This is a genomic window from Mesorhizobium sp. P2_E6 (genome assembly GCF_056403835.1).
On record NZ_JBFUEQ010000006.1, the window covers coordinates 110694 to 166185 of the forward strand.

The 55492-nt window shown below is 62.8% G+C and carries 58 protein-coding genes and 1 tRNA gene (2 of these 59 only partly in view); 38 read left to right on the forward strand and 21 right to left on the reverse strand.

The window, feature by feature from the left end; translation table 11 throughout:
- Positions 1–496: the start of an RluA family pseudouridine synthase gene (locus AC1D08_RS16495; RefSeq protein WP_457153487.1), read on the reverse strand. 560 nt of this gene lie to the left of the window's left edge; 496 of the gene's 1056 nt are visible here — the first part of the coding sequence; it begins with the start codon at positions 494–496; the stop codon falls past the left edge of the window.
- 26 nt (positions 497–522) lie between these two features.
- Here AC1D08_RS16495 and AC1D08_RS16500 point away from each other — a divergent pair, with 26 nt between their 5' ends.
- The 6 genes from AC1D08_RS16500 to AC1D08_RS16525 all read left to right on the forward strand — a co-directional run bounded on the left by AC1D08_RS16500 (position 523) and on the right by AC1D08_RS16525 (position 3789).
- Positions 523–906 carry a fimbrial protein gene (locus tag AC1D08_RS16500; protein ID WP_457153488.1) on the forward strand — a complete coding sequence of 128 codons (384 nt, stop codon included), beginning with the start codon at positions 523–525 and terminating at the stop codon, positions 904–906.
- Entirely contained in the window at positions 903–1310 is a 408-nt protein-coding gene (locus AC1D08_RS16505) for a VOC family protein (RefSeq protein WP_457153489.1), read from the forward strand. Before AC1D08_RS16500 ends, AC1D08_RS16505 begins: the two co-directional genes overlap by 4 nt.
- Before the next feature lie 89 nt (positions 1311–1399).
- Positions 1400–1474 (forward strand) — tRNA-Glu (locus AC1D08_RS16510).
- Between the two features lie 170 nt (positions 1475–1644).
- Positions 1645–2226, forward strand: coding sequence for a VOC family protein (locus AC1D08_RS16515; RefSeq protein ID WP_457153490.1), 582 nt, complete (start codon positions 1645–1647; stop codon positions 2224–2226).
- Positions 2227–2247: 21 nt separating this feature from the next.
- Positions 2248–3081, forward strand: coding sequence for a glutathione S-transferase family protein (locus AC1D08_RS16520; RefSeq protein WP_457153491.1), 834 nt, complete (start codon positions 2248–2250; stop codon positions 3079–3081).
- A 339-nt stretch (positions 3082–3420) separates the two neighbouring features.
- The gene (locus tag AC1D08_RS16525) at positions 3421–3789 is read left to right on the forward strand and encodes a hypothetical protein (RefSeq protein ID WP_457153492.1); all 369 of its coding nucleotides are present in this window, start codon (positions 3421–3423) and stop codon (positions 3787–3789) included.
- 63 nt (positions 3790–3852) lie between these two features.
- Here the strand turns inward: AC1D08_RS16525 and AC1D08_RS16530 are convergent, their stop codons facing one another.
- A complete protein-coding gene (locus AC1D08_RS16530) occupies positions 3853–4068 on the reverse strand; it encodes a hypothetical protein (RefSeq protein WP_111544419.1) in 216 nt (71 codons plus the stop codon).
- Positions 4069–4219: 151 nt separating this feature from the next.
- Here AC1D08_RS16530 and AC1D08_RS16535 point away from each other — a divergent pair, with 151 nt between their 5' ends.
- On the forward strand, positions 4220–4456 hold the full coding sequence (locus AC1D08_RS16535) for a hypothetical protein (protein ID WP_477285084.1): 237 nt from the start codon (positions 4220–4222) through the stop codon (positions 4454–4456).
- A 37-nt stretch (positions 4457–4493) separates the two neighbouring features.
- Here AC1D08_RS16535 and AC1D08_RS16540 read toward each other — a convergent pair whose 3' ends face one another.
- Positions 4494–4844, reverse strand: coding sequence for a hypothetical protein (locus tag AC1D08_RS16540; protein WP_457154682.1), 351 nt, complete (start codon positions 4842–4844; stop codon positions 4494–4496).
- A 186-nt stretch (positions 4845–5030) separates the two neighbouring features.
- Between AC1D08_RS16540 and AC1D08_RS16545 the strand changes: the two genes are divergently transcribed.
- From AC1D08_RS16545 to phoB, 7 genes are all read left to right on the forward strand, one after another.
- Positions 5031–9587: a PAS domain-containing protein gene (locus AC1D08_RS16545; RefSeq protein ID WP_477423696.1), complete on the forward strand. Its 4557-nt coding sequence runs from the start codon at positions 5031–5033 to the stop codon at positions 9585–9587.
- Positions 9588–10099: 512 nt separating this feature from the next.
- Positions 10100–11155, forward strand: coding sequence for a phosphate ABC transporter substrate-binding protein PstS (gene pstS, locus AC1D08_RS16550; protein WP_457151634.1), 1056 nt, complete (start codon positions 10100–10102; stop codon positions 11153–11155).
- 67 nt (positions 11156–11222) lie between these two features.
- Positions 11223–12206: a phosphate ABC transporter permease subunit PstC gene (pstC, locus tag AC1D08_RS16555; RefSeq protein ID WP_457151633.1), complete on the forward strand. Its 984-nt coding sequence runs from the start codon at positions 11223–11225 to the stop codon at positions 12204–12206.
- A 3-nt stretch (positions 12207–12209) separates the two neighbouring features.
- Complete coding sequence (gene pstA / locus AC1D08_RS16560; protein ID WP_477423566.1) at positions 12210–13061, forward strand: phosphate ABC transporter permease PstA; 852 nt, start codon at positions 12210–12212, stop codon at positions 13059–13061.
- Positions 13058–13864, forward strand: coding sequence for a phosphate ABC transporter ATP-binding protein PstB (pstB, locus tag AC1D08_RS16565; RefSeq protein WP_095089320.1), 807 nt, complete (start codon positions 13058–13060; stop codon positions 13862–13864). The genes pstA and pstB overlap by 4 nt, the downstream gene beginning before the upstream one ends.
- A gap of 25 nt (positions 13865–13889) precedes the next feature.
- Entirely contained in the window at positions 13890–14597 is a 708-nt protein-coding gene (gene phoU / locus AC1D08_RS16570) for a phosphate signaling complex protein PhoU (protein WP_095089319.1), read from the forward strand.
- Positions 14598–14616: 19 nt separating this feature from the next.
- Positions 14617–15306 (forward strand): phosphate regulon transcriptional regulator PhoB, encoded by a 690-nt coding sequence (phoB, locus tag AC1D08_RS16575; protein ID WP_010911896.1) that lies wholly within the window; start codon positions 14617–14619, stop codon positions 15304–15306.
- A 154-nt stretch (positions 15307–15460) separates the two neighbouring features.
- On the opposite strand, the gene AC1D08_RS16580 is transcribed toward phoB, so the two are convergent.
- Complete coding sequence (locus tag AC1D08_RS16580; protein WP_457151631.1) at positions 15461–16708, reverse strand: ROK family protein; 1248 nt, start codon at positions 16706–16708, stop codon at positions 15461–15463.
- Positions 16709–17063: 355 nt separating this feature from the next.
- Here AC1D08_RS16580 and xylF point away from each other — a divergent pair, with 355 nt between their 5' ends.
- The 7 genes from xylF (at position 17064) to AC1D08_RS16615 (ending at position 23878) form a co-directional block, all read left to right on the forward strand.
- On the forward strand, positions 17064–18104 hold the full coding sequence (gene xylF / locus AC1D08_RS16585) for a D-xylose ABC transporter substrate-binding protein (protein WP_457151630.1): 1041 nt from the start codon (positions 17064–17066) through the stop codon (positions 18102–18104).
- 149 nt (positions 18105–18253) lie between these two features.
- Positions 18254–19585 carry a sugar ABC transporter permease gene (locus tag AC1D08_RS16590; RefSeq protein WP_457151629.1) on the forward strand — a complete coding sequence of 444 codons (1332 nt, stop codon included), beginning with the start codon at positions 18254–18256 and terminating at the stop codon, positions 19583–19585.
- 15 nt (positions 19586–19600) lie between these two features.
- Positions 19601–20401, forward strand: a complete 801-nt coding sequence (locus AC1D08_RS16595; RefSeq protein WP_457151628.1) for an ATP-binding cassette domain-containing protein — start codon at positions 19601–19603, stop codon at positions 20399–20401.
- A gap of 96 nt (positions 20402–20497) precedes the next feature.
- A complete protein-coding gene (locus tag AC1D08_RS16600; protein WP_457151627.1) occupies positions 20498–20806 on the forward strand; it encodes a putative quinol monooxygenase in 309 nt (102 codons plus the stop codon).
- Positions 20807–20840: 34 nt separating this feature from the next.
- The gene (locus tag AC1D08_RS16605) at positions 20841–21155 is read left to right on the forward strand and encodes an EthD family reductase (protein ID WP_457151626.1); all 315 of its coding nucleotides are present in this window, start codon (positions 20841–20843) and stop codon (positions 21153–21155) included.
- A gap of 69 nt (positions 21156–21224) precedes the next feature.
- On the forward strand, positions 21225–22082 hold the full coding sequence (locus AC1D08_RS16610) for a sigma-70 family RNA polymerase sigma factor (RefSeq protein ID WP_457151625.1): 858 nt from the start codon (positions 21225–21227) through the stop codon (positions 22080–22082).
- A gap of 155 nt (positions 22083–22237) precedes the next feature.
- Positions 22238–23878 carry a CHASE domain-containing protein gene (locus AC1D08_RS16615; RefSeq protein ID WP_477423570.1) on the forward strand — a complete coding sequence of 547 codons (1641 nt, stop codon included), beginning with the start codon at positions 22238–22240 and terminating at the stop codon, positions 23876–23878.
- A 162-nt stretch (positions 23879–24040) separates the two neighbouring features.
- Here the strand turns inward: AC1D08_RS16615 and AC1D08_RS16620 are convergent, their stop codons facing one another.
- From AC1D08_RS16620 to AC1D08_RS16640, 5 genes are all read right to left on the reverse strand, one after another.
- Complete coding sequence (locus AC1D08_RS16620) at positions 24041–24286, reverse strand: YMGG-like glycine zipper-containing protein (protein ID WP_457151623.1); 246 nt, start codon at positions 24284–24286, stop codon at positions 24041–24043.
- Positions 24287–24369: 83 nt separating this feature from the next.
- Positions 24370–24696, reverse strand: coding sequence for a hypothetical protein (locus AC1D08_RS16625; protein WP_457151622.1), 327 nt, complete (start codon positions 24694–24696; stop codon positions 24370–24372).
- Between the two features lie 264 nt (positions 24697–24960).
- Entirely contained in the window at positions 24961–25992 is a 1032-nt protein-coding gene (locus tag AC1D08_RS16630; protein ID WP_477299920.1) for a sensor histidine kinase, read from the reverse strand.
- A gap of 186 nt (positions 25993–26178) precedes the next feature.
- On the reverse strand, positions 26179–26343 hold the full coding sequence (locus AC1D08_RS16635) for a DUF1328 domain-containing protein (protein WP_027031438.1): 165 nt from the start codon (positions 26341–26343) through the stop codon (positions 26179–26181).
- A 204-nt stretch (positions 26344–26547) separates the two neighbouring features.
- Positions 26548–27342, reverse strand: coding sequence for a response regulator (locus AC1D08_RS16640; RefSeq protein WP_457154515.1), 795 nt, complete (start codon positions 27340–27342; stop codon positions 26548–26550).
- A gap of 224 nt (positions 27343–27566) precedes the next feature.
- On the opposite strand from AC1D08_RS16640, the gene AC1D08_RS16645 reads away from it, so the two are divergent.
- Both AC1D08_RS16645 and AC1D08_RS16650 read left to right on the forward strand, forming a co-directional pair.
- Positions 27567–27770, forward strand: coding sequence for a NepR family anti-sigma factor (locus tag AC1D08_RS16645; protein ID WP_095089301.1), 204 nt, complete (start codon positions 27567–27569; stop codon positions 27768–27770).
- 3 nt (positions 27771–27773) lie between these two features.
- The gene (locus AC1D08_RS16650) at positions 27774–28325 is read left to right on the forward strand and encodes a sigma-70 family RNA polymerase sigma factor (protein ID WP_095089299.1); all 552 of its coding nucleotides are present in this window, start codon (positions 27774–27776) and stop codon (positions 28323–28325) included.
- 42 nt (positions 28326–28367) lie between these two features.
- Here the strand turns inward: AC1D08_RS16650 and AC1D08_RS16655 are convergent, their stop codons facing one another.
- Entirely contained in the window at positions 28368–28922 is a 555-nt protein-coding gene (locus AC1D08_RS16655) for a response regulator (protein ID WP_477227759.1), read from the reverse strand.
- On the opposite strand from AC1D08_RS16655, the gene AC1D08_RS16660 reads away from it, so the two are divergent.
- From AC1D08_RS16660 to AC1D08_RS16670, 3 genes are all read left to right on the forward strand, one after another.
- Positions 28892–29653 (forward strand): Crp/Fnr family transcriptional regulator, encoded by a 762-nt coding sequence (locus AC1D08_RS16660; protein WP_477423571.1) that lies wholly within the window; start codon positions 28892–28894, stop codon positions 29651–29653. The two genes, AC1D08_RS16655 and AC1D08_RS16660, sit on opposite strands and share 31 nt — an antisense overlap.
- A gap of 129 nt (positions 29654–29782) precedes the next feature.
- Positions 29783–30109: an ElaB/YgaM/YqjD family protein gene (locus AC1D08_RS16665; RefSeq protein WP_095089295.1), complete on the forward strand. Its 327-nt coding sequence runs from the start codon at positions 29783–29785 to the stop codon at positions 30107–30109.
- Positions 30110–30120: 11 nt separating this feature from the next.
- A complete protein-coding gene (locus AC1D08_RS16670; RefSeq protein WP_457153026.1) occupies positions 30121–30579 on the forward strand; it encodes a hypothetical protein in 459 nt (152 codons plus the stop codon).
- 75 nt (positions 30580–30654) lie between these two features.
- Here the strand turns inward: AC1D08_RS16670 and AC1D08_RS16675 are convergent, their stop codons facing one another.
- On the reverse strand, positions 30655–32196 hold the full coding sequence (locus AC1D08_RS16675) for a sensor histidine kinase (RefSeq protein ID WP_457153025.1): 1542 nt from the start codon (positions 32194–32196) through the stop codon (positions 30655–30657).
- Between the two features lie 155 nt (positions 32197–32351).
- Here AC1D08_RS16675 and AC1D08_RS16680 point away from each other — a divergent pair, with 155 nt between their 5' ends.
- Positions 32352–32525, forward strand: coding sequence for a hypothetical protein (locus AC1D08_RS16680; protein WP_457153024.1), 174 nt, complete (start codon positions 32352–32354; stop codon positions 32523–32525).
- A 29-nt stretch (positions 32526–32554) separates the two neighbouring features.
- Here the strand turns inward: AC1D08_RS16680 and AC1D08_RS16685 are convergent, their stop codons facing one another.
- On the reverse strand, positions 32555–33475 hold the full coding sequence (locus tag AC1D08_RS16685; protein WP_477227762.1) for a diacylglycerol/lipid kinase family protein: 921 nt from the start codon (positions 33473–33475) through the stop codon (positions 32555–32557).
- Positions 33476–33730: 255 nt separating this feature from the next.
- Between AC1D08_RS16685 and AC1D08_RS16690 the strand changes: the two genes are divergently transcribed.
- A complete protein-coding gene (locus AC1D08_RS16690; protein ID WP_457153022.1) occupies positions 33731–35068 on the forward strand; it encodes a PRC-barrel domain-containing protein in 1338 nt (445 codons plus the stop codon).
- 75 nt (positions 35069–35143) lie between these two features.
- Here the strand turns inward: AC1D08_RS16690 and AC1D08_RS16695 are convergent, their stop codons facing one another.
- Entirely contained in the window at positions 35144–36712 is a 1569-nt protein-coding gene (locus AC1D08_RS16695; RefSeq protein WP_457153021.1) for an alkaline phosphatase family protein, read from the reverse strand.
- 226 nt (positions 36713–36938) lie between these two features.
- Between AC1D08_RS16695 and AC1D08_RS16700 the strand changes: the two genes are divergently transcribed.
- The 4 genes from AC1D08_RS16700 to AC1D08_RS16715 all read left to right on the forward strand — a co-directional run bounded on the left by AC1D08_RS16700 (position 36939) and on the right by AC1D08_RS16715 (position 40010).
- On the forward strand, positions 36939–37871 hold the full coding sequence (locus AC1D08_RS16700) for a VOC family protein (RefSeq protein WP_457153020.1): 933 nt from the start codon (positions 36939–36941) through the stop codon (positions 37869–37871).
- Positions 37872–37875: 4 nt separating this feature from the next.
- A complete protein-coding gene (locus AC1D08_RS16705) occupies positions 37876–38496 on the forward strand; it encodes an alpha/beta hydrolase (protein WP_457153547.1) in 621 nt (206 codons plus the stop codon).
- 2 nt (positions 38497–38498) lie between these two features.
- Positions 38499–38798, forward strand: coding sequence for a GNAT family N-acetyltransferase (locus AC1D08_RS16710; RefSeq protein ID WP_095089283.1), 300 nt, complete (start codon positions 38499–38501; stop codon positions 38796–38798).
- Between the two features lie 153 nt (positions 38799–38951).
- Positions 38952–40010 (forward strand): dipeptidase, encoded by a 1059-nt coding sequence (locus AC1D08_RS16715; RefSeq protein ID WP_095089282.1) that lies wholly within the window; start codon positions 38952–38954, stop codon positions 40008–40010.
- Positions 40011–40017: 7 nt separating this feature from the next.
- Here the strand turns inward: AC1D08_RS16715 and AC1D08_RS16720 are convergent, their stop codons facing one another.
- Genes AC1D08_RS16720 through AC1D08_RS16735 form a run of 4 tightly spaced genes read right to left on the reverse strand, consistent with a single transcriptional unit; the run spans position 40018 to position 44700 of the window.
- Complete coding sequence (locus AC1D08_RS16720) at positions 40018–40263, reverse strand: hypothetical protein (protein WP_457153546.1); 246 nt, start codon at positions 40261–40263, stop codon at positions 40018–40020.
- Positions 40264–40265: 2 nt separating this feature from the next.
- Complete coding sequence (locus AC1D08_RS16725) at positions 40266–41525, reverse strand: aminomethyl transferase family protein (protein ID WP_457153545.1); 1260 nt, start codon at positions 41523–41525, stop codon at positions 40266–40268.
- Between the two features lie 3 nt (positions 41526–41528).
- A complete protein-coding gene (locus tag AC1D08_RS16730) occupies positions 41529–43094 on the reverse strand; it encodes a phytoene desaturase family protein (RefSeq protein ID WP_457153544.1) in 1566 nt (521 codons plus the stop codon).
- On the reverse strand, positions 43081–44700 hold the full coding sequence (locus AC1D08_RS16735) for a phytoene desaturase family protein (protein WP_457153543.1): 1620 nt from the start codon (positions 44698–44700) through the stop codon (positions 43081–43083). The genes AC1D08_RS16730 and AC1D08_RS16735 overlap by 14 nt, the downstream gene beginning before the upstream one ends.
- Before the next feature lie 201 nt (positions 44701–44901).
- Here AC1D08_RS16735 and AC1D08_RS16740 point away from each other — a divergent pair, with 201 nt between their 5' ends.
- From AC1D08_RS16740 to AC1D08_RS16760, 5 genes are all read left to right on the forward strand, one after another.
- Entirely contained in the window at positions 44902–45696 is a 795-nt protein-coding gene (locus AC1D08_RS16740; protein ID WP_457155513.1) for a methyltransferase domain-containing protein, read from the forward strand.
- A 6-nt stretch (positions 45697–45702) separates the two neighbouring features.
- Positions 45703–46416, forward strand: coding sequence for a transcriptional regulator BetI (gene betI / locus AC1D08_RS16745; protein ID WP_477423575.1), 714 nt, complete (start codon positions 45703–45705; stop codon positions 46414–46416).
- A gap of 25 nt (positions 46417–46441) precedes the next feature.
- Positions 46442–47524 carry an ABC transporter substrate-binding protein gene (locus AC1D08_RS16750; RefSeq protein ID WP_457153037.1) on the forward strand — a complete coding sequence of 361 codons (1083 nt, stop codon included), beginning with the start codon at positions 46442–46444 and terminating at the stop codon, positions 47522–47524.
- Between the two features lie 115 nt (positions 47525–47639).
- The gene (locus AC1D08_RS16755; RefSeq protein ID WP_477423576.1) at positions 47640–48716 is read left to right on the forward strand and encodes an extracellular solute-binding protein; all 1077 of its coding nucleotides are present in this window, start codon (positions 47640–47642) and stop codon (positions 48714–48716) included.
- The gene (locus AC1D08_RS16760; protein ID WP_457153039.1) at positions 48713–50023 is read left to right on the forward strand and encodes a flavin monoamine oxidase family protein; all 1311 of its coding nucleotides are present in this window, start codon (positions 48713–48715) and stop codon (positions 50021–50023) included. The genes AC1D08_RS16755 and AC1D08_RS16760 overlap by 4 nt, the downstream gene beginning before the upstream one ends.
- Here AC1D08_RS16760 and AC1D08_RS16765 read toward each other — a convergent pair.
- From AC1D08_RS16765 to AC1D08_RS16775, 3 genes are read right to left on the reverse strand one after another with little or no spacing between them, the layout of a single operon-like run.
- Complete coding sequence (locus tag AC1D08_RS16765; RefSeq protein ID WP_457153043.1) at positions 49987–51060, reverse strand: ABC transporter ATP-binding protein; 1074 nt, start codon at positions 51058–51060, stop codon at positions 49987–49989. The two genes, AC1D08_RS16760 and AC1D08_RS16765, sit on opposite strands and share 37 nt — an antisense overlap.
- 37 nt (positions 51061–51097) lie before the next feature.
- Complete coding sequence (locus AC1D08_RS16770; RefSeq protein WP_457153040.1) at positions 51098–51922, reverse strand: ABC transporter permease; 825 nt, start codon at positions 51920–51922, stop codon at positions 51098–51100.
- A complete protein-coding gene (locus tag AC1D08_RS16775) occupies positions 51919–52836 on the reverse strand; it encodes an ABC transporter permease (protein ID WP_457153041.1) in 918 nt (305 codons plus the stop codon). Before AC1D08_RS16775 ends, AC1D08_RS16770 begins: the two co-directional genes overlap by 4 nt.
- Before the next feature lie 271 nt (positions 52837–53107).
- On the opposite strand from AC1D08_RS16775, the gene AC1D08_RS16780 reads away from it, so the two are divergent.
- Positions 53108–54526 (forward strand): aminotransferase, encoded by a 1419-nt coding sequence (locus AC1D08_RS16780; protein ID WP_457153042.1) that lies wholly within the window; start codon positions 53108–53110, stop codon positions 54524–54526.
- 53 nt (positions 54527–54579) lie between these two features.
- On the opposite strand, the gene AC1D08_RS16785 is transcribed toward AC1D08_RS16780, so the two are convergent.
- Positions 54580–55492, reverse strand: partial view of an aromatic ring-hydroxylating oxygenase subunit alpha gene (locus AC1D08_RS16785; protein ID WP_477423580.1) — the 3' portion only. 290 nt of this gene lie beyond the right edge of the window; only the last 913 of its 1203 coding nucleotides appear in the window; the start codon falls outside the window, past its right edge; the stop codon is at positions 54580–54582.

Consider the following 55492-nt stretch of genomic DNA (forward strand, 5'->3'; position numbering starts at 1 on the left):
TGACGCCGCTGGTCTCCTTGTCGAGGCGGTGGACGATGCCCGGACGGCGCACGCCGCCGATGCCGGAAAGGCTGTCGCCGCAATGATGGATCAGCGCGTTGACCAGCGTGCCGGTCCAATTGCCGGCGCCGGGATGCACGACAAGGCCAGCCGGCTTGTTTATGACGATCAATTCGTCGTCCTCATAGAGCACATCGAGCGCGATGTTCTCGCCCTGTGGCTCCGCTGGTTCCGGCTCCGGCATGGCGACCGAGACGCTTTCGCCCGGCGTCATCTTGCGTTTGGTCTCGTCGACCGGCTTGCCGTCGATCGAAACCGCGCCCTGCCTGATCAGCATCTGCACGCGGCTGCGCGACATGTCCGGGCCGAGGCTCGCAGCCAGCCATTGGTCGAGGCGCTGACCGGCCGCATCCGCGCCCGCCACCAGCACGGTGGGCGCCGCCGCTGTGAATTGGTCCTCTATCAATTCAGGGGCCTCTTCGCTATGAGCGCTCATTGAAAAACCGTTCCGGACTATTTGCCATGGCCAGCCCAATTGCCGAGGAAGATCAGGAGAAACCGCTCGACCCCGAGGTCGAAATGGTGCGCAGGAAACTCGTCCGCTTCGTCGGGATCAATCTCGGCCTGCTGTTCCTTGCCCTTATGGTGGTGATCGGCGCCCTTGTCTACAAAGCGCGCAACGCACAGCCGGCGAACCCGCCGCTGGCCGGCGACATCCAGGCGCCGGCCGGCGAGCCAGTCAGCGGCGACATCGTGCTGCCGGTCGGGGCCAAGGTGGTCAGCCAGTCGCTGTCCGGCAACCGCGTGTCCATAGACACCGAGCTTGCCGACGGCAGCCGCACGATCTTCGTCTACGACATGACAGAGCGCCGTGTGATCGGCCGCTTTGCAATCCGCAACAAATGACCGGGTTCGCCGAATATCGTCGCGTCGCGACCGTCGCCCTGGTCGTCGCCAACTATGACGAGGCGATTGCCTGGTATGTCGAGCGGCTGGGCTTCCTCCTCGTCGAGGATGTCGATCTCGGCGGCGGCAAGCGCTGGGTCACGGTGGCGCCGGCCGACGGGCACGGCGCGAAGCTGTTGCTGGCCGAGGCTTCCGACGAGGCACAAAAGAAAAGCATCGGTAACCAGGCCGGTGGCCGTGTCTTCCTGTTCCTCGAAACCGACGACTTTGCCCGCGACCATGCGGCGATGCTGGAGAAGGGCGTCGAATTTCGCGAGACACCGCGCTTCGAGCCCTATGGCACGGTGGCGGTTTTCGCCGATCTGCATGGCAATCTCTGGGATCTGATCGAGCCGAAACGGTAGGCCTGTGGCCGGTTTTTCCGCGATGCGGTAAAGCGGCGAAGCCCAGTTGCTTTTTCCCAGCCGTCAGCCTATATCGCCGGTTCTTGAACGCGCCCATCGTCTAGCGGTCAGGACACCGCCCTCTCACGGCGGGAACAGGGGTTCGATTCCCCTTGGGCGTACCATTCTCTCCATCAATCATCCGATCTCTCTGCTCTCGTCGCTTCTGGCGCGGCGGGGCCGATTGCATTAGCATTGCGGCGTGGATCCTAAGGCACGGCTCAAGCGGCGCGCAGAACGCTGGGTGCAGGGCAGGTCCAGACTGGCAGTTGATGCCACGCGGGGAGGAAGGCCAATGCAGAAACTGCAATCGCAGGGCGTGCATCACATCACGCTGGTCGGCGCCGGGCGCCAGACCTCGATCGATTTCTGGGAAGGCGTGCTCGGCATGCCGTTCATCTTCGAGCAGCCCAACCTCGACAAGGCAAAAGAGAGCCACCTCTATTTCGATCCGGGCGACGGCCGGCTGATCACCATCTTCACCGATGAGAGCCGCACGCCGGAGAAGCGACGCACGCCGACGGATCCGGGTTGCGTCCACCACATCGCCTTTTCGGTGTCGCGCGTCACCTTCCTGCAGGCGGTTGGCCGGCTCGACGAGCGCGGCATCAAGCACAGCGGCGTCAAGGATCGCGGCTTCATGGATTCGATCTATTTCGAGGATCCGCTCGGCCTGCTGATCGAACTTGCCTCCTACCGCTTCGAGCCGCCAGCGGGGTTCACCCATGCCGACGTGCTGATGGAAGCGCACAGGCTGCGTGTCGGGCGCGGCGACTACAACATTGCGGAAGTGCATCTCGCCGATGCGATCCAGGCGCTCGTCGAGCGTTCCCGCGCAACCTTGTCGGACGACCGGGCACCGAGGAACCCATACTGAACAAACCAGAGGGAGGAACAAATGGCCAAGACAACAACGAAGAGCGCGAAAAAACCGGCGGCCAAGGTAGCCGCAAAACCGGCGGCCAAAGCGGCGGCAAAACCAGCGGTGAAGGCAGTTGCCAAGCCCGCTGCGAAGGCCAAGGCGAAGCCGGCTAAGAAACCTGCAGTGAAGCTGAGCATGCTGAAGCCCAGCGTCAACAACATGACCGTTCGGGTGTTCGCGCGCGCGGCCGGGCTGGGCGCCGACGAGACCGATGCGTGGGGCCACACCCGCTCGCCCGAATTCACGGCGCGAAACCCCTCGCATTTGACGCCGATGATCGAGGACAAAGGCCTTCCCAGGGGCGTGTTGTGGGAAAGCTGCGCCATCATGCAGTATCTGGCGAACAAGCACGGGCTGGAGAAATTCTATCCCAAGGCGCCGGCCAAGCGGGCTATGATCGATAGTGCCATGTTCTATCTGGTCGGTACGCTCTACCCCTATGTGGCGCGCGCCACCTATCCGTTCCTTGGCTTCCCGCAATATGCCGGCGAGGTCGGCCATAGCGACGCGCACCCCGACAAGAAGTCCGAAGCCCAGAAGGCCGCGATGGCCGCGATTGCCGAGCCGCTGGAGGTCTTCCACAGTTTCTTCAGGGACGGCAAGCCGTTCATCGGCGGCAAGAACCCGTCGATCGCCGACATCCGCCTGGCGGCGACGCTCGAGTTCCTGGCGGTCGTCGATTATCCTCTGCCCAAATGGGCCAAGGAGTATATGGCGGCGATCGAGAAGAAGCTCGGCAAGGCGTACGCCGAGCCTGCCGGCGACGTGCGCGGCTACATCGCCTATGTGAGATCGCAAGCCAAGGCCTGAGGTTAAAGGGGGCCAGGTTAAGGATTCGTTAACCAAAGCCCTGTCTACTACCGATAATTCACCCCGCGACCACAGATGTACTGGCGCCGAGGTGGAAGGAAAGGTCGGCGCAATGCCGGCCTTTTTGCTTTCGCTCACTGTCGATGTGACGTCCTATCTTCTTGTTTTAACGCAATTCCAGACGGAAAACCCGTTTCACACCTTTCATGGAATTGCTCCGGTGTTGCATTTTCGGCGTCAACTTTTTGCCCAGAGATATTGTCATTGCCGGCGTTGGCCTTACCATCCATTTCGGCAGTCGGCATGGACTGCCGGTCAGGAGTGAGACGAGGGCTGGCGATGAAAAGCGTTGCGAGGCAGGCTGTGGTTGCGGGGATGATGCTGGCAGGCGCCGTTCATCCTTCAAATGCCGCTGAACTCAACACCATGAGCGATGTCGGGGCTGCGATCCAGGCATGCTGGACGCCGCCGGCGGATGCCGGAACTGCCAGCGTTACCTTGAGCTTCAGCTTCAAGCGGGACGGCACGCTGATCGGCCCCCCGAGGCCGACAGCCATCCATGTGAACGGCGACGCCAAGGCGAAAAAATCATTTGTCGACGCGGCGACGACGGCCTTGCAGAATTGCCTGCCCCTGACCTTCTCGTCGAAGCTGGCGCAAGGGGTCGCCGGCAACGTGTTCACGTTGCAATTCACGTCTCCCAAGTAAGGCGACAGGGAAGCCGGAACCGCCTTGCCACGGCGGTGCGCTCAGCTCTTGGGGTATGCTGGTTCAGTGGTGACTGCGCCTCGCCTCGGCATGCCGGGCAAGGTCAGGCGTCTCGAAGACATAATCGTTCCAGGCCGATTCCGGAATCTGGCCGGCCAGATAACATTCCAGCAACAGGCTTTGCTCGGCATTGAGGGGCCTTGGTGCACGCTCGTGATCCAGCCCCAGCGAGTGAAACAGGTTCCTTGTCAGGTCCGAAACCGTGAAGTGGATCGACATCTGCGTTCTCCTCTCTCCTGGCCATTCAACGCTGAAGCCCAGGCAAAGGTTTCAAGCTCAAACACAAATAAAGGATGGTCTGGAACACAAGGACAGTTGGAACAGAGGGACGCTCACGGCGTTGTGATCGACATCAGCCAGGAGAAACGCCATGGCAACGTTCAGGGAAATGAGGGTGCTGGAGATCGTCGAAGACGGCTCCCTGACCACCGAACAGAAAATCGCTGAACTGCGCGAGATCGAATCCGAGGCTCGTGGGCTGCAGCGGGCTGCGTCGGAGAGCCCGATGGGCGACGATGACGGCTGGCAGGACGATTTGCGTCAGGTACGTCTCGCACTCGACAAGCTCGGTGCGAAAGAACCCAAAAAGGGCGCTGCCTCGCTCTGAACGCAGAGCTTGCTAACTGGCATTTGCCAATCGATCGCTATTCGCAGACCATGCGAGCTCTCTTGCCGGGCTCGGTGACGTTTCTGCACGTCAGCAGCTTCGTCGGTTCAGACGCGGAGGCTGCTGCGGTCGAGACCCTCGTCCGGTGCTGTCTTGGCGGGGCATGGGTCACGACCCTGCGCTCGGAAAATCGCTGCGGCGGCTGCGGCGCCACCGGAAAGGCGCCGTCTTCAACCTGCTCGTATTCGACACGCGGTGGCGGCCGATCCCAGAAACGCCTGACATCGAGCGGCCTCGGGATGACCACGGTGCCGTCATAGGTGCGCGAGCAGCCGCTGCCGAAAAGCAGCATCAGCCCCATGAAGCAAGGCGAGATCCGTCCAACCATCCGCAATATCCCTTGAAGCTTATATAGCGGCTTCAATCCTGCCGGCAAGCCGGCGGAACAACGCAGGCCGTGTCGACCGAAATATCTAACCGCCCGTTAAGGTTAGCGGATCGTTAATGCTTGTCGGGCACATTCCGGCGACGAACCGCGGGGGAGGGTTCGGCCTTGGTTTTCGGGTGGGACGGCATGGCGGAAGCGGACGACACAATTGGCGCGCGCGGCAAGCGCGGGCCTCGCAAATCGGCAGCGCATGGCGACGCTGCATTACCGTCCCCTGCGGGCAGGGATTCGACCGACACGCTTCGCCAGCTGGTCGAAGCCGGTTCGGACTGGGTCTGGGAGACCGACGCCGAATTGCGCTTCTCCTGGCTGTCGCAAAACTACCAGGCAGCCACCGGCATCGATCCGGCTGATGTGCTTGGCCGGTTCCGCTTCGACTTCCTCGACCAGGTGAACGGCGACCGCAGCGGTGCCGCGCATCTGGCGGATCTGCAGGCGCATCGGCCGTTTCGCGACTTCGTGCATGAGCTGAAAGGCGGCCGCGCCGATTGCCGCTGGATCTTGACGTCGGGCTTTCCAAGGTTCGATGGCGAGGGAGGATTTGCCGGTTATCGCGGCATTGGCCGCAACGTCACGGCGCTGGCCGGCGCCTTCGGGGCCCTGGAGCAGAAGCCTGCGGCGGATAGCGAACCCGTCCAGCATCTTGCCGATCTCGAGCGGACGATGGACGCCATGCACATGGGCGTCGTGCTTCTGGACGCGAGGCTTGATACGCTGATCGTCAACAAGGCCTATCGCGACCTCTCCAGGATCCCGGACGGTGCCGTGACCGTCGGCGCCCCGTTCAGCCTGTTGATGGAACTCAACCGCCGCAACGGCATCTATGGCGATATCGACGAACAGCAATGGCAGCGCTACCTCGCCACCCGGCTCGAGGAGATCCGCGCCGGCTCCGTTGCGCCACGCGAGTTCCCTCATGCCGACGGCAGGACCATGATGTTCTCGGTCACTGCCCTGTCCGGCGGCAAGCGCCTGCTGACCTACTACGACATAACCGATCTGAAGCTTCGCGACGCCGAAGTCGAGAACGCCAATGCCAGGACCGCGGAGACCTTCGCCAACCTTCGCGCCATGGTCGACCAGATGCCGATCGGTGTCCTCGTCCTCGATGCCGATTTGCGCGCCGAAGTCATCAACCGTGCCTTCTACGATTTCTGGCAGATCGACGCCCGGCGCGCCGAGATCGGCTGCAGCTTCCGCGAGCTGATGGACGCCAGCCGCGACGTCGACCCGTATGGTACCGACGAGGCGACATGGCAGCGGCACATCGCCGATCGCGAGGCGGAAATCAGGGCCGGCACCGCCGGATCGCGACAGTTCCCGCGCAATGACGGCCGCACGCTGATCTCGTCGATGGCGCCGCTGGCCGGCGTCAAGCGGCTGATCTCCTATGTCGACGTCACCGACATGAAGGATCGCGAGGCCGAACTTGCCGACGCGCTGGAGAAAGCGCGGCTGGGGGAAGCGGTGATCAACGCCGTCAAGGATCCGATCTTCGTCAAGGACGACCAGTTGCGGTTTGTGTTCGTCAACGAGGCGTTCGCCGCCTTGTTTGGCCAGACGCCGCAAGCCATGCTTGGCAAGCCCGGCGGCGATTTCGTCTCAGGCAGCAATGTCGCGCTTTTCGAACAGAGCGAACGGGACGTGCTTGCCAGCGGGCGTGCCTACGAAGTCGAAGAAAATTTCGAGGCCGATGGCGCCAGCCGCTCGCGGATCGTCAGGAAGAGCCGCGTCGGCATGGCCAGCGGCCGCAACTACGTCGCCGGCTTCCTGTTCGACATTTCCGACATGAAGCGCCGCGAGACCGAGGCCGAAGATGCGCGCAAGCATCTCGCCAGCGTGCTGGAATCCCTGCCGGCGGCCGTCATCATCTACGATCGCGACGACAAGTTCGTTTTCGCCAACCGCAAGATCCAGGACACGCTGCCGGCTTTGAGACCGGTATGGCAGCCCGGCTGCACACTCCGCGAGGCGCTGGCTCTCGGCCGTTCGAACGGCTATTTCCGCAACAGCGGCGACCCGCAAGTCGACACGCTCTACGACGGCGACACCGATCTCTGGCTGGACGCGATCCTTGCCCGCTATCGCCTGTCCAGTTCCTCGTTCGAACGTCACAACCCAGACGGCCGCTGGTATCAGGTCTACGACATGCGGACCGACGATGGCACGTTCATCGGCGTTCGCGTCGACATCTCCGAGATCAAGAGCCGCGAGAAGGCGCTGCGCGACTCGATGCGCCAGATCGATCTGTTCCGCCACGTGCTGGACGAACTGCCGGTGGCTGCCTTCATCAAGGCGCAGGACCTGAGCATCGAGTTCGTCAACAAGGCCTGGTGCGCGATAACAGGTCTCGCCAAGGAAGAGGTCATCGGCCGCACCGACCGCCAGCTGTTCGGTGGGCAGGATGGCGATAGCTACAGCCATGACGACACCGAGGTGGCCGTGACGGGCGCCGTCAAGGAGGTCGAGGAACCCGTCACCCATCGCGACGGCACGGTCCGGCAATTGATGACGCGCAAGAGCCGCCTGGTGGCGCTGGACGGATCGGTGCATCTGGTCGGTTCGAGCACCGACATCACCGAGGTGAAGGCGCGCGAGCGCGCGCTGGAAGAGAGCATGCGCGAGAACGAGGTGTTCCGCAGCCTGATCGACAACGTGCCGGTGTCGATCTACGCCAAGCGCTCCGATCTCAGGCAGTTCTATGTCAACAAGGGCTGGTGCGACCTGACCGGCTTCGTCAAGGAAGAGGCGATCGGCAAGACCGACATCGAGATCTTCGGGCCGGACGGCGAAGCCTTTGTCGGCAGCGACCTTGCGGTGCTGCGCACCGGTGAAACCCAGGAGGTCGAAGAGACTGTGACGTTGGCCGACGGCAGCGTCAGGCATCAGTTCGCCCGCAAGGGCGCGATGATCGCCTCCGACGGTTCGCTCTACCTGATCGGATCGACCACCGACATCACCGAATTGAAGACGCGCGAGGCCGAACTGCGCGAGGCACGGCAGCGCGCCGTACTCGCCGACCGCGCCAAGTCGGAATTCCTCGCCAATATGAGCCACGAGATCCGCACGCCGATGAACGGCGTGCTCGGCATGGCCGAACTGCTGGCCAAATCGGACCTCAACTCGAAACAGAAGACGTTCACCGACATCATCGTCAAATCGGGCAACGCGCTGCTCACCATCATCAACGACATCCTGGATTTCTCCAAGATCGACGCCGGCCAGCTGGTGCTCGATCCGGCGCCGTTCAACCTTGCCGAGGCGATCGAGGATGTGGCGACGCTGGTGTCGACACGCGCCAAGGAGAAGGATCTCGAGCTCATCGTGCGCATCGAGCCTCGTCTCGAGAGCCTGTTCGTGGGCGATGTCGGCCGCATCAGGCAGATCGTCACCAACCTGCTCGGCAACGCGGTGAAGTTCACCGATGAAGGCCATGTGCTGGTCGATGTCACCGGCGAAAGAGTTCCGACCGGGACGAAACTGACGATCTCGGTCACCGATACCGGCATAGGTATCCCCGAGGAAAAGCTGAAACTCGTGTTCGAGAAATTCAGCCAGGTCGACACCTCGTCGACGAGGCGGCACGAGGGAACCGGCCTTGGCCTTGCCATCACCTCGCGGCTCGTCGAGCTGATGGGCGGCGACATCGGTGTCGAGAGCGCCGAGGGCAAGGGCTCGACCTTCTGGTTCACCGTCACGCTGCCGAGGGCCGGACAGCAGAACGGGCAACGCATCACGCCTGTCGACGTGACCGGCGCGCGCGTGTTGATCGTCGACGACAATGCCGTCAACCGGGCCATCCTCACGGAACAGATGACATCGTGGACGTTCGATTCCTGCGCGGCCGAAAGCGGCGCCGAGGGTCTCAAGGTGCTGATCGCGGCCGCCGCCTATGGCGTGCCGGTCGACTGCGTCGTGCTCGATTACCAGATGCCGGGCATGAGCGGCGCCGAAATGGCGCGGATCGTGCGCAACACCGCCGGCCTTGCCGGCACGCCGATCATCATGCTGACCTCGGTCGACCAGTCGCTCGCCAACACCAGCTATCGCGATCTCGGCATCGATGCGCAGCTGATCAAGCCGGCGCGGTCATCGGTGCTGTTGGAAACGCTGGTTGCGACGATCCAGCGACATCGCCACAACACGGCCGACGCCCAGCCGCCGGCAGCCGACATTCCTCCAGGCAAGGTTGTGCGGCCACCGCCGTCGGCGGCGTCGGAACAACGGGCGCTGCTGCAGCCGCCTTTGGTTCGCCCCCGGCCGCCCGCGACGGCCGGCGGCGACAGGCTGGATATCCTGGTGGCCGAGGACAATGAGGTGAACCAGATGGTGTTCACCCAGATTCTCGGCGAGACCGGCTATGGTTTCGAGATCGTCGGCAATGGCCGCAAGGCGCTCGACGCCTTCGGCCGGCTCAATCCGTGCATGATCCTGATGGATGTCTCGATGCCGGAGATGAACGGGCTCGAAGCCACCGCCGCCATTCGCCGGCTGGAGGAAGAAACCGGCACGCATGTGCCGATCGTGGGCGTCACCGCTCATGCGCTGAAGGGCGATCGCGAACGCTGCCTGGAGGCCGGCATGGACGACTACCTGCCCAAGCCGATCAGCCCAAGGGCCCTGCTCGAGAAGGTCGAGCGCTGGGTCGGCGCCAGCCGCCAGGCTCAGCGCAACGCCGGGTAAGGCCGGCGTTGCATCCGGCTTGCCTCAGCGGGGACTCGGCGGAGATTCGCGACCCCCCGCTGAGGCAAGACTATGGCGCGATCGCACCATATCCAAGGCGACGCCCAGTCGAGACAATGGCCACATTCAAATTCCGCTCTCCAGTTACGGGCGGGAGCAGCGACCGCCGGCATGAGACAGCGTCAACCTACCCCAACGGACCTGTTTTCGGCGATGGCCCGGCCACGACAAATGGCTGAGAGCAACGCGTTCCCGTCCGGATTTTCTTTGCCGAGGCGTCGATCGCGAAACCGCGGGTCGCTCTCGGTGTGAAACGGCGCAAGTGCCTGATTCCGGGCACAAAGCCGGTTTCCGCAGCAAGCGCCGGCCGGCCGGCATTTTCCCCGCCCTGATGACGCGTTACCGGGGTGACATGAAACTGTCATGCGACTGTTATAATCGAAGGCTATTGGCCTCAGCGGGCGCCGAGAGGATGGCGCCGAGAGACCATCTTCCGAACAGGAGCAGGCCACATGAGACATTTCATCCGCTCAGCGGTCGTTGCGATTGCAATGGCCACAGCGTCTACCTTCACCCTTTCTGCAGCCATGGCCGCGGACCTTTCCGGCGCCGGCTCGACCTTCATCTATCCGGTGTTCGCCAAGTGGGCCGACACCTACAAGAAAGACACCGGCGTCGGCCTCAACTACCAGTCGATCGGTTCGGGCGGCGGCATCAAGCAGGTCATCGCCAAGACCGTGACCTTCGGCGCCACCGACAAGCCGATGTCAGATGCCGATCTGGAAAAGAACGGCCTCGTGCAGTTCCCGATGGTGATGGGCGGCATCGTGCCGATCGTCAACCTGACGGGCGTCAAGCCGGGCGAACTCATCCTTGACGGCAAGACGATCGCGCAGATCTACCTTGGCGCCATCACCACCTGGGACGACGCCGCGATCAAGGCGCTGAACCCGACCCTGACCCTGCCGTCGACGGCGATCGCCGTCGTCCACCGTTCGGACGGCTCGGGCACGACCTTCAACTTCACCAACTATCTGGTCAAGCTGTCCCCCGACTGGAAGGACAAGGTTGGTTCGGACACCGCCGTCGAATGGCCGACCGGCGTCGGCGCCAAGGGCAGCGAAGGCGTTGCCAACACCGTCAAGCAGACCGACGGCGGCATCGGCTACGTCGAGTATGCCTACGCCAAGCAGAACAACCTGTCGTACTCCAAGATGTTGAATGCCGCGGGCAAGGTCGTCGAGCCGTCGCTCGAATCCTTCGGCTCGGCTGCTTCGAATGCCGACTTCAAGGGCGCGAAGAACTTCAACGTCATCATCACCAACGAACCCGGCGATACCACCTGGCCGATCGCTGCTTCGACCTGGGTGCTGATCCACAAGTCCCCCGACGATGCTGCCGCGACCGGCGAAGCGCTGAAGTTCTTTGCCTGGGCCTACAAGGACGGCAAGGAAACCGCCAAGGGTCTCGACTACGTCTCGATCCCCGACAGCGTCGTCGACCTGATCAAGGCTTCGTGGAAGGCCGACATCCAGGCTGACGGCAAGCCCGTCTACGTCGGCGAATAACGTCCCTTGGAAGGAGCGCCGCGCCGCGGCGCTCCTTTTCCCTTAACTCAAAAAAGCCGAGCTTCACATGAGTGGTGTCCAGGAAGCCTTGCCAGCCATTCGAGGTTCGCGCGACGCGACTGTCAGACGTTTCGCGCTGACCGACGCGATCTTCCACGGAATGACCCGTGCCGCAGCCATACTGGTGCTGGTCTTGCTCGGCGGTGTTGCGATCTCGCTGTTTGCCGGGTCCTGGCAAGCCCTGTCGACCTTCGGCTTCTCCTTCCTGACTAGCGAAAGCTGGAATCCGGTGACCGAGAAATTCGGCGCGCTGGCGCCGATCTATGGCACCATCATCACGTCCGCCATCGCCATCCTGATTGCCGTGCCGCTCGGCATCGGCATCGCCATCTTTCTCACCGAGCTTTGCCCGCGCCCGCTGCGGCGTCCGATCGGCATGGCGGTTGAGCTGCTCGCCGGCATCCCCTCGATTATCTACGGCATCTGGGGCCTGTTCGTGCTGGCGCCCTTCCTGCAGACGACCGTGCAGCCCTTCATCATCAACGTGTTCCATGGCATTCCCGGCCTCAACAGCCTGTTTGCCGGTCCGCCCTACGGCATCGGCCTTTTGACGTCGTCGCTGATCCTTGCCATCATGGTGCTGCCGTTCATCACCTCGATCACCAAGGACGTCTTCGACACGGTGCCGCCGGTGCTGAAAGAGTCCGCCTACGGCATCGGCTGCACGACCTGGGAAGTGACCCGCCGCGTGGTCATTCCCTACACAAGGATCGGCATCATGGGCGGCGTCATGCTCGGCCTCGGCCGCGCGCTCGGCGAAACCATGGCAGTGACCTTCGTCATCGGCAACGCGCACCGCATCAGCACCTCGCTGTTCGCGCCGGCAACGACGATCTCCGCGACCATCGCCAACGAATTCACCGAAGCCGTCGGCGATCTCTACACCTCTTCGCTGGTGGCGCTCGGCCTGATCCTGTTCGTCATCACCTTCCTGATCCTCGCCATCGCACGCTACATGCTGATGCGCATTGACGCCCGCACGGGAGCCTGACCGATGTCGACAGCCACATCGCTTCATCAGAGCCGCAAGAGGAAGAATTCCGTGATGATGACGCTGTGCGTCGCCGCCGCGGGCATCGGACTTGCCTGGCTGGCGCTCATCCTCGGCGCGCTGCTCTACAAGGGCCTGTCCGGCGTCAATCTTGCGGTGTTCACGCAAATGACGCCGCCGCCCGGCGATGCCGGCGGCCTGCTTAACGCCATCTACGGCAGCATCGTGATGACCATTATCGGCGTCGTCGTCGGTACACCGATCGGCGTGCTGGCAGGCACCTACATGGCCGAATACGGACGCTTTTCGAAGCTCACCACCGTGGTGCGCTTCATCAACGACATCCTTTTGTCGGCGCCCTCGATCATCATCGGCCTTTTCGTCTACGAACTGATGGTCCGGCCGATGGGGCATTTCTCGGCGATCGCCGGCGCTGTCGCGCTTGCTATCCTGGTCATCCCGGTCGTCGTTCGCACCACCGAGGACATGCTCAACCTGGTGCCGAACGCGTTGCGCGAGGCCGGCACCGCGATCGGCGCGCCGCGCTGGGTGGTCATCAAGTCGGTCGCTTACCGCGCCGCCCTTTCCGGCATCGTCACCGGCATATTGCTGTCGATCGCCCGTATCTCCGGCGAGACGGCGCCACTACTCTTTACGGCGCTCAACAACCAGTTCTGGTCGAGCAATCTCAACGCGCCGATGGCCAGCCTGCCTGTGACCATCTTCCAGTTCGCTCTCAGCCCTTACGAGGAATGGCAGCAACTGGCCTGGACCGGTGCACTCATCATCACATTGACGGTTCTCGCGCTCAGCATCTTTGCTCGCAGCCTGACCGGACGCAGAGAGGACAAATGAGCCAGATGTTGTCTCCAGACATGACGATCGCCGCCGAGGCAATTGCCGGCAAGGCCAAGATCGAGGTCAAGAACCTCAACTTCTACTACGGCCAGAGCAAGGCGCTGAAGGACATCACGCTGTCGCTGCCCGAGCGCAGCGTCACCGCCTTCATCGGACCTTCGGGCTGCGGGAAGTCGACGCTGCTGCGCGTCTTCAACCGCATCTACGAGCTCTATCCCAAGCAGACCGCCGAGGGCCAGGTGCTGCTCGACGGCCAGAACGTTCTCGACCGCTCGCAGGACCTTAACCTGCTGCGGACCAAGATCGGGATGGTGTTTCAGAAGCCAACGCCGTTCCCGATGTCGATCTATGAAAACATCGCCTTCGGCGTCAGGCTCTACGAGAAGATCAGCAAGTCCGAGATGGACGGCCGTGTCGAGCAGGCGCTGAAGCGCGCCGCACTGTGGACCGAAGTCAAGGACAAGCTCAACGCCAGCGGCCTCAGCCTCTCCGGCGGCCAGCAGCAGCGACTCTGCATCGCCCGCACCGTGGCGGTGAAGCCGGAAGTCATCCTGCTCGACGAGCCGGCCTCTGCGCTTGACCCGCTGTCGACCGCCAAGATCGAAGAGCTGATCGACGAGTTGCAAGCCGACTACACGATCGTCATCGTCACCCACAACATGCAGCAGGCGGCGCGCGTGTCGAAGCAGACGGCCTTCATGTATCTGGGCGAACTGGTCGAGTTCGACCGCACCGAGAAGATCTTCACGTCGCCCCGCGAGAAGCGCACGCAGGACTACATCACCGGCCGCTTCGGCTGAGCTCAGGCATACGAGGACTAAGATCATGGGCGAACACACAGTCGCTTCTTTCGACGAGGATCTCGGACAGATCAGCAGGCTGATCCGCGACATGGGCGACCTCGCCGGCTCGATGGTCGGCGGCGCCACCAAGGCGCTGTTGAATTCCGACAACGCCCTGGCGCAGCGCGTCGTCTCCGACGATGCGATCATGGACGCGCGCCAGCGCGAGCTCGACGACCGCGCCATCACACTGATCGCCAAGCGTCAGCCGATGGCCGACGATCTGCGTCATGTCGTCGGTTCGATCCGCATGGCCGGCGACCTCGAGCGCATTGGCGACCTTGCCAAGAACATCGCCAAGCGCGTCGGCACCGTCGGCCTCAGCGTCACCCCGCGCGACCTGTCGCACTCCATCGACGCAATGGCGCAGCTGGTGCTGATCCAGGTGCAGGGCGTCATCGAGGAATATACGGCGCGCGACGCCGCGGCGCTGGCGAAGCTGCGCGCCGACGACGAGCGCATCGACGTCAAGTACACCTCGGTGTTCCGCGAACTCCTGACCTACATGATGGAAGACCCGCGCAACATCACCGCCTGCACGCATCTTTTGTTCTGCGCCAAGAACCTCGAACGCATCGGCGATCACGTCACCAACATCGCGGAAAATGCGTATTATGTTTTGACCGGTACGCAGCTGCCCGCCAATCGTCCGAAGCAGGACGAGACGGCGATGTCCGCGCCGGCGGCATGACGGCAGGGGTGACCAGTCGATGATCGCGCCACGCATCATGGTGGTGGAGGACGAGGAGCCGCTTGGCGTGCTCCTGCGCTACAATCTCGAGTCCGAGGGATACCAGGTCGAGGTGGTGACGCGCGGCGACGAGGCCGAAATCCGCCTCCAGGAAAACGTGCCTGACCTGCTGGTGCTCGACTGGATGGTGCCAGCAGTGTCCGGCATCGAACTCTGTCGCCGGCTAAGAATGCGTCCCGAGACCGAGCGGCTGCCGATCATCATGCTGACCGCGCGTGGCGAGGAAAGCGATCGTGTGCGCGGCCTCTCGACCGGCGCCGACGACTATCTGGTCAAGCCGTTCTCGACGCCCGAGTTCATGGCTAGGGTCAAGGCGCTGTTGCGCCGCGCCAAGCCGGAAGTGCTGTCCAGCGTGCTCAAGGTCGGCGACATCGTGCTCGATCGTGAATCGCACAGGGTCTATCGCAAGAAGAGCGAGATCCGGCTCGGACCGACCGAATTCCGCCTGCTCGAATTCATGATGCGCCATCCCGGCCGCGTGTTCTCGCGCAGCCAGCTGCTCGACAATGTCTGGGGCGAGACGATCTACATCGACGAACGCACGGTCGACGTGCATGTCGGCCGGCTGCGCAAGGCGGTCAACAATGGCCGCATGCCCGATGTCATCCGCACCATTCGTGGGGCGGGCTACGCAATCCGGGAAGATTAGGGATCTGCTGATATTCAGGTGATGCCGGCCTGCGAACGGCAGTCTCCTGCGCTTCCGGTACTCACGGATCCAAATGTCCGCTCCGTTCCGGTTCTCGGAACCCGCCATTCTCGACTCGGCCTAACCTGAATCTCAACGCATCCCGGCGCGTTATTCACGCAACGTTCTTGCCACCGAGGCCGGATCTCGCCTGCGTGCCGGGCGCGAAAATCTCCTGGTCTACGAAGGTCAGTGCCCGTGTGGCGCAGCCTTCGCGGATCAGTGGCAGTTCGTTCGGTTCGGTGTCGAAGGAAATCGATTGCGAATGCTGGCCGCCGGCGGTCTGGGCAATCGCCTCGCGCAATGCCGGCTCGATCAGGTCGAAGGCGGCGGCGCTGACGCCGACCATGGCGACGGGCGCCGGGTCGATCAGCGCGAACAGGCTGCCGAGACCGTAGCCGAGTGCCTCGCCGGCCTTGCGATAGGCCTCGCGCTCGGGTCCATCCCTCTCGCGGGCCGCGGTCGCCAGCGCGCGCATGTCGGCATCACTGACATCGGCGACCGGTTCCGCGTCCTCACTCATCTGCCTTGCGTTGCGCCAGATGGCGTAGTTGCCGGCATAGGCCTCGACGCAGCCGCGCCGCCCGCAGCGGCACAGCGCGCCGTGCGGCCGATGGATCATATGGCCGAACTCGCCGCCCGAGGAATGAGTGCCGGTGAACAGCTCGCCCTTCAGCACCAGGCCCATGCCGATGCCGTGCGACAACAGGATGGCGATGAAGTCGTCGCGGTAGCGCTCGGGGTCGCGCCAGCGCAACGCTATCGCCATCATATTGCAGTCGTTCTCCATGGTGGCGGGGATGCCGAACTCGTCCTCGAGTATGTCGGCGAAGGCGATATCGGTGTGCGGCGTGATCGGCGACCACAGCATGGCGCGGGCACGCGTGTCAGTGATGCCCTGGATCGCCAGCGCGATGCGGGCGACACTGCGGACGTCGAGGTCGGGGTCTTCGAGACGACGCCGTACGATGGCAACGCATTCACCGACCAGCGCGTCGCGCGACATGGTCAGCGTGTCCAGCCGGCGCTGTTCCTCGGCGATCACCTGGCCGGCATAGTCGATGACGGCGACCGAGAGGAAGTTCAGCGACAGCACCACGGTCATCACCGCCGCCGCTTCCGGATTGAGGCCGAGGCCGACCTGCGGCCGGCCCCGTTTGAGCGAGCCGGCCTCGCTCGGCTTGCTCTCAGTCAGGATGCCTTCGCCGATGAGGTCGGAGGAGATCGCCGATATGGTCGAATGGCTGAGGCCCGTGGTCGCGGCGATCTCGGTGCGGGACGGCTGTCCGGCGCGGCGCACGGCCGCAATCACCATCGCCCGGTTGCGGCGGCGCAGATCGTCGTGGCGGATTCCGACCGACATGCTTTTTCACATCCTCCCGGTCGCTGCAGCCTTTCGTGCCTCCCGAAGGCCATCAGCGAAGCCTGAAAGCGCGACGCGCTTCAGGTACTTGTTCCTGCACGTGTCGTTGCCCCAAAACCGCTGCGCACTTTTGGGGCGACATGCGCCAAGCCAAATTCTGGCAGAACCCTACCATCATGTCATTATTTATTCCGGAGCTCGAAAAAAACTCGGAGAGACGTCAAAATCCATCAGAATCGATGTTGACAGCGTTCGGGCGTTGGATCACTATTTTTTCGAGGCTCGAAAAAATAGAGCCTCTGTGCCGGCCTACGGGTCAGTTTGGTCGCGCCATACGCGGCGCAGGGAGGATATTATGAAAAAATTCACAGCCGCCATCCTGGCGGGTGTCGCCATGTCGCTGACGCTGGTGTCGGTCGCGCAGGCGAAGGACAAGGTCATCGGCGTTTCGTGGTCCAACTTCCAGGAAGAGCGTTGGAAGACCGACGAAGCGGCGATGAAGAAGGCCATCGAGGCGGCTGGTGACAAATACATTTCCGCTGATGCGCAGTCCAATCCGGGCAAGCAGCTCACCGACGTCGAGAGCCTGATTTCGCAGGGCGCCAACGCGCTGATCATCCTGGCGCAGGATGCCTCGGCCATCGGCCCGGCGGTGCAGAAGGCATTGGACGAAGGCATTCCGGTCGTCGGCTATGACCGGCTGATCGAGAACAAGAACGTGTTCTACCTGACCTTCGACAACAAGGAAGTCGGCCGCATGCAGGCCCGCGAAGTGTTCAAGGTCAAGCCGGAAGGCAACTACGTCTTCATCAAGGGCTCGGGCGCCGATCCGAATGCCGATTTCCTGTTCGCCGGCTCCATGGAAGTGCTCAAGTCAGCCATCGACAGCGGCAAGATCAAGAATGTCGGCGAAGCCTATACGGATGGCTGGCTGCCCGCCAATGCCCAGAAGAACATGGAACAGTTCCTCACCGCCAACGACAACAAGGTCGATGCCGTGGTGGCAGCCAATGACGGCACCGCCGGCGGCGTCGTCGCCGCGCTGACGGCGCAAGGGCTGGCAGGATCGGTTCCGGTGTCCGGCCAGGACGGCGACCATGCCGCACTGAACCGCGTCGCACTCGGCACACAGACCGTGTCGGTGTGGAAGGACGCACGCGAACTCGGCAAGAACGCTGCCGAAATCGCCTCGCAGCTGGCCGCTGGCACTGCCCTGGACAAGATCCCGAACGCCGTGAAGTTCACGACGCCCGGCGGCAACGAGACCAACTCGCTGTTCCTGACGCCGATCGCGATCACCAAGGACAATCTCAACGTCGTCATCGACGCCGGCTGGATCAAGAAGGACGAAGTCTGTGCAGGCGTCGCCGCCGGCACCGTCGCGGCCTGCAACTAAAACCGAACGGGATCCCGGTTCGATCTCAGCGCCGCGGCCCCTGGGCCGCGGCGTTTCTCAAGGGGCATTCCGCTTCAAATGATCGCGGAAAGCAAATAGCATCGTGTTTCCGGCATCCGCGCCAGACGGCAAACCGGTGGGAGGACTTCATGACCGACACGGCCTCTAACACGCCTGCCGCGAATACGCCCGCAGACCGGGCGCGTGCGTCCGAATTGAGCGCCGTCGGACGCTTCCTCAAGGCGACCGAACTCGATACGCGCATGCTTGGCATGGTCGGTGCGTTGCTGGTCATCTGGGTCGGCATTCATATCCTGTCGGGCGGACTTTTCCTGACGCCGCGCAATCTCTGGAACCTGTCGGTGCAGACTTCCTCGGTCGCGATCATGGCGACCGGCATGGTGCTGGTCATCGTCATGCGCAACATCGACCTTTCGGTTGGTTCCGTCGAAGGCGTGATCGGTATGATCATGGGTGTGGCGCAAGCCGAATTCCTCATTCGCGTCATCGGCTTCCAGCTTGGAAATCCCTGGCTCTGGATCATCGCACTGGTCGTCGGCGTGGTGCTCGGTCTTGTGATCGGGGCCTTCCAGGGCTTCATCATCGCCTATCTCGAAGTTCCTGCCTTCATCGTGACGCTGGGCGGCCTGTTGGTCTGGCGCGGCATGGCATGGCTGATCACCAACGGGCGCACGGTCGCGCCACTCGACGCTACATTCCAGCTGATGGGCGGCGGACCGCGAGGCTCGGTCGGCGCCACCGCCAGCTGGATCATCGGCATCGTCGCTTGCGTGGCTGTGGCTTTCGCGTTGCTCAACGGCCGGTCGCAGCGCAAACGGTTCAACTTTCCACTGCGCCCCGTGTGGGCGGAAACCTTTCTCGGTGTGGTCAGTTGCGCTGCCATCCTTGGGGCCGTCTGGATCGCCAATTCCTATCCGTGGCCAATCGGCATCGTGCGCCAGTATGCACAGCAGAACGGCATCACCATTCCCGAAGGCGGGCTGTTCATCGCCCACGGCATCGCCATACCGGTGCTGATGGCTGTCGCGGTCGGTATCGTCATGACCTTCATCACCAAGCGCACCCGTTTCGGCCGCTATGTCTTTGCCATCGGCGGCAATCCGGAGGCCGCCAATCTCGCCGGCATCAACACCCGCTGGGTAACCATGAAGGTGTTCATGATCATGGGTGTACTGGCCGCGATCAGCGCGGCGATCTCGTCGGCCCGCCTCAACGCGTCGACCAATGCGCTGGGCACGTTGGACGAGCTGCTGGTGATCGCCGCCGCCGTCATCGGCGGCACCTCGCTTGCCGGCGGCTCGGGAACGGTGCTCGGCGCCATGCTCGGCGCGTTGCTGATGCAGTCGCTGCAGTCCGGCATGGTGCTGCTCGGCATCGACTCGCCGCTGCAGAGCATCGTCGTCGGCGCCGTGCTGGTCGTCGCGGTCTGGCTCGATACCGTCTATCGCAAGCGCGTCTAGGGGAGGACAAGGATCATGGCAGACAAGACCGCTCCTACCAGCACTGCGCTGATCGACATGCGCAACATCTCGATCGCCTTTGGCGGCATCCGCGCCGTCGACGACGCCTCGATCGACCTTTTCCCCGGTGAGGTCGTGGCGCTGCTCGGACACAACGGCGCCGGCAAGTCGACGCTGATCAAGATCCTGTCCGGCGCCTACAAGCGCGACGCGGGCCATATCTTCGTCAACGGCGAGGAGGCATCGATCTCCAACCCGCGCGACGCCAAGAAATACGGCATCGAGACGATCTACCAGACGCTGGCGTTGGCCGACAATGTCGACGCCGCCGCCAATTTGTTTCTCGGCCGTGAGCTGATGACCGCCTGGGGTACGCTCGACGACGTTGCGATGGAGGCCGAGGCGCGCAAGGTGATGGGCCGGCTCAATCCCCGCTTCCAGCGCTTCAAGGAGCCGGTGATCAAGCTGTCTGGCGGTCAGCGGCAGTCGGTGGCGATCGCGCGCGCGATCCTGTTCAATGCGCGCATCCTGATCATGGACGAGCCGACGGCGGCACTTGGTCCGCAGGAAACGGCGCAGGTCGGCGAACTGGTCAAGCAGCTCAAGTCCGACGGCATCGGCATCTTCCTGATCAGCCACGACATCCACGACGTGTTCGAGCTTGCCGACCGGGTCTGCGTCATGAAGAACGGCCAGGTTGTCGGCACCGCGCGCACCACCGATGTGACCCAGGACGAGGTGCTCGGCATGATCATTCTGGGCAAATGCCCGCCTGGCGCCATTCCCGGGCCAGGCGCCCTGAAGATCGCCGCCTAGAACTCCAGCGGATCTTCCAAAAAAATCTTGCTACGTCTCGATCCGTTTCTGCCCGTCGGATCGTCCTTGGTGTGTCCAAACAGAAGGAGACATGCCATGTCCGACGAGTCCGTCATCTTGATCAATCTGCTTAAGGTCGAACCCGGGAAGCAGGATGCGCTGATCGCGCTCTTGAAGCAGAACACCGATACGGTGGTCCGCACGCTCCGCGGCTGGAAGACGACCCGGCTGATCGTGGCGCAAGACGGCGCCGGCGTCGTCATCTACTCCGAGTGGGAGACCCCCGCAGCCGTCGAGGCGATGCGCAGCGATCCGCGTATGAAAGCCTATTTCCCGAAGATATTGGAGCTGGCGAGCCTGGACTCGATCATGGGCTCGGCGGTGTTGAGCGAAACACACAAGTAAGAATGCCTCACACAAGCAACAAAGGAGAACCACAATGGCTCGGATGGTTGTGATTTACCCGACACCGGAGAACGTCGAGGCGTTTGACCGGCATTACTTCGAAATCCACGTGCCTCTCGCCAAGAAGCTTCCGGGCCTCAGGAAATACGAAGTCAGCAATGGCCCTATCGCAACGCCGGTAGGACCCTCCAATGTTCACCGGATCGGAACGCTGTATTTCGACGACCTTGCGGCGATCGAAAAGGCGTTTGCAAGCCCGGAGGGGCAGGCGGCCGGGGCGGATCGCCGCCTTTTTGCGCCTGATGACTCGGGCGTTCAAATGTTCCTTTTCGACAACAGGGAAGTTTGAACCCTCTTCCTTGTTCGTCTCGGGTAAAATGACGACGAAAGAGCGCGCAGGCGCGGTAGGTCTCGATACATGAACGCGAATGAATTCGAGGATCGTCTGAAAGCGCTGCGGCCACGCCTTCACCGCTACTGCGCGCGCATGACGGGATCGGCGGTCAATGGCGAGGACGTATTGCAGGACACCCTCGTCAAGGCCCTTCACGCGCGAGCCCAGGGCGCTGGAGTGGATAACCTCGAGGGCTGGCTGTTCCGCATCGCCCACAATGCGAGCCTCGATTTCCTGCGCGCCAAATCCCGGAACACGGTCGTCCCGCTTACCGAAGACGTCGAAGCGGCGCCCATACCTGAGGCGGACATCGTCGCGATCAGCTTTCAGACGTTTCTGCGGCTACCCGAACTTCAGCGCTGCGCGGTGATCCTCAAGGATGTTCTGGGTCATTCGGTCGACGAGATCGCAAGCATAGCAGGGTGCTCTCCGACAGCCGCAAAATCGGCGCTTCAGCGCGGGCGCGCTGCGCTGCGGCTTTTCGCACAGGCGCCCGAAGACACAAGGCTGCCGCTGATGTCCGATTCGGACCGGCGCAAGATCGCCGCTTATGTCCATCTGTTCCGGAGCGGCGATTTCGACGCAATCCGGGTCATGCTTGCCGACGACGTGAAGCTTGATCTGGTGAACCGGATCCAACTGGAGGGGCGCGACAAAATCGGCATCTATTTCACGCGCTATGCGCAAGAGACGAAATGGCGGTTCGCCCTCGGCGCTGTCGAAGGGAAGCCGGCTATGCTGGTCTTCGACAGCACCGGCCGGATGGAAAGACCTGCGCATTTTGTCCTGATCGACTGGTCGGAAAGCCGGATCATCGAGATCCGCGATTTCTTGTTCGCTCCCTATGTGCTCGAAGCCACAGATTGGGTGCGGTTGGACTAGTGTCTACGGTACCACCCTGGCCGGACGAACCGTGCCTGGCCGCTGGTTGCCGGTCATGTGATGTGCCAGCCGTCATGATGGCTTGGCCTTGCCATTGTGTTGGCACATCGACTTGCCCATAAAGGTCCGACATTGCCCATGGACCGCATCATCCGTTGAAGAAGCTTTTTCCAATCGTCGCGTTCGTCGCCGTTGCACTGATCAGCATGACGATGGCGGGCTTTGCCTATTTCGCGACGCAGGAAGCCGCCCGCATCAAATTCGAAGCGACGGCCGACGATGCGCTCAACCGGATCGAGAGCCGCATCGACTTGCATCTGTCGCTGCTGCGGTCGACGCAGGCCCTGTTCGATGCCCGCAACGGCGATATCTCGCAGAACGAGTTCAAGGCGTTCTTCAACGCGCTCGATGTCGACAACAATTTCGCCGGCTTGCGCGGTATCGGCTTTCTCAGGCTGGTGAAGACGGGGGACGAGGCGGCGGTCGAACGCGACATGCTGCACGACCTTGGTGTCAGCCATCCGATCTATCCGGACACCACGCAACCCTGGCGCGCGCCCATCGTGATGTTCGAGCCGCTGGATCCATCCAACCAGGCCGCCATCGGCTACGACATGTTCAGCGAACCGGTGCGACGCGTGGCCATCGAAAAGGCAATGTCCGACGATGAGCAGCACGCCAGCGCGCTGGTGCAGCTCGGCCAGAGCACGGGTGCCGCGCAGACGTTCCCGGGCTTCCTGGTCTTCGTGCGGCTCAATGTCGAAACCGCTCCCGATGTCATCAATGCGTCCAGGTCCTCCACGGCCGGCTTCCTCTACGCGGCTTTTCGGGCACGGGACCTGTTCCAGATAGCGCTCAGCCGGTCGCCGCTGCTGCCGGTCAACACCGAAATCTATGACGGCGCTGTGAGTGGCGACAATCTCTTGTTCCGGTCGGAGACGCCGCCAGTGTCATCCTTCGGGGACAGGCTGCTGGTCACCCGCAAGATCATGGTGGCCGGCCAACCATGGACGGTCCTGTTTCGACCGACAAGCGCCTTCACGCAGCCGTCGTCGCGGGCAATTCCGGTGATGCTGGGGCTGTTCGGCTTGCTGCTGGCGGGCGCCATCGCTCTGGTGGCGCGCTATCAGGAGCGGGCCTATGAGGCGGCGTCGCGCTTGCATGAGACGACGGAAAAGAGCCTGCTCGAAAAAGACCTGATGCTGCAGGAGATGAAGCATCGCATCAAGAATTCGATCACCCGAGTGCTGGCGATCGCGCGCCAGACGGCTTCGCGGGCCATTGACGTCAACGAATTTTCCTCGTCCTTCTCGGCCAGGCTGCAGGCGATGGCGGCGTCTCAGGACATGCTGACGCGCTCGCGCTGGCAGAAGGCAGACCTTGGCGATCTCCTGCGCATCGAGCTCGGTCAGGTGTTCGGCAAGGAGCTGCCGGAAGAGCTTCTGTCGGGGCCGGAGGTGCTGCTCGACGAAACCACGACGCAGGCGCTCGGCCTGACGTTCCACGAACTGGCGACGAATGCATTGAAATATGGCGAAACCGGCAATTCAGCCAATTCGCTCAAGGGAGATTGGGCGCTCAAGGTCGACTGGTCGCTCGAAGGACGCGGGCGCGACAGGGTGCTGGTTCTCAACTGGCGCGAAACCGGACAGAAGAAACTCGAAGCGCCGGCCAAGACAGGATTCGGCACCAAGCTGATCGATCTCAACGTCACGCGCGAATTGCGTGGCACGATCAACCGCGATTATCGCGATGATGGGTTGAATGTGGAGATCAGGATTCCGCTGACGGGCTAGATCAGTTTCACTGAAACGTAGAGCCGCTCTATCTTCTTGTTTTGACGCAAAATTCCGGACGGAAAACCGTTTCATCAAGCGAACAGAAATGGTGCGTCCAGACGTCGAAAATCCGGAGGCCGGCGGACCGGTCTCCGGATCGACGTTTCGATTATCGCCGAACTAGTTGCAGCGAGCCGTGTAGATCCGGCCGCGATGATCGCGATACTGGCAATAGCCGTTGCGCAGGTTGCGCACCAGCAGGCCGGAACCGGCGCCCACAGCCGCGCCGATCAGCGCGCCCTTGCCGCCACCGACCAAGCCGCCGACGCCGGCGCCAATCAAGCCGCCGCCGACCACGTCCTTCTCGGTGCTGGTGCAGCCGCTGAGGGCAGCCACCGCAATCATGGCAATAATCATCTTCCGCATAGAGTCACTCCTCGCTTTGTGTCCACACTTTGGTAAGCTCCAGCAGCCATTTAGCATGAAATGGCCGCCTTTGCTGCTGCAATCTATTGTTGGCGAAGATAGTCTTTTTCTGGGCGCGGGGCGCTCGATGCCATGACGACGTTGGAGATTGCCAGGGAAGCGTCGAGCGTGCCGTCCGGGCGAACGTTCCAGACGATCTGGTCGTAGTCGTCTTCCAGCGCCGGATCGACGGCAAGGCACTTGGCGACGATGTGCTGAGCCTGCCCCTGCACGTCGCCCAGCGCGAATGGCCGTTCGGCGACGCATTGGTCGGCGGTTTCGAAAACGCTTACCGGTACCTGCAATTCATGGCAGTCGGCCATCGTGTTCGAGCAACCGATGACCAGCAACAATGCAGCAATGTGTTCCATGGCGACATGTCCTCTCGCCACAGTAACGGTCCATAGCCGCCAAAGTTCCTCGGCCGCAGGGCGACCAGCGAAATAACGCGGCGCAACGGGCAATTCCGGCGCCGACCGCGACAGCAGACGCAGTCGGCGGACGTCCGGAGACCAACTTCAACGCGGCAATGTTCGACGGTCCAGCAGGTTCCAGCGGTACCTGGGAAAAACAGAATCCGCTTTTATGGTGAATAGCCGGTTAAGGATGGATGATCAGCCGAGAGGCGCGGCCGCTCACTCGGTCTCGAAATTGCCGTGCGGAACGACAAGGCGGTATTCAAGGCGACCGGGCATCAGCTCCAGCGTCGCCGTTCCGTTCAGGGAGGCGGGCACGACCCGCTCGAGCGCGACACTGCCGAAGCGCTTCTCACTGTGCTCGACGTCGCTCGCCGGTATCGCTTCGGACCATGTCAGCGACAGCGCCAGGCCGCCGGCAGCAGCATTGAGATCGGCCGTAACGTCAACGAAGCCATCTGGACGTGAGAGAGCGCCATAGCTGACCGAGTTGACGGCGAGTTCATGCATGGCAAGGCCGATGTGCAGCGCGGCGTTGGGATTGAGATAGGGATTTGCGCCGCGGAAGCGCAGGCCGTGCGACGGATTCACCCCGTTGCGACTGACCTGGCCCGACACCAGCTCGCGAAGTGCGGCGCCGCGCCAATTTGAGGAGGTCACCAGATCCTGGGACGAGGCCAGCGACTGCAGCCGGCCGCGAAAGCGCGTCAGGAAATCAGCGATGCCATCGGAATAGCGCCCGGTCTGGGTGGCTATGCTTTGAATGATCGCCAGGAGGTTCTTCGAGCGATGACTGACTTCGCGCAACAGCGTCGTCAGGGTCTGCTCGCGGCGCTTCTGATCGGTCGTTTCGACCATGGTGGTGACGACACCTTGCACCGTTCCACCATCGCCATGGTCGGCGTCGACCCAGACCTGAAACCAGCGAAAGCCGTCCTCGGCGGGGACGCTGATTTCAAGGCGTTGCGGATTGCCGGATGCGATGACGTCACGCTTTGCCGCGCCGATGCGGTCGATCTGCGCCGCGGGCAGGATGCCGTTGCCGTCCGCGGTGTCGGAAACCCACGGCGCACGCATATTGCGCGCCCATACCGTTTTCAGCTCGCGATCCTGATAGAGAACGGAAATGCCGGCATTGTGCAGCGCGTGGAGAAGAGCCCGGCCAAGTTGCATGCCACTTTCGGCGGGATGCAGGGCGATGACTTCATCGCTTGGCACGTCGTCTTTCCTATCTCCGGCCCTGGAACGCATCGCCAATCTGTCCACCCAACTCAGGCTGAACGGCTCACCGCGGAATGGGTTCCAGAGGGCTTCCCGAAAAGCCGCCTCCAAAAGCGGTCCGCCGAGCGGTATCCGTTGAAGGATGCCGCCCGGCGGTGGCTGGAAACCGTTTGAGGGGTGCGGCTTCCAGTGTTCGCTCGGATGATCGTTCGGTCCTCACGCCCGTTTGAACAGGCCGGCAAGAAGCGAAATGACCAGGAAAGCGAGAAAGATGAAAAACAATATCTGCGCTATGCCGGCAGACGTGCCGGCGATGCCGCCGAAACCAAGCGCGCCGGCTATGATTGCCACGACGAGAAATACGAGCGCCCAGTAAAGCATGATCCATCTCCTTCGAATGGTGTGATGAAAACGTGGGTAGATGCGGTTTGTTCCACCATTTGCCGAAAAAGACGATGCTTGCCAATCGTTCCAGACAAGGGTGGCGCCGGGAATTCGCTGATGACGGGGTCCCGGCATGTCAAAGGCCGCCTGATGCATCGCATCAGACGGCCTTTTGATATCGCGTCGTGCCTGCCGCTGCCCCTAGGCGGCGGCTTTCGCCTGGCGATCGAAGAACAGCGCCTGGCTGATAAGAGCCTTAACCATGTCGGGGTTGAACGGCTTGGTGACCAGGAATGCCGGCTCGGGGCGTTCGCCGGTCAAAAGACGCTCGGGGAAGGCGGTGATGAAGATGACCGGCACCGACGTCGACGACAGGATCTCGTTCACGGCCTCGATGCCCGAGCTGCCGTCGGCAAGCTGGATGTCGGCAAGCACCATCTTGGGCCGCGTCTTGCCGAACATCGTCACCGCCTCGGCATGCGTGCGCGCCGTTCCGACGACGCGGTGACCGAGGCTCTCGACCATTTCCTCTATGTCCATAGCGATCAGCGGTTCATCCTCGATGATCAGCACGTCCGTTGCCACCTGGCGGGATATTTCGTTGCTTGCCTGGGCAAGCAGCTCTGAAAACTCCTGGTCGCCGGCATCGAGGATCTCGGCCGCCTCGTCTTCACTGAAACCTTCGACGGCGACCAGCAGGAAGGCCTGGCGGGGACGCGGCGCAATCGCGTTCAGATTGGCGGCGGCGCGCTGTTCCCATGGCGACTGCGCCTGCTCCTGCGGGACGCGGATAGCGACCGACGTGAACAGCTTGGCGAACACCTTGTAAAGCGCGATGCGGTCGCTCGAGGCCTCGGGAAAGATATCGATATCGGCGATGATGGCTTCCAGCATCGCGGCGACCAGCGCGTCGCCACTTTCCTGCGATCCGGAAACGGCCCGGGAGAAGCGGCGCAGGAACGGCAGATGTGGTGCGATGGTGGCTGATAAGCTCATGGTAAGACGTCTCCCTCAGAATGACGTGGTTGCATAGAGTGCAGGTCAAGCTGATTGCAAGCCCCGGTCAAACAACGCCGGTCTTGAGAAAAAGTTCCGACCTTGATGGAACTAACGCGCCGGGACGGCGTTTGAAGTTCGGACGGGCAACCAGACGAGGGGGCCGCTTGCGTTGTGTTGAGTAGTGTGATGAGCGGCTTGGGCGCTGGGAATACAAGGGCAAAATGAAGGATATGACGAAAGATATTCTGGCTGGCGTCGCGGGCAGGCGCCGGAACGGGTCCAGTGACGCACTCGGGCCGAATTCCGAAATCGGACGCAAACTCAAACAATATTACGATGAGCTGGTCTCTGACGATGTGCCGGATCGCTTTGCACAGTTGCTCAGTCAACTGGAACAGGCCGAACCCGCACAGAAGAAGGACTGAAGCATGGCAGCGGTCTCCCAAGGCTTCAAGACCGATCTGCTTGGGGCAATCCCGAGCTTGCGCGCCTTTGCCGTGTCGCTGACGCAAAATGCCGACAAGGCGGACGATCTCGTCCAGGAAACACTGGTCAAGGCCTGGGACAAGCATGAGAGCTTCCAGCCCGGCACCAATCTCAAGGCGTGGCTGTTCACCATCCTGCGCAATGAATTCTATTCGCAGATGCGCAAGCGCGGGCGCGAAGTGCAAGACAGCGACGGTATCATGACGGCCAGGCTTGCCGTTCATCCGGCCCAGCATGGCCAGCTCGACCTGAAGGATTTTCGCGGCGCCCTCGAGCAATTGCCGGAAGATCAGCGCGAAGCCATCATCCTCATCGGTGCGTCGGGCTTCTCCTACGAGGAGGCGGCCGAAATCTGCGGTTGCGCGGTCGGGACGATCAAGAGCCGGGTCAGCCGGGCCCGCACGCGCTTGCAGGAGATCCTGAAGATATCCGGCGAAGACGAGTATGGTCCGGATGCGATTTCGACTCAGGTCACGGGCTCGCCGGCCAACTGAGCTGCGATCGCAAGGTGCGATCCGCAGAAGTTGGATCGTGTCTCAGCCGGGAGAGCCCCGCCCGCAGGCCGCCGCCACCGCTTGCATGAGGTCCTCACCCGAATAGGGCTTGCCGACCAGCCTGACGCCCGGAAACGATGTCTTGATTTCATCGGGATCCGAATAGCCCGAGGCAAACACGAACGGCACGCCTGCCGCGCGTAGGCCCGATGCGAAATCGAGTGTCGAGGCGCCACCCAGCATAAGGTCGACAATGGCGGCGTCGAAGTGCGTGGCGATTTGTCGATCGTCGATCTCGGCCAGATCGCGGGCGATCACCACCTCGCCCGCACCATGATCGCGGCAAAGCTGCTCGACATCCATGGCGATGAGAAACTCATCCTCCAGGACCAGAATCCGCAATCCATCAAGCAAAGGGGACACAGGCAAGGGCTCCTTGTAACGGATGGAGTCATGATCGCTATTTGGCAAGCTGTCATTTAAAAAAGACATGTGCCCGTGCGGAACCTCGATCCGCGCGACGCGTTGGGACGCAGCCTTGTGCGGGCTTTCGAAGAGGGGTCGAAATGTCGGGCCAGAGCGGTCGTGCTTTCTCAAGTCGCCAGTATCCTTGCGAGAACTGCCCGTTGCGGCCGTTACCGGTCTTCCGCGACTTCGAAAAACAGGAACTGGCCTTTATCAGCACGTTCAAGAAGGGCGAGCTCGCCGTCGACAAGGGCGCCACGGTCCTGGTGGAGGGAAGCCACAGCGCCCATCTCTACACCGTGCTCTCCGGATGGGCGTTCCGCTACAAGCTGTTGCAGGACGGCCGCCGCCAGATCCTCAACTACCTCATGCCCGGCGATCTGATCGGCCTGCAGGGCAGCGTGATGGGCGAAATGCAGCATTCCGTCGAGGCCCTGTCGCCGATGCTGCTGTGCGTTTTCGAACGCGAGTCTCTCCATGAGCTCTACCGCAATCATCCTGGGCTGGCCTACGACATCACCTGGATCGCGTCGCGCGAAGAGCGCATGCTGGACGAGAATCTGCTCAGCCTCGGGCGGCGCAGCGCCATCGAGCGCGCAGCCTATCTTATCGCCTTCATCGGCAGCCGGGCAAAGGTCGTTGGGCTGAATGGCAAGCAATCCGTTCAGATACCGATTACCCAACAGCACATCGCCGACACGCTCGGCCTGTCGCTGGTCCACACCAACAAGACGATCCGCAAGCTGATGGACCGCAAGCTGATTGTCTGGCGCGACGGCGGTTGCGAGGTCACCGATAATGAAGGGCTCAAGCAACTCGCCGGCTGGGAAGGGCTGGGCGAGGCGCGCCGGCCGCTGATCTGACGAAGTGCCTTTTTGTCAGCGCCAGCGGATCGGGTGCACACGCACGCGTTTTCGGCTACTTTGTCCCTAATGCCGGAACCTTGAGACATGCGGCGCGTTTGAAATCAAGCAATCACAAGGAGTTAAGCAATGGCAACTGCCGCAGGAAAGACCGCAACCGAAGGCCCGTCGAATTCAGATCTCGAAGCCGATATCAGGCAATTGAAGGCCGATATCGACAAGCTCACCAAGCAGTTGGCCAAGACCGGAGAGCATGGCTACGGCACCGCGCGCCGTGCGGCTACGGAAGGGGTCGAGCAATTGCGTGCGCAGGGCGAAGCAGCCTTTGACAGCCTGCGCGGCAATGCCAAGGATATCGAAGCGCAGTTGATGGCGAGCGTGCGCGAAAAGCCGGTGACGTCACTGGCGATCGCCGCCGGCGTCGGCTTCCTCTTCGCGCTCCTCGCGCGTCGCTAGTCGCATTCCAGATGGGAATGCTCGCATCCCTGATTGCAGGTCTGGCGTCGGGCGAAACCGCCGCCGCCATACGCCGGGCGCGCACGGCGGCAATCGTCTATGGGCTCGCCATATCCGTGGCGCTCTGCGGCCTCGGCTTTCTGGTCGGGGCAGCCTATATCTGGACGGCAAGTCGCTACGGATCGCTTGCCGCCGCGCTGTGCTTTGGCGCCGGTTTCCTGCTGCTTGCCGGGCTGATCCTGCTGATTTTCCAGATATCCGCAGGCTCACGTGCCCGGCGCCGCGCACAACAGCGCAATGCCGACATGAAAGCGATCGGCATCACCGCGGCGCTTGCCGTGCTGCCGGCGCTGCTCAAGGGCAAGGGCGGTCTCGGCGTCATTCTGGGTCCTGCCGTGGCGCTGGCTGCCTACGCCATCTACCGCGAAAACTTGAAACCACACGATCCGGAAGAAGACGAGCGGAAGTAAGGTCGGTTCTCTCTTTGACCATGATCTCTTCCGAAAACCGGCTTCAACTTTGCGTCGCGGCCTTTTGGTTCGGCATCATGGCTTGTCACTCGGCAGATCTTCCAGCGGCATCGATATTTCGGCAAACACGCCTTCCGGCCGGAACTCATGGGTCACTTCGCTTGAAATGACCTTGGCAAGGCTGCGTCGGATGAGGATCGAGCCGAAGCCGTGTCGCTCCGGCGGGGCGACTTGCGGGCCGCCGCTTTCGCGCCAGGTCAGCACGAGGCGTCGGGTCCCCTTTCTGCCTTTCGTCCTCCAGCCGAGATCAACCTTGCCTGACGCCACCGACAGCGAGCCATATTGCAGCGCATTGCTGGCCAGCTCATGCAGGATCAGGCCAAGCCCGACAGCCTGGTCTGGCGACAGCAACAAATCGTCGCCGGAGATCGTCATGCGCGGCTGGTCGGCGGTGTCGAAAGGCCTGACCTCGATCTGGACGAGTTCACGGATGCCGATGCCGCGCCACTCGCGGTCGGACAACAGATTGTGGGCGATGCCCAGGGCCTGAAGCCTCGCACCAAAGGCTTCGAGGAACTCGCTCGGCTGGCGGGCATGCCGCACGGTCTGCGTCGCCAGCGCCTGGACGGTCGCCAGCGTGTTCTTGACGCGGTGGTTGAGTTCGCGCAGCAGCAGCCGTTGCCGCTCGTCGCCAAGCTTGCGCTCGGTGATGTCGTAGTTGACGCCGAAGATCAGGGTCGGCTTGCCGTCGCCGTCGCGCTCGATGACGCGGCCGCGCGTGGCGAGCCAGCGCGGAGGATGAAAGCCCTTCACCCGGTATTCGCCGAAATAGTCGTCGCTGCCGGTCAAGGCATCGCGAAAGCGGGTTTCGGTCTGGTAGACGTCGCGAGGATCGATGGCGGTGAGGATGTCGCGCGCCCGCAGCCGGTTCGAGCGCGGCAGGTTGAACAGCTCCGACAGCAATGTATCGCATTCGATGATGTCGGTGCGGATGTCCCATGCCCAGCTGGCGAGCGAAGCCGCGTCGAGCGCAATGGCGCGCCGCTTTTCCTCACGCACAAGTGCTGCCTCGGCGATGGCGCCGCTGCGGGTCGCATCCTTCAAAGTGAACAGGCTGCCGGCGAGGCCGGCGAGCGCCTTCAACTGCTCGAGCATGGCGCTAGACGGAAAGGCATGCGGCTTGCGGTCGAGCACGCACAGCGTGCCGATGCGGGCGCCAGCCACGATCATCGGCGCGCCGGCGTAGAAGCGGAGATGATGCTTGCCGGTGACCAGCGGGTTGGTCTTGAAGCGTGGGTCCGTCGTGGCGTCCGCCACAACCATCGGCTCGTCGCCTGCAGCAATCGCATGGGCGCAGAAGGAGATGTCGGTCGCGGTTTCGGTCTCGTCCAGACCGACACAGGATTTGAACCATTGGCGCTTGTGGTCGACGAGCGTCACCAAGGCGATCGGAACCTGCATAGCCGCCGCGGCAAGGCTGCTTATGCGGTCGAAATCCGGATCGGCCGCCGTATCCAACGCCTCCAGACCGTGCAGCACGGCCAGCCGGTCCTCGTCCTTGACCGCGCGCGCAACTTCGGCCGGCAGATTCGGCACTGTTTCCGCCTTGCTGTTCACCCAAGTCCCCAATGGCCCGTCCCGGCCTTCGCTGCTTCCCGCACCTGCCGGCTCATGACCAGCCGGCGTCCCCGGAACCATCCTAGCGAGGAACCGTTACCCGACCGTGTTTTGCCGACCGCGCCAGTTGGCGAATAACGAGACAAGGACCGATCATGACCAAGATCATCCCCGAAAACAAAGCGCGTCAGGGGCGGTGGGGCTGGCACGGCTTGCGTATCCTGATTGCAGCGCTGCTTTTGGCCTTCGCGGCCTGGGGCATCGCCGAAATCTATGGTGAAATGGCCAAGACGCCGGTGACGGAGCAAGGAAGCGCGCCAAGCGGCTAGATTTTCGGCCTTCATCGTTGGAGATCGCATCAGGCAGCCTTCGCCTCTGCGATGCGGGCCGGTACCAGGACATTGAGTGCGCCAGGCCGGATTTCGATCGTCGTCTCACGGTCAAGCCTGACCAGTTCACCGTCGATGACGGCACGGAACTTTCTGCTGCCCGAATGGATTTTCAGGACCGTTCGGTCAGCTTGATGGATTTCCACGTGTTCGTTGTCGCGCCATTTTCCGCGCGCCATGTTGAAGAAGAATTTGACCAGTTCGGCACGCTGCTGCGCCACCGTGACATAGACGCCAAGCACGCCGCCCGCCGGGTTGTCGGCGTAGGGCAGGTGGCCTTCGCCGAACAGATTGTTGGTGATGCCGATGCCGGTGATGCGGGCCGCCATCTCGGCGTTGCCGATGCTGAGCGTCACGTTCATCGCCGGTGGATTGTTGATCGTCGCCCAGGCCGCCTTGGCCGAGGCGCCGATCTTTCCCAGACGTGAACCGAATTCCATTTTCTGGCGCAGCTGCACCATCTTGGCATGCATGCCGATTGAGAACTGATGAACGAAGGGCCGGCCGTTTGCCGTGGCCACGTCGACCGCGATGATCTCGCCATCGGCGAAGGATTTCAGCGCGGCATCGAGGGACTGCGGAATACCCAGTCCGCGTGCGAACAGATTCATCGTGCCGGCCGGCAATATGGCAAGCGCCTTCCTGGTGCCCATCAGCCGGGCGGCGGCGGCGGAAATGGTTCCATCACCGCCGCCGGCCAGCACGACATCGACAGCGCGTCGCGATGCAGCGCCATCAAGCGTCTCCACCACGTCCTTGCCGGCAACGACATCAATGCTGAGGGAGTGGCCTGCCGTCTCCAGGGTCTGGCGCATTCTGTCGGAAAAGACGGCAAGGTCCGTCGTGCGCAAGGTGCCGCCGTCCCGGTTCAGCACCGCAGCAAATTTCATGCCCCGCTCCGCCATTCCATCACGATAGGGCCGGGATAGACCCAGCCACGGGCTGAAACGCGACCAAGCGGGAAAGGTTCCGTTTTGAGAAACCGCCGGCGCTTCGCCGCTTCTTGGCTTCGGCACGACGCGAAGTGTTTTGTCGGAACAACAGCATGGTCACGACGTTGTGAAGAAGATGCCGCGTCCGAACCTCCTCAGCGACGGTTCAACCGAGCGCGGCGCGTACGAAATCACCCACGAGGAGAGATCATCATGACCCGCAACCTCTTAGCCACGACCGCACTCGCAGCGCTGGTCGCGACCGGGGCCTATGCGCAGAATGCGACATCCCCGGCGCCGGCCCAGACCCCCGCTGTTCAGGAGCCAGCCGCCACTCCGGTGCGCACCGAAGGCAGCATCGTCACCAACATCATCGGTGAAACCGTGTACAACGGCACCGGCGACGATGCCGAGAACATCGGCAAGGTCAGCGATGTCGTCTTCGACAAGGATGGCCAGGCCAAGTCCGTCGTCATCGGCGTTGGCGGTTTTCTGGGTGTGGGAGCGAAGAATGTCGCCTTCGATTACGACAAGCTGCAATGGGCCGAAAGGAACGGCGACCGCTGGCTGGTTGCCCAGGCGACCAAGGACGAACTGACGGCGCAGCCGGAGTTCGACAGCAAGCCCTATGCACCGGCTCCGGCACCGGCCGCATCGACGGACGCAAAGGCTCCGGCTGCATCCGCGCCGGCTGACACCGCGCAGACACCCGTCGACATGAATGCTGCGCCGGCCGAACCGGTGAAGCGCGCCGACGGCAATCTCGCCACCAACATCATTGGCGAAACCGTCTACAACGGCACCGGCGATGACGCGCAGAACATCGGCAGCGTCAACGACATTGTTCTGACAAATGAAGGCAAGGCCGAGTCGCTGGTCATCGGCGTCGGCGGCTTCCTCGGCCTTGGCGCCAAGAATGTCACCTATGATTTCGGCAAGGCCCAGTGGGCCGAGAAGAACGGCGACCGCTGGCTGGTGGCCCAGACCACCAAGGAGGAACTTCAGGCGCAGCCGGATTTCAACCGCAAGGCCTATGATCCGGCACCGGCAACGACGGCTTCCAATGAGCCGGCTGCAACCGCACCGGCTGCTGCACCGTCCGATGCCACGGCTCCTGCCGTCGCACCGGCTGACAAGACGGCTGAGGCTCCTGCTGCTTCGACACCCGATGCCTCGGCACCCGACCAGACCCAGACGGCGGCAATCGACAAGTCGACCTTAACCGAGATGCCTGTCGGCGAGATTCGCGCCGAGGACCTGAAGGGCACGACCGTTTACGGTGCCAATGACACCAAGGTCGGCGAAATCGGTGACGTCGTGCTGGCGCCCGACAACAAGACCGACGCTGTGATCGTCGATGTCGGTGGCTTCCTCGGCATTGGCGAGAAGGAAGTCGCGGTCGGCATGGATAATCTCAAATTCATGACCGACAAGGATGGCAGGAAGTACCTGTACACGACCTTCACCAAGGAACAGCTCGAGGCTCAGACTGCTTACGACAAGGGCAGCTATACGGAGAAGCGTGACCAGCAGCGCATGATCGTGCAGTAGGATAGCAGGGCAGTAGGGCAGTAGGGCAGTAGGGCAGTAGGGCAGTAGGGTGCGGCGTAGTCCAAGCCTACCGCTCTACTGCCTTGATCCCCTGCTAACATGGCCGGCAACACCGTGCTCGGTCAGTTCGGCCAGTGCCAGCGACTGGTCGAGATGTTCGGCTCGCCAGGCAAGTAGCCTTTCGGCGAATTCCAGCCGCACGGCCAGGTGGGCCGGATCGGCGGCGAGGTTGTTCAATTCGCCCAGATCGCTTTCCAGGTCGAACAGCAGCGGCGGCAAGTTACCGCCGAAATGCACATATTTGAATTTTTCCGTGCGGATGACGGCGAGATTGCATTGGCGTGAGGCGACGCCGAAATGCCGTTCGGCTTCGCCCTCGGCTATCGAGCGGAAATCGAACTCCCAATGCGCGGCATCGCGCCACGCTGCAGGGCTCCCGCCGCTCAGGAACGGTTTCAGCGAGCATCCGTCGAGATGCGGTTGTGGGGCTTCGCCGAGCAGGTCGAGAAGCGTCGGCAAAATGTCCACCGCTTCGGTGAACCGATCGACACTACCGCCGGCAGCCTTGCCATGGCGCAGGTCGCGGATGATCAGCGGAATGTGGTAGCTGCCGTCGAAATAGCCGCCCTTGCCCAGCATGAAATGGTCGCCCATCATCTCGGCGTGGTCTGATGTCAGCACGATGATGGTGTCGTCCCACGCGCTTGCGGCCTTGACCGCTTGCCAGATACGGCCGAGCTGCGCGTCGACCTCCGAGATCATGCCGTAGTAGATCGCGCGGATGCGGCGAAAGTCGTCATCGCTCCAATCATGCACCTTGCCACTGCCCTCGGGACGGAACTTGGCCTGCTTCTGCCGGCCGAGATCATAGGCGAGATAGGGGTGGCTCTCCGCTTCTGCCTGCCAGCTTGCCGCACGGTGGAAGGCAGGACCGGCAGCCGGATCATACAAATTGTTGTATGGCTCGGGCGCGATGAAGGGCGGGTGCGGGCTGATGAAGGAAAGATGGGCAAACCATGGCGCGTCGTCCTCCTGCTCGCCGAGCCAGCGCGTGAATTCGCCGGTCAGAAAGGAGGATGGGGTTTCGTCCTTCGAATAAACGGGCGGTGCGTTGCTGACGGCGGCCTCGGCCTTGCCGCTTTCGTTCACCGGGCGATGGATATCCGGCGATCCGGCGCCGGTATCGATGCCCCGCTGCTTGAGCCAGGACAGCCACTGCTTCTGATGCTCGGGCAGCAACTGGCGCACCGTGAATCCAGGCAGCACGCCTTCATAGCTTTGCAGCCGTGGGTCGCCCGGCGCCAGCAGGCGCGGGTCGAGCGATACGTCGGTGTAGCCGAACAGCGTCGGATCATAGCCGAGGCTGCGGGCATGTAGCGCGATGTTGCCGTGACGGGCGTCGAGCGGCGTGCCGTTGCGGCAGACGCGGTTGTTCATCTGGTAGAGGCCGGTGTAGAGGCAGGCGCGGGCCGGCGAGCAAGGTGCCGCACCACCATAGTGCCGTTTGAACAGCACACCCTCGGCGGCCAGCGCGTCGGCATTCGGCGTCTTGACAACCGGATGGCCGGCAGCCGACAGGCAATCGCCGCGCCACTGGTCGCATGTGATCAGAAGAACATTCGGGCGCCTGGCTTTTCCGGTCACTCGCGATACCCTTATCCTGTATGGTCGAACGCCGCTCATGGAACCGAATTCCGGCGACGGCGCAAGCCTGACATGTTCGTCAATTGGTGAACGAATTTGTTTTGATTGTTCACTATTAAAGCACAGTCCATTCTGTGTTTGCCGCCTTTGCCGCAGGCGGTGGTGTCCTCATATAGGCGTGGACAGCGGCAAGGGCCGCACAAGCACCAAGGGAAGGAGCAAGACGATGCTCGATCAGATCAAGGGTCTCCATCACGTCACCTCGATGGCCAGGGATGCCCGGCAGAACAACGATTTCTTCACCAGGAAACTCGGTCAGCGCCGGGTCAAGAAGACCGTCAATTTCGATGCGCCTGACGTTTACCACCTCTACTATGGCGACGAGGCCGGCACGCCGGGCTCGGTGATGACCTATTTTCCGTTTCCCAACATCGGCAAGGGCCGTCATGGCGTCGGCGAAGTCGGCACCACGGTCTACTCCGTGCCGGAAGGCACGCTGGCCTATTGGGAAAAGCGTTTTGCCGATGAAGGCGTCTCGGGCCTGTCGCGCGACGAGACATTCGGCGAGAAGCGCCTGGCCTTTGCAGGGCCGGACGGCGATGGTTTCGCCCTGGTCGAGGACAAGGCCGACGCCAGAAAGCCATGGGCGAAAGGCGGCATCCCCACCGATGAGGCGATCCGCGGCTTTCACTCCGTGTCGCTCAGGCTGAAGGATGGCGGCGCCACCGAGGAGCTGCTGAAGTTCATGGGCTACGAGGAGATCGACAAGTCCGGAAATGTCAGGCGAATGGCGGTGAAGAACGGCAATGGCGCCGACGTCGTCGACATCGAATCGCTGCCGGGTGCCGCCTTCGCCGATCTCGGCGCGGGCTCCGTCCACCATGTCGCCTTCGCCGTCGAGAACCGCGCCAAGCAGCTCGAAGTGCGCAAGGCGCTGATGGACACCGGCTATCAGGTGACGCCGGTGATCGACCGCGATTATTTCTGGGCGATCTATTTCCGCACGCCGGGTGGCGTGCTGTTCGAAGTCGCCACCAACGAACCGGGTTTCGATCGCGATGAGGATACCGCTCATCTCGGTGAGGCGCTGAAGCTGCCGACTCAGCACCAGCACCTGCGGCCCTATCTCGAACAGCATTTGCAGAAGCTGGAAGGCTGAGACCATGAGCAAGGACGCTTACACTTATAAGGTGCTGCCCGGCTCGCCGGGTGGTCCGCTGCTCTTCGTCTTCCACGGCACGGGGGGCGATGAGAACCAGCTTCTGTCGCTGGGGCGCGATCTCTTGCCCCAGGCAACCATCATCTCGCCACGCGGCGATGTGGCGGAACATGGTGCGGCGCGCTTCTTCCGCCGCACCGGCGAAGGCGTCTACGACATGGGCGATCTGGCGCGGGCGACGGACAAGATGGCCGGCTTCATCAAGGCCCATATCAAGGCGGCGAAGCCGTCAGCCGCGTTCGGCCTTGGCTATTCCAACGGCGCCAACATCCTGGCCTCGGTGGTGTTTGCGGCGCCGGCGATGTTCGATGCCACGGTGCTGATGCATCCGCTGATCCCGTTCGAACCCGAGATCAACGGCAGTCTCGCCGGGCGTCATATTCTCGTGACCGCAGGCAGGCGCGATCCGATCTGTCCGCCGAACCTGACCACGCGGCTCGAAGCCTATTTGCGTGCCGACGGCGCCGATGTCACAGTGGAGTGGCATGACGGCGGGCACGAGGTGCGGCCAAACGAAATCGAGGCGGCACGGCATGTCTTTGCCCGCGCCACCCAGGGAGTATAGCGATGCCGGACCAACTGCCTGAAATCGAACTGGAAGATCGCGGTTCCAAGGGTCGCTACGTCCTGCGCGGGCCAGACGGCGCCGAGGCGGAGATGACCTTCACCAAGATCGGCGAGCACCAGATCATCATCGACCATACGGAAGTGCCGGATGTCTTCCGCGGCCAGGGTGCAGGGCTTCGGCTCGTCACCCGCGCCGTCGAGGATGCACGCGCGGCGGGCAAGAAGATCATCCCGCTTTGCCCGTTCGCGAACGCCCAGTTCCGCCGCCACCACGAGTGGGCAGACGTGCTGAAGCAGTAGGATCGGCCGGCATTTCGTCGATCGGAACGGGCGCGACATCAGGCTGTCGTCCCGCTTCGATGGCTTTGGCATTTGCACGGGTAGCGCATCTTGCCTAAGTGGATATGATCTATCGCAGCCACCGCGCCGACAAACGAACCGAATGATCCCCCAATGACCGAAACCGACCTCGTTCCCGTCTTCGACGGCCACAACGACACGTTGCTCAGACTCTACCAGTCAAAAGACACGGACGTCGAAAAGCTGTTCATCGAGGGGAAATCGGGCGGTCATATCGACCTGCCGCGCGCGAAAGCCGGTGGCTTTGCCGGCGGCATGTTCGCCATCTTTCCGCCGCCTGTCGAGAAAACCAGGCGCAGCGCCGTGCCGCTGGCGCCGAGCGATGCCGAGCCACTGCCGCCCGAGGTCCCGCGGGCCGATGCGTTGACCTCGACGATCGCGATGGCCTCGATCCTGTTCAGGCTGGAACGAGCCGGAGGGCTCACCGTCTGCCGCAGTGCCGGCGATGTCCGCAACGCCATGGCGCAAGGCTCGATCGCGGCGGTGTTCCACATCGAAGGGGTCGAGGCGATCGATCCCGAGCTCACAATGCTCGACGTGTTGCATGCCGCCGGCCTGCGCTCGCTCGGCATCGTCTGGAGCCGGCCGAACGCCTTCGGTCACGGCGTGCCGTTCCGCTTTCCGTCCTCGCCCGACACCGGCCCCGGGCTGACCGATGCCGGCAAGGCGTTGGTCAAGGCCTGCAACCAGCTGAAGATCATGATCGACCTGTCGCATCTCAACGAGAAGGGCTTTCGCGATGTCGCCGCGCTCAGCGACGCGCCGCTGGTCGCCACTCATTCCAACGTCCACGCGATCTGCGGCCATTCGCGCAACCTCACTGACTGGCAGCTCGGCGCGATCCGCGAATCCGGCGGCATGGTCGGGCTTAACTTCGCCACCGGATTCCTGCGTGAGGACGGCCGGATGAATGCCGACACCAGCCTCGACATCATGGTGCGCCACGTCGATTCGCTGCTGCAGGCACTGGGCGAGGACGGTGTCGGCCTTGGCTCGGATTTCGACGGCGCCATGATCCCGGCCGTCATCGGCGATGTCGCCGGCCTGCCGAAGCTGATCGATGCATTGGCGGCGCGCGGTTTCGGCCGCGCGCTGATCGAAAAGATCGCCTATCGCAACTGGCTCAGCATGCTGGAGAGAACCATCGGGTAGAAAAGACCTATTCGAAACCCATGCGCTTGAGCCAGTCTTTGCCGACACCGCGATCGCGGATGATCGGCAGCGGATCTTCCGAATCGAGCCGCGCGCAGATGCGGTAGACTTCGAGCGTCTCGGCGCTCATCTCGCCGCCCTTGTAGAAGAACATGGCGGCGGCATAGCGCGTACGGCCCGACCATTTCTCGCCGAGCGGCGTGTTGACCAGCTCCCATTGCTCGGCGGCTTCGAGTTCGGCTTCGTCGGTCATGGTCAGAAATCCGCCGGCGGATTGGCGGTGCGGCGGTCGAGCTTGATGAAGGGCCGCGCCACCACCTTGGCGCGCTTCATCAGCTTCTGATACTGCAGCTCGCGCATGGCGTAGATCTCGACCCAGAGGTCCTCGACCATGGTATCACCATACGGCCGCGCCAGCGAGGCGATGGCGATGTTGCGCTTGGCCATTGGCGACCACATGGCGGCGCTGACCAGGCCGACTTCCTGGCTTTTCTTGTGGTAGACGATGGCATGTTCGGCGGGGATGTTGCCTTCGATCTCCAGCCCGACCAGCACATGGCGCAGCTTGTGTTTGGCGCGAGCCTCGAGGATGGCGCGGCGACCGTTGAAATGACCTTTCTCCAGATCGATCATGAAGCCGAGGCCGATCTCGTCCGGCATGCGCAGGCGATCGGCGCGGATGGCGTGCTCGGCGGTGGTGAAATCCGCATTGGCGACGATCAATCCGGCCTCGAGGCGAGCACGGTTGAGCGCGGTGTAGCCGATGGCGCGGATACCGCGCAGTTGGCCCGCCGTCATCAAGCGGTCCCACAGGCTGAGCGCCCTGTCGGCCGAGACGAACAGTTCGTAGCCTAGATCTCCGGTGAAGCCAGTGCGCGAAATGCCGACGGTGCCGCCATCATGCGGGAAATCGGCGAGGTCGAATATTTTCAGCTTCTCGACGCCGGCGAAGCCGGCATCACGCAGCACCGCAAACGAGGTCGGCCCTTGCAGCGCGAGCCCGGCTACAGCCTCTGTTTCCTCCGCGACGATGACATCGAAGCCAATCGCGCTGTCGAGCAGCCATGGCAGATGCCGCTCCTGCGAACACAGCCGGAAGCGTGTCGGCGACAACCGGAACAGCGTGCCGTCATCGAGGACGAAGCCCTCGTCGTCGCACCACGCCGTGTAGTGGACACGGCCCTGTTTCAGCTTGGTGACATCGCGCAAGGTGACACGGTCGAGGAAGGCTTCGGCGTCCGGCCCTTCGATCCGGTATTTGGTCATCGGCGAAATGTCGAACAGGGCGGCCTGGCTGCGGATGGCGAAATATTCGAGTTCCTCGTCCCACAGCGAATGTGGCGCGCGGTAGCCGGCCCAATTGTACCAGTCCTGGGTCTTGGCCAGCGCGTCGATGCGCGGCTGGAACGGCGTGCCAAGTCGCAGCGTGCGGAAATGGTCCTGCGCGGCGATGCGGGCGGAAACAGCCGCGCTGACTGTCCTCGAGACGGGCTTCTTCCTGGTTGACTGGGCCATGGCTTACCCCTTCATCGCAATGATGCGCCGCGCGGCGTTGAGGCCGGGAGCGCCGGAGACGCCGCCGCCGGGATGCGAGCCGGCGCCGGCCAGGAACAGCCCTTCTAGCGGTGTGTCATAGCCCGACCAGCCGGACACCGGTCGCGAGATCAGCATCTGGTCGGCCTGCAATTCGCCGTGGTGCCAGTGGCCGCCCGGCATGCGGTAGCGCGCTTCGATGTCGGCCGGCGTCAGAAGCTCGGCGTGCACCACGCTTTTGCCGATGCCAGGCGCATAGGCTTCGAGCCGGGCCATGATCGCCTTGAGGAATTTCGGCTTGCCGGCATCCCACCCCTCTTTCAGGGCGTAGGGCGCGTATTGCACCACCGCCGACAGCACACAGGCGCCGCTGGGCGCGAGCGACGGGTCGGCAAGGCTGGGCAGCGTTATCTCCATCACCGGCTCGGGCGAGAACTCGCCGTACTTGGATGGGTTGAAGGCGCGCTCGACATGGTCGGGCGAGGGCGCGATCACCAGGCGGCCCTTGTGGCCGGCGGCATCGACGCCGGTGAATTGCGGCGGCCGGTCGAGCGCCAGATTGAGCTTGGCCGCATCGCCTTTCATGCGAATGTTCTTCACCTTGCGAACAAAGCCGGTATCCATCTGGCGCGGCCCGACAAGGTCGAGGAAGGTGGTCGCCGGATTGATGGCCGAGACGATCGTCCTGGCACGCAGCACCTCGCCAGTGTCGAGCGCGACACCGACGGCGCGGCCGTTCTCGACGATGATCTTCGCCACCGGCGTCGACGTGCGGATGGTAACGGCGGCCTTTTCCGCCGCGGCACGGATGGCAGCGACAACCGCGCCCATGCCGCCTTGCGGAAGTATCTGCGCGCCGACCGCACCGCCGGTCTCGCCGGCCAGCCGGTAGTAGAGGCCGAGCAATGATGTCGGCGAGCGGGGGCCGAGATGGCTGCCCAGCGTCGCATCGAAAGCGAGCAGGCCTTTTAGCCTGATATCAGCCAACTGCTCGTCGAGCAGGTCGGCAACATTCATCAGCAGCACGCGCAGGAAGTCGCGCATGTCTTCCTTGCCGAGCTTCTTCAGCGCCAGCGCGGCCTGGCCGAGGGACGCGGTCTCGATCAGTGACATGCCGGAGAGATCGGGCGGGCGGCGGGAGAGGAACGGCTTCAATAGGCCGGCATAGCGCAGCAGCTGCGCGCGCAGCTCCTTCCAGGCCGACTGCTCGGACGAGCTGGCGCCTGTCAGCACCTCGCCATAGGCGCCATGCAAGACCAGCGGCGGGCCGTCCCTCGACAGCGCAACCGACGGCATGAAGTCGGCGCGCGCGAATTGCAGCCCGTGCTTTTCCAGGTCCAGCGCCTTGACCACATCCGGATGCAGCCGGTTCAGCAGATGGGCGACTGACGAGACACGAAAGCCCGGCGCGAATTCCTCGGTGCGCGCGGCGCCGCCGACTTCGCTACCGGCTTCGAGCACCAGCACCTTGCGGCCGGCTTTCGCCAGCGCGGCCGCCGCGACGAGGCCGTTGTGGCCGCCGCCGATGACGATTGTCTCAGATGACGTCATGGGCAGCGCTCATATGCGAGGTGGATTTGGCGAGGTCGCGCAGGATTTCCGCCGCGGCGTTGCGGCCGGGCGCACCCATGACGCCGCCGCCGGGATGGGTCGAGGAGCCGCACATATAGAGGCCGCCGACCGGTGAACGGTACTGCGCGTAACCCGGCACGGGCCGGTTGAACAAAAGCTGATCGAAGGTCAGTTCGCCCTGGAAGATGTTGCCTTCGGTGAGGCCGACCTCGGCTTCGATCTCGCGCGGGGTGCGCACCTCCATGTGGACGATGCGGTCGCGAAAGCCCGGCGAGTATTCCGCGATCTGCGAAATCACGCTCTCGGCAAAGCCGTCGCGGTCGGCATCGGTCCATTCGGCTCCTGCAATCTTGGGCGGCGCATATTGCACGAAGCAGCTCATGAAGTGCTTGCCGGGCGGCGCCATGGTCGGGTCGAGCGTCGTTGGAATGACCATGTCGAGGAACGGATCGGCCGACCAGCGCCCGGCCTTCCAGTCGTCATAGGCGCGCTCCATGCGCTCCATCGAATCGGTGAAATGCATGTCGCCGCGATAGACCGGCGAATCCTTCGGCAGCGCCGGGAATTCCGGCAGCGAGTCGAGGGCGATGTTGACCTTGCCGGACGAGCCGCGGATCTTGAAGTTCCTGACCCGGCGCAGGAAGACATCGGGCAGTTCCTTTTCCTCGACCAGCTTCAGGAAGGTGCGCTTGACGTCGGCATTGGAGACGACGAGCTTGCCATAAATCTCCTCGCCGCCGGCCAGCACAATGCCCTTGGCCTTGCCCCTGCCGACCAGCACATGGTCGACCTCGGCGCCGGTGCGGATAGTGCCGCCCGACGCCTTGAACGACGCGGCCACCGCCTTGGTGACCGCGCCCATGCCGCCGCGGGCATAACCCCAGGCGCCGACCGAGCCATCGACCTCGCCCATATAGTGATGCAGCAGCACGTAGGCGGTGCCTGGCGACATCGGCCCGAGCGCGGTGCCGATGATGCCGGACAAAGCGAAGTTCGCCTTGATGACGTCGGTCTCGAAATATTCGTCGAGGAACTCCGAGATCGACATGGTCCAGAAGCGCAGCGTCAGCGCCATTTCCTGCGCCGAAAGGCCGGCGAATTTCCTGCCGAGATAGAGCAGTTCCCCAAGGTCGCGTGGCCGCAGACTGGTTGGATCGGGTGCGGTGCGCATCAGCAGCGGTTGGATGAAGCGGCATTGCCGCGTCACGTCGCGGGCGTAGCGGTCATAGGCTTCGGCGTCGCGCTTCGAGAAGCGGGCGAACTCGCGCCGGTGAGCATCGTGGTCGCGGTAGTTGGCGAGGTAGTCACCGTCACGCGTGAACACCGCGCCGCCCTCATAGGAGATGACCTGCAGGCCGAAGCGCGGCAATTCGAGGTCGCGCATGATCTCAGGGCGAAACAGCGAGCAGACATAGGAGCAGTTGGAATAGAGGAAGCCCGGCGTCAATTCCCGGCTGGTTGCGGCACCGCCGACCCAGTCGTTCTTCTCGACCACCAGCACGTCGAGGCCGGCGCGCTGCAGATAGCAGGCGTTGACCAGTCCGTTGTGTCCGCCGCCGATGATGATCGCATCCCAAGCTTTCATTTTGGCCCAGTCTTCCCGTGCGACCCGCTCTTCATTTTTGCGTGATCTGTTCCCGAATACGCGGAATTTGGCATGGCAGTCGCCATTTTGTCCAGCCATATTGAATGAATGTTCAACAAATGGTGTTGCGTTTTACCCTGTATGCGCTACGCTTTGCCGGCAATCGAAAGTGCTCAAATCGGCTGACGGGGCCGAGGTGCGATGATCGAAACGGCAGCTGCCGAGCCTGAGTATGACGACGCCGCCATCCGCTTCCTCGAGGCGCTGTGGGGTGATGGCTACCTGTCGCCCGGTGGGCCGGACGAGGTCGACCGGGTGGTCGAAGGGCTTTCGCTTAAAGGCAAGACAATCCTCGACATCGGCTGCGGTGCGGGCGGCATCACGCTGCATCTGGTCGAGCGCCATGGCGCTGCCCACGCCACCGGCTTCGATGTCGAACAGCCGGTGATCGAGACAGCCCGGCGCCGCGCCGCCGCGCGTGGGCTCGCGGGTCGTGTCAGCTTCATCCAGGCACCACCAGGCTCGCTGCCTTTCGCCGACCATTCCTTCGATGTCGTCTTCTCCAAGGATGCGCTGCTGCATGTGCCTGACAAGGATGGCCTGTTCGCCGAGATCTTCCGCGTACTGAAGCCGGGCGGTGTCTTTGCCGCCTCCAACTGGATGATCTCGCATGACGGCGAACCGTCGCCCGAGATGAAGGCCTACATCGCCGCCGAAGGCCTGTCCTTCGCCATGGCATCGCCCTCCCGCTATGCGCAGGCGATGCGCCGGGCAGGCTTTGCCGATGTCACCGTCAGGGACCGCAATCCCTGGTACCGCGACGTCGCGCGGGGCGAGTTGGAAAGGCTGAAAGGACCGCTCTATCCGACTGTGGCCGCGGTGGTCGGCGCCGCCTATGTCGACAAGAACATACGAACCTGGGAAGCCATGCAGAAGGTGCTTGACAGTGGCGAACACCGTCCCACTCATCTTCGCGGTCGGAAGCCGGTTGGATAGCCGGCGATGCTGGAGACCATCAGACCCATGAAGACGGCAGACGCCAGGGACGCCCTCCTTGAACCAATGCGGAAAGCTGAATCCGAGAAGCGCGGACGCAAGGCCTCGAAGGAGGTCAGGCAGCTTCAGCTCATCGAGGCGACGATCGATTCACTGGCCAAGCGCGGCTATTCGGAGACGACGATGGCCGATGTCGCCGATGGCGCGGGCCTGTCGCGCGGCATCGTCAATTTCCATTTCGAGAGCAAGGAAAAGCTGCTCATCGCGACCTTGCAGCATATGTATGACGAGTACTCGGCGCATTGGCGCAATGCCCTGCAGAAGGCCGGCGATGATCCCGCCCGGCAACTCCAGGCGCTGGTCGCGGCCGATTTCGACCGTTCGATCTGCAACAAGCGCAAGCTCGCCGCCTGGTGCGCCTTCTGGGGCGAGGCCAAGTCGCGGCCGACCTATCAGGCGCTGAGCAGTGCCCGCGATGCCGTCTACCAAAACATCTTCATCGACCTTTGCGCGGCGCTGAAGCAGAACGGCGACTATGCCTATGAGCCGCAGGTCATGGCGCTGGCACTCAGTGCCATGACCGAAGGGTTGTGGCTGCGGTTGATGATGGGCACCGAGGACACCACCCGTGAAACCGCCTTGCAGGCGGCCAATGAATTCCTGTCGGCGGCATTCCCCAAACACTATCCGTGGAAGGCGGCCGGCGCGGCGAAACCATAAGAAAACCACAGAGGATGGAACGGCAATGAAGACACTGACAAGACGCCTGACATTGACCCTGGCGCTGGCCGGAACGCTGGCGGCATCGGCCGCCGCACTTGCGGTCGCCGCCGACAAGGACTTGATCGTGTTCGACTGGTCCGGCTACGAAGACCCGAGCTTCCACCCGAAATATGTCGAGAAGAACGGCGACTCGCCAACCTTCGCCTTCTTCGGCGACGAGGACGAGGCGTTCGAGAAGGTTCGCTCCGGCTTCAAGGCCGACCTCGGCCATCCCTGTTCGCAGAGCGTGGTGAAATGGCGCGAGGCGGGCCTGCTGCAGCCGCTCGACACGTCGAAAATCACGGGCTGGAAGGACCTCAATCCCGGCATCATGGCGATGAAGGATCTTGCCACCACGCCGGACGGCAAGGCGTGGTTCATGCCTTGGGATTGGGGCAACACCCAGCTCACCTACAACACCTCCAAGATCGACGCCAAGGACGTGCAGTCGCTGAAGGCCTTCGCCGATCCCAAGTTCAAAGGCAGGGTGTCGATCGGTGACAATGTCGACGACGCCTATGCGCTTGCCAGTCTGGCCATCGGCCTCAAGGACTGGACCAAGATGACCGACGACCAGTTCAAGCAGGCTTCGGATTTCCTGCGCCAGGTGCACAAGAACGTGCGCTCCTACTGGACCGACACCACCGACGTCGTGCAGTTGCTGAGCGGTGGCGAGGTCGACCTCGCCTGGGCATGGAATGACGCGACGGTACAGTCGGTGGCCGCCGGTGTGCCGATCATGTCCAAGAAGGACACCGACGAAGGCATCTCGACCTGGGTCTGCGGCTACGTGCTGTTCAAGGACGCGCCCGACAATATCGACAAGGCCTATGACTTTCTGAACGCCGTCAACGATCCGGAGACCGCCAAGGTGCTGGTCAAGGACTGGGGCTATGGCCAGGCCAATGCCAAGGGCATGGCTGGCGTCGATCAGGCGGTGCTGAAGGAAAAGGGCTATGACGACGTGCAGAAATTCGTCGACAAGACGCTGTTCCAGTCGCCGGTTCCTTCCGACCTCAAGCTCAAGATGATCGCCGAATTCGAGAAGATCAAAGCCGGCTATTGAGCCTGTCTCGCCGGTCCGTCCGCCCGTCGACATGGCGGGCGGACGGGCTCGCCAAAGAAGCCGAATTCTCCTAACGTCACAGCAACCTTTTTCGCGACGGGGGAGTTTTCGAGCCATGAAGTCAGTGCTACGCCGCCTTGCCCTTGCCGCCGCGTGTTTGATCGGCGCGGGCTCCGTCCATGCCTTGGCGGAGGGCGGCGGCGACCTCGTGGTGTTCGACTGGTCGGGCTATGAAGATCCGCTGCTGCACCCCACCTACGCTGCCAAATACGGCGCCGAACCGACCTTCGCTTTCTTTGGCGACGAGGACGAAGCTTTCGAGAAGATGCGGGCGGGCTTCACGGCCGATGTTGCCCACCCTTGTTCGCAAAGCGTGGTCAAGTGGCGCGAGGCCGACATGCTGCAGCCGCTCGACACCTCCAGGATCGCCAGCTGGAAGGACCTCAATCCCGGCATCATGGCGATGAAGGATCTCGCCACCACCGCCGACGGCAAGGCCTGGTTCATGCCGTTCGACTGGGGCAACACCTCGCTGCTCTACCGCACCGACAAGGTGACGGCTGAACAGGCGCAGTCGCTCAGGATTTTTGCCGATCCCAAGTATAGGGGCCGTGTCACCATCGGCGACAATGTCGACGACGCCTATGCGCTGGCGAGCCTCGTCATCGGCCTCAAGGACTGGACCAAGATGACCGATGCACAGTTCCAGGAGGCATCCGCTTTCCTGCGCGACGTGCACAAGAACATCCGCTTCTACTGGACCGACGACACCGACCTCAACCAGGCTTTTATCGGCAACGAGGTCGATCTGGTCTGGGGCTGGAACGAGACCTTCGTGACGCTGAAGGGGCAAGGCATGCCGATCGCCATGAACCGCGACACCAAGGAAGGCATTTCGACCTGGGTGTGCGGCTATGTGCTGATGAAGGATGCGCCGGGCAAGCTCGACGAAGCCTATGATTTCTTGAACTCCGTCAATGCACCCGCCGTGTCGGACTACTTGGTCAAGACTTTCGGCTACGGCCATGGCAATGGTGCCGGCATGGCGGCGATCGACCACAAGGTGCTGGTCGACCGCGGCTTCGACAATCTCGACAAATTCCTCGACAAGACGCTGTTCCAGCAGCCGGTGGCGCCGGAGCTCAAGCAGCGCATGGTCGCCGAGTTCGAGAAGATCAAGGCCGGCTATTGACGAGCGAACCGGAAAGAACCGACGTCGTCATCGTCGGTGCCGGCTTCACCGGCCTGTCGGCAGCGCTCGAGCTGAAGGCGGTCGGCATGGACTTCCGGCTGCTCGAAGCGCGTGACCGCGTCGGCGGGCGCGTCGAGTCCAGGCAGAATGGGCTCGGCGAGCGCGTCGACAGTGGCGGTCAGTTCCTGTGCGAGGACATGCCGAAGCTGATGGCCCTCGTCGCGGCGCGCCGCAAGACGCTGGTCGAGACTTATCTGGATGGCGACTTCGTCGCCCAACCGGCGATGTCTGCGAGGGAGGCGGAACGAACTTATGCCGGCTCGATGGCGATCCGCGACCGCATGAATGCGATCTCGCCTGATGATCCGGCAATTGCCGGCCTGACCGTAGCCACATGGCTCGCTGGCCAGAGCGATCCTGACGACGCCAAGGCGGTGTTCCGCTCGATGATCGAAGGCCTGTGGTGTCAGGCTCTGGAAAAGCTGCCGTTGTGGCACCTGATCGACAATGACCGGCGCATCACCAACGAGGTGACGGAGCTGCAGTATTTCGTGCGCGAAACCATGCATTCGCTGGCCGACGATCTGGCTCGCGATCTCGGCGACCGGCTGCGGTTGAGCAGAGCGGTTACGGGGATCGAACATGGGCCGGGAAGGGTCCGTCTCGCATCGGCGGCGGGCACCATCGAGGCGCGGACGGTGTTGATCGCCGTACCGCCGACGATGGCCGCGAAACTGGATTTTGCGCCGCCGCTGCCGGCTGGCCTGCAAAGAGCTCTGGCGGTCTGGCAAAGCGGCGCGGTGATCAAGGTGCTGGTGCGCTATCCCACCGCTTTCTGGCGCGACCGAGGCCTGAGCGGCGTGGTGATGTGGCGCGACCTGCCGGGGCTTTTTGCCTGTGATGTCAGCAAGGACGACGATGACGCCGCGCTGGTGGTCTTCGTCGGCGGGCCGCTCGCCTTGCGCTGGCGCGAATTCGGCGATGCGGCACTGCGCGCCGAAATAGCGAAAAAGCTGGTGGAGGCCTTGGGGCCCGAGGCGGCCGGCATCCTCGATCTCAGCTATCGCGACTGGACGGATGACCGCTGGAGCGGCGGCGCCTACGGCGATCTCATCATCGATGCGAAGGCAACCGACGCCGAGCGCACGCTTCTGACCGGTGCTGCGCCGGTGTATTTCGCCAGTTCAGAACTGTCGCCGTCATTTCCGGGTTATGTCGAAGGCGCCATCGTTGCCGGGCGCATCGCCGCGCGCAAGATCATGGCCGAGCTTCAATCGGCCATCGCCACTAGCGCCTCGGGATCGTAGGCAAGGCGGATCGAGGTGCCGACCGGGATGTCGTCGGCGCCGAAATCGTTGGTCTCGGTCACCGACAGCGGCTTTTCCAGGCCCGGTATCTCGACGATCAAATGGGTGATCTCGCCGAAATAGTGACGTTCGACCACTTTGCCTGCGACCTCGAACTTGGCCGTCGCATTGTCCCACAGCACGCGCAGACGTTCCGGCCGGATGCCGAGCGTGGCTGCGCCACCATTGCGCACGAAGGCCTTGGGCTTGTCGGTCTTGACGCGGCCGAAGCCCAGCGTGTCGACAACCAATGAGGCGCTATTCTCCTCGACGATCTCAGCCTTGACGAAGTTCATGCCGCCGAGGAAGTCGGCGACTTGGCGATTGACCGGCCGCTGGTAGATTTCCTTGGGCGAGGCGACCTGCGCGATTTTTCCACCGAACATCACGGCGATGCGGTCGGACATGGCGAGCGCCTCATACTGGTCGTGGGTGACCAGCACGAAGGTGATGCCGACGGCCTGCTGCAGGCGGCGCAGCTCGACCTGCATCTGCTCGCGCAGTTTCTTGTCGAGCGCAGACAGCGGTTCGTCGAGCAGCAGCACCTTGGGCCGCATCACCAGCGCACGGGCGAGCGCCACGCGCTGGCGCTGGCCGCCGGAAAGTTCTGTGGCCAGGCGCTTGCCGAGGCCGGTCAGCGACACCTGCGCCAGCGCTTCCTCGACGCGGCGTTTCTCCTCGCCGCCCTGCAGCTTGAGCCGTTTCAGCCCATAGGCAACGTTCTGCTCGACATTAAGATGCGGGAAGATCGCATAGCTCTGGAAGACCATGTTGGTCGGCCGGCGATTGGCCGGGATGCCTTCCATCGGCTGGCCGCCGACCGAGATCGAGCCGCTGGTCGGATTGTCGAAGCCGGCGATCATGCGCAGCAGCGTGGTCTTGCCGCAGCCGGATGGACCGAGCAGCGAAAAGAATTCGCCCTCTTTGATGGTCAAGGAGGCGTCGTCAAGCGCCTTGAACGCGCCATAGCTGCGGGTGACGTTGCGGATCTCGATCATTGGCCTATCGGACTGGGAGCGCTCGACTTGCGGCTGCTCAGGCATAGAGGCCTCCCTCGTTCTGGGTGCGTCTGGCGGCGCGGCGACGCAGGATCTCGGCAATTGTCATCAGTAGGAAGGAGGCAACCAGCAACAGCGTGCCGAGCGCCAGCACGCCGGGCAATTTCGCCGCGAAACGCAACTGGCCCCAGATGTAGATCGGCAGAGTCGCCTCTGTGCCGGTGAGGAAGAAGGCGATGATGAACTCATCCAGCGAAATGGTGAAGCAGACCAGCAGGCTGGAGATGATCGCCGGCGCCACCATCGGCAGCGTCACCCGCCGGAACGTGCCGAACGCGCTTTCGCCGAGATCGGCGGAGGCTTCCTCCAGGCTGCGGTCGAAACCCTCGAAGCCGGAGGTCAGCACCGTCATCGAATAGGGGATGCAGACCAGGACATGGCCGAGCACGACGGTGAACAGCGACAGGCTCAAGCCGAGCTGCAGCATCACCAGCAGCATCGAGATGGCGACGATGACTTCCGGCAGAACCAGCGGCGCCATGATCAGGCCGTTGATGGTGCGGCGGCCGGGATAGCGGTAGCGGGTGATCGAACGGGCGGCGAGGATGCCAAGCACGGTGGAGAGGACCGCGGCCGACACGCCGACGATCAGGCTGTTCCAGGCGGCGTCGAGCAAAGCCGGGGTGCGGGGCAGGTCCTCGTACCAATGCAAGGTGAAGCCGGAGAGCGGGAACTTCGGCGTCGCCGCCGTGTTGACCGAGAAGATCGGCAGGAAAATCACCGGCAGGTAGAGAAACACGACGTAGAGAAACGCGTAGGCCGGCAGCCAGCCGCCGGACAGGAAACGCCGCACCGCCCTCATCGTGCCAGCCTCTGCAGAGTGCGGATGATGAGCACCGTGGCGCCCGCCATCAGCGTCACGATCAGCATGGTGGTGACGGACAGGGCCGCGCCCAGCGGCCAGTTTGAGGCCTTGCCGAACTGTGCCTGGATGGCATTGGCGATCATGACGCCGTCCTTGCCGCCGACCAGCTTCGGCGTGACATAGTCGCCGACGGTCGGGATCATGACGATCAGCGCTGCCGAGATGACGCCTGGCGCCGACAGCGGTAAGGTCACGCGCAAGAATGAGCGCAGCGGCCCGTCACCGAGATCGGTGGCTGCTTCGACCAGCGTGCGGTCGACCTTTTCCAACGAGACGAAGATCGGCAGGATGGCGAAGGCCGCCCAGGCATGGGTGAGCGTGATGATGACGGCGCTCGAATTGTAAAGCAGCGCCGTCGACGGTTCGTCGATGATGCCGAGGCCCATCAGGCCGGAATTCAGCACGCCGTTGTAGCCGAGGATGACCTTCCAAGACATGACGCGCAAGAGATAGCTGGTCCAGAACGGAATGGTGATGAGGAACAGCCACAGGCTCTTGTGGCGACCGCCGTGGAACGAAATGAAGTAGGCGATCGGATAGGCCAGGATGACCGTGAACAGACTGACCGTCAGCGAGATGTAGAGCGAACGCCATAACAGATCTCGGTAGATCGGCTCGGTCAGCGCGATGCGGTAGTTTTCCAGCGTGAAAGTGCGGTCGATGGTCAGGTAGTTCTGCGTCCAGAAGGAGTGCGCAATGACCACCAGGATCGGCAGGACGAGAAGGATGAGCGCGTAGAGAAAGGTCGGGCTGATCAGGGCAAGGCCCTGTACGGGTTCGGATTGCAGAAGGGCATTTCGTCTGGCCCGCGTCATGCGCCACGGGGGCGACCCTTCCGCCGCCGCCGTCATTGCAGGGCTCCGGGTGTGATCTCGGTTGCTGGCCTGGACTGTCCCGCCATACGGCATCCCATTGTGCTGGCGCCGGCGCCTGTTCCCAATTTTGTTTTGGCTTGCCGGCTTTCTTTGATCATGCCCGCATCGGCGGATTGAAATCAAGCGCTATTTCTGTAATATTGATTGAACGGACATTCAAAATGAAGTGAAGAAAGCCGCCATTTCCGGCATTTGACGCTGAATTTCATGCCCGAGAAAAATTGGACGAGATGATGTGGAGGCTATTGTGGCTGCTGTGAGAGATTTGAGGGCGAGCGAAACGGCTGATGTCGGGGACGACGATGCCGTCGAGCTGGCCAAGCGCCATCTCATCCAGCCCTGGCCCTATGCCGGTTCGGTCGGTGCCGAAGCGCGCACGCTGATCGGCGAAGGCGACGGCATCTACATCACCGACAGCACCGGCAAGCGGCTGATCGACGGGCCTGCGGGCATGTGGTGCGTCAATGTCGGCCACCGCCGCGAGGAACTCGCCAGGGTGATGTACGATCAGGCGATGGCGCTGTCCTACAACACGCCGTGGTACACGATGAACGCGCCGTCGGCGGAACTTGCCCAGCGCATCGCCGGCCATGCGCCAGGCGATCTCAGCCACGTCTTCTACACCACCGGCGGCTCTTCGGCCGTCGAGACGGCGCTGCGCTTCATGCAGTTCTATAACAATGTGCGCGGCCGGCCGGAAAAGAAGCTGATCCTGAGCCGGGGCGGCGCCTATCATGGCTCGACCTATCTGTCGGCCTCGCTCAATGGCCGACCGCGCGACCACGACTGGATGGACGGCGCCGACGATCTGGTGATCAAGCTGTCTTCGCCCGATCCGTTCCGCCGCCCGCACGGGATGAGCCTTGCCGCTTTCACCGATTTCCTGGTCGATCAGTTCCGCGACACGGTAGCCCGCGTCGGCGCTGAGAAGATCGGCGCCTTCGTCGGCGAGCCGGTGCAGGCGTCCGGCGGCGTTATCGTGCCGCCCGACGGCTACCTCAAGCGCATCCGCGAGATCTGCCGCGACAACGACATCCTCTATGTCTCCGACGAGGTGGTGACGGCCTTCGGCCGGCTTGGCCATGTCTTCGCTTCGGGCGATATGTTCGGCATCGATCCCGACATGATCACCTTCGCCAAGGGGGTCACCTCGGGCTATTTCCCGCTCGGCGGTGTCATCATCTCGGAGCGGCTGCTGGAAGAATTGCGCCGGTCGAACCATCCGGACGCGATCTTCGGCCACGGCTTGACCTATACCAGCCATCCCGTCGGTTGCGCCGTGGCGCTGAAAAACCTCGACCTGCTGGAAGAGGGCGCGCTTGCCCATACGCAGGACGTCGCGCCCTATTTCCAGGCGCAGCTGAAGACACTGGAAGAGCTGCCGCTGGTCGGCGAGGTGCGTGGCCTCGGGCTGATGGGCTGCGTCGAATGCGTGGCTGACCGCGAAAGCAAGGACCCACTGCAGCTCGACAAGAATGTCGGCAAGCGCATCGATGCCCATTGCCATGAACTCGGCCTGCTGGTCCGTCCGCTGATCAACATGTGCGTGATGTCGCCGCCATTGGTCATCACGCGCGATCAGATCGACGACATGGTCGGCATCTTGCGCGAGGGCATTTCGCGCACGATGGATGATCTGACGAAAGAAGGCGTGTGGCGGGGGTGAATTCTCCCTTCGCCCCGTAGAACGGGGAGGGGGCCTCTGATCGCCGTCTGCCCTTAAGACCGCGACCTGAGCGCGTCGTTCAGATTCCACATGTCCTTCTCCTCGGGCGCGGTTTCCAGGCCGAGCACCGGCAGCATCTTGCGCAGGTGGTCGTGATGGGTGCGCACGCCATATTCGAGGTCCGAGAGATAAAAGCCCTCGAAGGCCTCGGACAGCATGGATTCGTTCGACCACACCGAAAGCTGGACATCCTCCGACATGGTGTCGCGATCGATGCGGAAGGAGAGGTAGCGGGCGGCGGCCTGCTCGCGGCTCTCGTCGCGGTAGCGGTAGATGGCGCCGCGCAGCAGGGTCTGCCCGGTCGACAGCGGAAACTCCTGATAGAACTGCACCGATTCCGGCATCACCGAAATGACCGCATTGGGGAAGATGCCGTAATAGACCCAGGCCTTCTTCAGATAGTCGGGCAGATGCGTCGGCTCGGGCGCGATCTTGACATAGTTCTTGACGCTCCAGCGGCGGCCGGCATGCGGATTGTAGGTGGCAAAGGAGCGTGACACGCCGTTGATGAACGGCTCGTCGAAATAGGTGGCGCCATAGAGATCCTGCAGCGCGGGATGCGCCATGGCGACGTGATAGCCCTCATTGTCGACATCGCGCACCGACTTCCAGTTGACCGGCGTCTTCTGGGTCCAGATGCCCCAGGAGGGCACCATGTCGGCGGCGTTGTAGTGCGCGAATTCCGGCTCGATCGGCTTCATCAACTCGGCGACCGAAGGCTGCGGCCCACCATTGCGGAAACGGATGAAGATGAAACCCATCCAGATTTCCAGATCGAGCGGCATCAAGCCGAATTCGGTCTTGTCGAGATCGGGAAAGGAGCGCGGGCGCGCGGCACCGCGCAGCGTGCCGTCGAGATTGTAGACCCAGCCATGGAACGGGCACACCAGCGCATTCTTGCAATTG

Excerpts from the sequence above, each read along its gene's own strand:
- AC1D08_RS16660 (WP_477423571.1), top strand. The coding sequence starts at position 28,892 with ATGTCGGGCCAGAGCGGTCGTGCTTTCTCAAGTCGCCAGTATCCTTGC.
- AC1D08_RS16605 (WP_457151626.1), top strand. The coding sequence starts at position 20,841 with ATGGCTCGGATGGTTGTGATTTACCCGACACCGGAGAACGTCGAGGCG.
- AC1D08_RS16755 (WP_477423576.1), top strand. The coding sequence starts at position 47,640 with ATGAAGTCAGTGCTACGCCGCCTTGCCCTTGCCGCCGCGTGTTTGATC.
- AC1D08_RS16715 (WP_095089282.1), top strand. The coding sequence starts at position 38,952 with ATGACCGAAACCGACCTCGTTCCCGTCTTCGACGGCCACAACGACACG.
- AC1D08_RS16625 (WP_457151622.1), bottom strand. The coding sequence starts at position 24,696 with ATGGAACACATTGCTGCATTGTTGCTGGTCATCGGTTGCTCGAACACG.
- AC1D08_RS16650 (WP_095089299.1), top strand. The coding sequence starts at position 27,774 with ATGGCAGCGGTCTCCCAAGGCTTCAAGACCGATCTGCTTGGGGCAATC.
- AC1D08_RS16685 (WP_477227762.1), bottom strand. The coding sequence starts at position 33,475 with ATGAAATTTGCTGCGGTGCTGAACCGGGACGGCGGCACCTTGCGCACG.
- AC1D08_RS16690 (WP_457153022.1), top strand. The coding sequence starts at position 33,731 with ATGACCCGCAACCTCTTAGCCACGACCGCACTCGCAGCGCTGGTCGCG.
- AC1D08_RS16735 (WP_457153543.1), bottom strand. The coding sequence starts at position 44,700 with ATGAAAGCTTGGGATGCGATCATCATCGGCGGCGGACACAACGGACTG.
- xylF (WP_457151630.1), top strand. The coding sequence starts at position 17,064 with ATGAAAAAATTCACAGCCGCCATCCTGGCGGGTGTCGCCATGTCGCTG.
- pstB (WP_095089320.1), top strand. The coding sequence starts at position 13,058 with ATGAGCCAGATGTTGTCTCCAGACATGACGATCGCCGCCGAGGCAATT.
- AC1D08_RS16535 (WP_477285084.1), top strand. The coding sequence starts at position 4,220 with ATGGCAACGTTCAGGGAAATGAGGGTGCTGGAGATCGTCGAAGACGGC.
- AC1D08_RS16505 (WP_457153489.1), top strand. The coding sequence starts at position 903 with ATGACCGGGTTCGCCGAATATCGTCGCGTCGCGACCGTCGCCCTGGTC.
- AC1D08_RS16610 (WP_457151625.1), top strand. The coding sequence starts at position 21,225 with ATGAACGCGAATGAATTCGAGGATCGTCTGAAAGCGCTGCGGCCACGC.
- AC1D08_RS16590 (WP_457151629.1), top strand. The coding sequence starts at position 18,254 with ATGACCGACACGGCCTCTAACACGCCTGCCGCGAATACGCCCGCAGAC.
- AC1D08_RS16700 (WP_457153020.1), top strand. The coding sequence starts at position 36,939 with ATGCTCGATCAGATCAAGGGTCTCCATCACGTCACCTCGATGGCCAGG.
- AC1D08_RS16500 (WP_457153488.1), top strand. The coding sequence starts at position 523 with ATGGCCAGCCCAATTGCCGAGGAAGATCAGGAGAAACCGCTCGACCCC.
- AC1D08_RS16595 (WP_457151628.1), top strand. The coding sequence starts at position 19,601 with ATGGCAGACAAGACCGCTCCTACCAGCACTGCGCTGATCGACATGCGC.
- AC1D08_RS16680 (WP_457153024.1), top strand. The coding sequence starts at position 32,352 with ATGACCAAGATCATCCCCGAAAACAAAGCGCGTCAGGGGCGGTGGGGC.
- pstC (WP_457151633.1), top strand. The coding sequence starts at position 11,223 with ATGAGTGGTGTCCAGGAAGCCTTGCCAGCCATTCGAGGTTCGCGCGAC.
- AC1D08_RS16540 (WP_457154682.1), bottom strand. The coding sequence starts at position 4,844 with ATGGTTGGACGGATCTCGCCTTGCTTCATGGGGCTGATGCTGCTTTTC.
- AC1D08_RS16630 (WP_477299920.1), bottom strand. The coding sequence starts at position 25,992 with ATGCGTTCCAGGGCCGGAGATAGGAAAGACGACGTGCCAAGCGATGAA.
- pstS (WP_457151634.1), top strand. The coding sequence starts at position 10,100 with ATGAGACATTTCATCCGCTCAGCGGTCGTTGCGATTGCAATGGCCACA.
- AC1D08_RS16740 (WP_457155513.1), top strand. The coding sequence starts at position 44,902 with ATGATCGAAACGGCAGCTGCCGAGCCTGAGTATGACGACGCCGCCATC.
- betI (WP_477423575.1), top strand. The coding sequence starts at position 45,703 with ATGCTGGAGACCATCAGACCCATGAAGACGGCAGACGCCAGGGACGCC.
- AC1D08_RS16640 (WP_457154515.1), bottom strand. The coding sequence starts at position 27,342 with ATGAGCTTATCAGCCACCATCGCACCACATCTGCCGTTCCTGCGCCGC.
- AC1D08_RS16580 (WP_457151631.1), bottom strand. The coding sequence starts at position 16,708 with ATGTCGGTCGGAATCCGCCACGACGATCTGCGCCGCCGCAACCGGGCG.
- AC1D08_RS16770 (WP_457153040.1), bottom strand. The coding sequence starts at position 51,922 with ATGAGGGCGGTGCGGCGTTTCCTGTCCGGCGGCTGGCTGCCGGCCTAC.
- AC1D08_RS16710 (WP_095089283.1), top strand. The coding sequence starts at position 38,499 with ATGCCGGACCAACTGCCTGAAATCGAACTGGAAGATCGCGGTTCCAAG.
- AC1D08_RS16515 (WP_457153490.1), top strand. The coding sequence starts at position 1,645 with ATGCAGAAACTGCAATCGCAGGGCGTGCATCACATCACGCTGGTCGGC.
- AC1D08_RS16530 (WP_111544419.1), bottom strand. The coding sequence starts at position 4,068 with ATGTCGATCCACTTCACGGTTTCGGACCTGACAAGGAACCTGTTTCAC.
- AC1D08_RS16545 (WP_477423696.1), top strand. The coding sequence starts at position 5,031 with ATGGCGGAAGCGGACGACACAATTGGCGCGCGCGGCAAGCGCGGGCCT.
- AC1D08_RS16525 (WP_457153492.1), top strand. The coding sequence starts at position 3,421 with ATGAAAAGCGTTGCGAGGCAGGCTGTGGTTGCGGGGATGATGCTGGCA.
- phoB (WP_010911896.1), top strand. The coding sequence starts at position 14,617 with ATGATCGCGCCACGCATCATGGTGGTGGAGGACGAGGAGCCGCTTGGC.
- AC1D08_RS16670 (WP_457153026.1), top strand. The coding sequence starts at position 30,121 with ATGGGAATGCTCGCATCCCTGATTGCAGGTCTGGCGTCGGGCGAAACC.
- AC1D08_RS16665 (WP_095089295.1), top strand. The coding sequence starts at position 29,783 with ATGGCAACTGCCGCAGGAAAGACCGCAACCGAAGGCCCGTCGAATTCA.
- AC1D08_RS16725 (WP_457153545.1), bottom strand. The coding sequence starts at position 41,525 with ATGGCCCAGTCAACCAGGAAGAAGCCCGTCTCGAGGACAGTCAGCGCG.
- AC1D08_RS16705 (WP_457153547.1), top strand. The coding sequence starts at position 37,876 with ATGAGCAAGGACGCTTACACTTATAAGGTGCTGCCCGGCTCGCCGGGT.
- pstA (WP_477423566.1), top strand. The coding sequence starts at position 12,210 with ATGTCGACAGCCACATCGCTTCATCAGAGCCGCAAGAGGAAGAATTCC.
- AC1D08_RS16635 (WP_027031438.1), bottom strand. The coding sequence starts at position 26,343 with ATGCTTTACTGGGCGCTCGTATTTCTCGTCGTGGCAATCATAGCCGGC.
- AC1D08_RS16730 (WP_457153544.1), bottom strand. The coding sequence starts at position 43,094 with ATGACGTCATCTGAGACAATCGTCATCGGCGGCGGCCACAACGGCCTC.
- AC1D08_RS16645 (WP_095089301.1), top strand. The coding sequence starts at position 27,567 with ATGAAGGATATGACGAAAGATATTCTGGCTGGCGTCGCGGGCAGGCGC.
- AC1D08_RS16765 (WP_457153043.1), bottom strand. The coding sequence starts at position 51,060 with ATGATCGAGATCCGCAACGTCACCCGCAGCTATGGCGCGTTCAAGGCG.
- AC1D08_RS16600 (WP_457151627.1), top strand. The coding sequence starts at position 20,498 with ATGTCCGACGAGTCCGTCATCTTGATCAATCTGCTTAAGGTCGAACCC.
- phoU (WP_095089319.1), top strand. The coding sequence starts at position 13,890 with ATGGGCGAACACACAGTCGCTTCTTTCGACGAGGATCTCGGACAGATC.
- AC1D08_RS16620 (WP_457151623.1), bottom strand. The coding sequence starts at position 24,286 with ATGCGGAAGATGATTATTGCCATGATTGCGGTGGCTGCCCTCAGCGGC.
- AC1D08_RS16520 (WP_457153491.1), top strand. The coding sequence starts at position 2,248 with ATGGCCAAGACAACAACGAAGAGCGCGAAAAAACCGGCGGCCAAGGTA.
- AC1D08_RS16750 (WP_457153037.1), top strand. The coding sequence starts at position 46,442 with ATGAAGACACTGACAAGACGCCTGACATTGACCCTGGCGCTGGCCGGA.
- AC1D08_RS16720 (WP_457153546.1), bottom strand. The coding sequence starts at position 40,263 with ATGACCGACGAAGCCGAACTCGAAGCCGCCGAGCAATGGGAGCTGGTC.
- AC1D08_RS16775 (WP_457153041.1), bottom strand. The coding sequence starts at position 52,836 with ATGACGGCGGCGGCGGAAGGGTCGCCCCCGTGGCGCATGACGCGGGCC.